The sequence below is a fragment of the Blautia sp. MSK18_10 genome (assembly GCF_020553185.1).
In the GTDB taxonomy this organism is placed as follows: domain Bacteria; phylum Bacillota; class Clostridia; order Lachnospirales; family Lachnospiraceae; genus Blautia_A; species Blautia_A wexlerae.
The window spans coordinates 1-50,939 of sequence record NZ_JAJCGT010000024.1 but is presented as its reverse complement, the minus strand read 5'-3'; the positions used below and the strand labels follow the sequence as shown (position 1 = coordinate 50,939).

General features: G+C 42.1%; 45 protein-coding genes and 3 tRNA genes. 9 read left to right on the top strand and 39 right to left on the bottom strand.

What is annotated here, in order from left to right; genetic code table 11:
- Window positions 1-107 precede the first annotated feature (107 nt).
- From LI074_RS10940 to LI074_RS10890, 11 genes are all read right to left on the bottom strand, one after another.
- Window positions 108-1,433: a CCA tRNA nucleotidyltransferase gene (locus LI074_RS10940; protein WP_173698187.1), complete on the bottom strand. Its 1,326-nt coding sequence runs from the start codon at window positions 1,431-1,433 to the stop codon at window positions 108-110.
- A 91-nt stretch (window positions 1,434-1,524) separates the two neighbouring features.
- Entirely contained in the window at window positions 1,525-2,964 is a 1,440-nt protein-coding gene (gene proS / locus LI074_RS10935) for a proline--tRNA ligase (protein ID WP_008707939.1), read from the bottom strand.
- A 554-nt stretch (window positions 2,965-3,518) separates the two neighbouring features.
- Window positions 3,519-4,010, bottom strand: a complete 492-nt coding sequence (locus LI074_RS10930; protein WP_008707937.1) for a deoxycytidylate deaminase — start codon at window positions 4,008-4,010, stop codon at window positions 3,519-3,521.
- A 224-nt stretch (window positions 4,011-4,234) separates the two neighbouring features.
- Window positions 4,235-4,666 (bottom strand): ribose 5-phosphate isomerase B, encoded by a 432-nt coding sequence (gene rpiB / locus LI074_RS10925; RefSeq protein WP_008707935.1) that lies wholly within the window; start codon window positions 4,664-4,666, stop codon window positions 4,235-4,237.
- A 132-nt stretch (window positions 4,667-4,798) separates the two neighbouring features.
- Window positions 4,799-5,851: an L-threonylcarbamoyladenylate synthase gene (locus LI074_RS10920; protein ID WP_008707934.1), complete on the bottom strand. Its 1,053-nt coding sequence runs from the start codon at window positions 5,849-5,851 to the stop codon at window positions 4,799-4,801.
- Between the two features lie 316 nt (window positions 5,852-6,167).
- The gene (locus tag LI074_RS10915; RefSeq protein WP_173698186.1) at window positions 6,168-7,268 is read right to left on the bottom strand and encodes a DUF459 domain-containing protein; all 1,101 of its coding nucleotides are present in this window, start codon (window positions 7,266-7,268) and stop codon (window positions 6,168-6,170) included.
- A gap of 516 nt (window positions 7,269-7,784) precedes the next feature.
- On the bottom strand, window positions 7,785-10,025 hold the full coding sequence (locus tag LI074_RS10910) for a DUF2298 domain-containing protein (RefSeq protein WP_173698185.1): 2,241 nt from the start codon (window positions 10,023-10,025) through the stop codon (window positions 7,785-7,787).
- A gap of 139 nt (window positions 10,026-10,164) precedes the next feature.
- The gene (locus LI074_RS10905; protein WP_265107671.1) at window positions 10,165-12,177 is read right to left on the bottom strand and encodes a hypothetical protein; all 2,013 of its coding nucleotides are present in this window, start codon (window positions 12,175-12,177) and stop codon (window positions 10,165-10,167) included.
- Window positions 12,178-12,302: 125 nt separating this feature from the next.
- Window positions 12,303-12,998, bottom strand: coding sequence for an N-acetylmuramoyl-L-alanine amidase (locus tag LI074_RS10900; RefSeq protein WP_020993441.1), 696 nt, complete (start codon window positions 12,996-12,998; stop codon window positions 12,303-12,305).
- A gap of 164 nt (window positions 12,999-13,162) precedes the next feature.
- On the bottom strand, window positions 13,163-14,812 hold the full coding sequence (locus LI074_RS10895; RefSeq protein ID WP_118614970.1) for a glycosyl hydrolase family 18 protein: 1,650 nt from the start codon (window positions 14,810-14,812) through the stop codon (window positions 13,163-13,165).
- A gap of 311 nt (window positions 14,813-15,123) precedes the next feature.
- Window positions 15,124-15,324, bottom strand: coding sequence for a hypothetical protein (locus tag LI074_RS10890; RefSeq protein WP_008707925.1), 201 nt, complete (start codon window positions 15,322-15,324; stop codon window positions 15,124-15,126).
- A gap of 697 nt (window positions 15,325-16,021) precedes the next feature.
- On the opposite strand from LI074_RS10890, the gene LI074_RS10885 reads away from it, so the two are divergent.
- Window positions 16,022-16,768, top strand: a complete 747-nt coding sequence (locus LI074_RS10885; protein WP_020993442.1) for an adaptor protein MecA — start codon at window positions 16,022-16,024, stop codon at window positions 16,766-16,768.
- 181 nt (window positions 16,769-16,949) lie between these two features.
- On the opposite strand, the gene LI074_RS10880 is transcribed toward LI074_RS10885, so the two are convergent.
- From LI074_RS10880 to LI074_RS10860, 5 genes are all read right to left on the bottom strand, one after another.
- The gene (locus tag LI074_RS10880; protein ID WP_008707923.1) at window positions 16,950-17,150 is read right to left on the bottom strand and encodes a DUF1858 domain-containing protein; all 201 of its coding nucleotides are present in this window, start codon (window positions 17,148-17,150) and stop codon (window positions 16,950-16,952) included.
- A 100-nt stretch (window positions 17,151-17,250) separates the two neighbouring features.
- Window positions 17,251-18,231 carry an ABC transporter permease gene (locus LI074_RS10875; protein WP_008707922.1) on the bottom strand — a complete coding sequence of 327 codons (981 nt, stop codon included), beginning with the start codon at window positions 18,229-18,231 and terminating at the stop codon, window positions 17,251-17,253.
- Window positions 18,232-18,243: 12 nt separating this feature from the next.
- The gene (locus LI074_RS10870; protein ID WP_118521543.1) at window positions 18,244-19,323 is read right to left on the bottom strand and encodes an ABC transporter permease; all 1,080 of its coding nucleotides are present in this window, start codon (window positions 19,321-19,323) and stop codon (window positions 18,244-18,246) included.
- Entirely contained in the window at window positions 19,320-20,855 is a 1,536-nt protein-coding gene (locus tag LI074_RS10865) for an ABC transporter ATP-binding protein (protein WP_173698182.1), read from the bottom strand. Before LI074_RS10865 ends, LI074_RS10870 begins: the two co-directional genes overlap by 4 nt.
- 254 nt (window positions 20,856-21,109) lie before the next feature.
- The gene (locus tag LI074_RS10860) at window positions 21,110-22,240 is read right to left on the bottom strand and encodes a BMP family ABC transporter substrate-binding protein (RefSeq protein ID WP_420314073.1); all 1,131 of its coding nucleotides are present in this window, start codon (window positions 22,238-22,240) and stop codon (window positions 21,110-21,112) included.
- A gap of 468 nt (window positions 22,241-22,708) precedes the next feature.
- On the opposite strand from LI074_RS10860, the gene LI074_RS10855 reads away from it, so the two are divergent.
- Window positions 22,709-22,882, top strand: a complete 174-nt coding sequence (locus LI074_RS10855; protein ID WP_008707918.1) for a DUF362 domain-containing protein — start codon at window positions 22,709-22,711, stop codon at window positions 22,880-22,882.
- Window positions 22,883-22,951: 69 nt separating this feature from the next.
- Here the strand turns inward: LI074_RS10855 and LI074_RS10850 are convergent, their stop codons facing one another.
- From LI074_RS10850 to LI074_RS10790, 13 genes are all read right to left on the bottom strand, one after another.
- A complete protein-coding gene (locus tag LI074_RS10850) occupies window positions 22,952-23,422 on the bottom strand; it encodes a MerR family transcriptional regulator (protein WP_008707916.1) in 471 nt (156 codons plus the stop codon).
- Between the two features lie 406 nt (window positions 23,423-23,828).
- Window positions 23,829-25,157, bottom strand: a complete 1,329-nt coding sequence (gene dnaB, locus LI074_RS10845) for a replicative DNA helicase (protein ID WP_008707914.1) — start codon at window positions 25,155-25,157, stop codon at window positions 23,829-23,831.
- A 20-nt stretch (window positions 25,158-25,177) separates the two neighbouring features.
- Window positions 25,178-25,624 carry a 50S ribosomal protein L9 gene (gene rplI / locus LI074_RS10840; RefSeq protein ID WP_008707912.1) on the bottom strand — a complete coding sequence of 149 codons (447 nt, stop codon included), beginning with the start codon at window positions 25,622-25,624 and terminating at the stop codon, window positions 25,178-25,180.
- Entirely contained in the window at window positions 25,621-27,672 is a 2,052-nt protein-coding gene (locus LI074_RS10835) for a DHH family phosphoesterase (protein WP_055060254.1), read from the bottom strand. Before LI074_RS10835 ends, rplI begins: the two co-directional genes overlap by 4 nt.
- 255 nt (window positions 27,673-27,927) lie before the next feature.
- Window positions 27,928-28,191 carry a 30S ribosomal protein S18 gene (rpsR, locus tag LI074_RS10830; RefSeq protein WP_008707906.1) on the bottom strand — a complete coding sequence of 88 codons (264 nt, stop codon included), beginning with the start codon at window positions 28,189-28,191 and terminating at the stop codon, window positions 27,928-27,930.
- A 36-nt stretch (window positions 28,192-28,227) separates the two neighbouring features.
- Window positions 28,228-28,689 (bottom strand): single-stranded DNA-binding protein, encoded by a 462-nt coding sequence (locus LI074_RS10825; RefSeq protein ID WP_022380542.1) that lies wholly within the window; start codon window positions 28,687-28,689, stop codon window positions 28,228-28,230.
- Window positions 28,690-28,768: 79 nt separating this feature from the next.
- Complete coding sequence (rpsF, locus tag LI074_RS10820) at window positions 28,769-29,056, bottom strand: 30S ribosomal protein S6 (RefSeq protein WP_020993443.1); 288 nt, start codon at window positions 29,054-29,056, stop codon at window positions 28,769-28,771.
- A gap of 110 nt (window positions 29,057-29,166) precedes the next feature.
- Complete coding sequence (locus LI074_RS10815; protein WP_008707901.1) at window positions 29,167-29,358, bottom strand: DUF951 domain-containing protein; 192 nt, start codon at window positions 29,356-29,358, stop codon at window positions 29,167-29,169.
- Window positions 29,359-29,418: 60 nt separating this feature from the next.
- Window positions 29,419-30,141 (bottom strand): NAD-dependent protein deacylase, encoded by a 723-nt coding sequence (locus LI074_RS10810; protein ID WP_008707899.1) that lies wholly within the window; start codon window positions 30,139-30,141, stop codon window positions 29,419-29,421.
- 121 nt (window positions 30,142-30,262) lie between these two features.
- Complete coding sequence (gene srtB, locus LI074_RS10805; RefSeq protein ID WP_173698180.1) at window positions 30,263-31,075, bottom strand: class B sortase; 813 nt, start codon at window positions 31,073-31,075, stop codon at window positions 30,263-30,265.
- A gap of 122 nt (window positions 31,076-31,197) precedes the next feature.
- Window positions 31,198-32,748 carry an AAA family ATPase gene (locus tag LI074_RS10800; RefSeq protein WP_173698179.1) on the bottom strand — a complete coding sequence of 517 codons (1,551 nt, stop codon included), beginning with the start codon at window positions 32,746-32,748 and terminating at the stop codon, window positions 31,198-31,200.
- A 183-nt stretch (window positions 32,749-32,931) separates the two neighbouring features.
- Window positions 32,932-34,170 carry a vWA domain-containing protein gene (locus LI074_RS10795; protein WP_022380546.1) on the bottom strand — a complete coding sequence of 413 codons (1,239 nt, stop codon included), beginning with the start codon at window positions 34,168-34,170 and terminating at the stop codon, window positions 32,932-32,934.
- Entirely contained in the window at window positions 34,139-34,495 is a 357-nt protein-coding gene (locus LI074_RS10790; protein ID WP_173698178.1) for a hypothetical protein, read from the bottom strand. Before LI074_RS10790 ends, LI074_RS10795 begins: the two co-directional genes overlap by 32 nt.
- A 109-nt stretch (window positions 34,496-34,604) precedes the next feature.
- Here LI074_RS10790 and LI074_RS10785 point away from each other — a divergent pair, with 109 nt between their 5' ends.
- A complete protein-coding gene (locus LI074_RS10785) occupies window positions 34,605-36,326 on the top strand; it encodes an ABC transporter ATP-binding protein (protein ID WP_055152081.1) in 1,722 nt (573 codons plus the stop codon).
- 296 nt (window positions 36,327-36,622) lie between these two features.
- On the opposite strand, the gene LI074_RS10780 is transcribed toward LI074_RS10785, so the two are convergent.
- The 6 genes from LI074_RS10780 to LI074_RS10755 all read right to left on the bottom strand — a co-directional run bounded on the left by LI074_RS10780 (window position 36,623) and on the right by LI074_RS10755 (window position 43,877).
- Window positions 36,623-37,855, bottom strand: a complete 1,233-nt coding sequence (locus LI074_RS10780; RefSeq protein WP_055060235.1) for a 6-phosphofructokinase — start codon at window positions 37,853-37,855, stop codon at window positions 36,623-36,625.
- Window positions 37,856-38,000: 145 nt separating this feature from the next.
- A complete protein-coding gene (locus LI074_RS10775; protein WP_025579386.1) occupies window positions 38,001-39,392 on the bottom strand; it encodes a uracil-xanthine permease family protein in 1,392 nt (463 codons plus the stop codon).
- Window positions 39,393-39,552: 160 nt separating this feature from the next.
- Window positions 39,553-41,274: a S8 family peptidase gene (locus tag LI074_RS10770; RefSeq protein ID WP_008707889.1), complete on the bottom strand. Its 1,722-nt coding sequence runs from the start codon at window positions 41,272-41,274 to the stop codon at window positions 39,553-39,555.
- 60 nt (window positions 41,275-41,334) lie between these two features.
- Window positions 41,335-42,117, bottom strand: a complete 783-nt coding sequence (locus tag LI074_RS10765) for a prolipoprotein diacylglyceryl transferase (RefSeq protein ID WP_008707888.1) — start codon at window positions 42,115-42,117, stop codon at window positions 41,335-41,337.
- Window positions 42,118-42,172: 55 nt separating this feature from the next.
- Window positions 42,173-43,009 (bottom strand): arginase, encoded by an 837-nt coding sequence (locus LI074_RS10760; RefSeq protein ID WP_173698177.1) that lies wholly within the window; start codon window positions 43,007-43,009, stop codon window positions 42,173-42,175.
- A gap of 7 nt (window positions 43,010-43,016) precedes the next feature.
- Window positions 43,017-43,877: an HdeD family acid-resistance protein gene (locus tag LI074_RS10755; RefSeq protein WP_020993448.1), complete on the bottom strand. Its 861-nt coding sequence runs from the start codon at window positions 43,875-43,877 to the stop codon at window positions 43,017-43,019.
- A 307-nt stretch (window positions 43,878-44,184) separates the two neighbouring features.
- Here LI074_RS10755 and LI074_RS10750 point away from each other — a divergent pair, with 307 nt between their 5' ends.
- The 4 genes from LI074_RS10750 to LI074_RS10735 all read left to right on the top strand — a co-directional run bounded on the left by LI074_RS10750 (window position 44,185) and on the right by LI074_RS10735 (window position 48,202).
- Window positions 44,185-44,979, top strand: a complete 795-nt coding sequence (locus tag LI074_RS10750) for a GDSL-type esterase/lipase family protein (RefSeq protein WP_008707883.1) — start codon at window positions 44,185-44,187, stop codon at window positions 44,977-44,979.
- The gene (locus LI074_RS10745) at window positions 44,976-45,452 is read left to right on the top strand and encodes a DUF4358 domain-containing protein (protein ID WP_008707882.1); all 477 of its coding nucleotides are present in this window, start codon (window positions 44,976-44,978) and stop codon (window positions 45,450-45,452) included. The genes LI074_RS10750 and LI074_RS10745 overlap by 4 nt, the downstream gene beginning before the upstream one ends.
- 155 nt (window positions 45,453-45,607) lie before the next feature.
- Window positions 45,608-46,996: an MBOAT family O-acyltransferase gene (locus tag LI074_RS10740; protein WP_008707880.1), complete on the top strand. Its 1,389-nt coding sequence runs from the start codon at window positions 45,608-45,610 to the stop codon at window positions 46,994-46,996.
- A 12-nt stretch (window positions 46,997-47,008) separates the two neighbouring features.
- Entirely contained in the window at window positions 47,009-48,202 is a 1,194-nt protein-coding gene (locus LI074_RS10735) for a DHHW family protein (protein WP_022380555.1), read from the top strand.
- A 267-nt stretch (window positions 48,203-48,469) separates the two neighbouring features.
- Here LI074_RS10735 and LI074_RS10730 read toward each other — a convergent pair whose 3' ends face one another.
- Window positions 48,470-49,207, bottom strand: a complete 738-nt coding sequence (locus tag LI074_RS10730) for a LytR/AlgR family response regulator transcription factor (protein WP_008707876.1) — start codon at window positions 49,205-49,207, stop codon at window positions 48,470-48,472.
- A gap of 359 nt (window positions 49,208-49,566) precedes the next feature.
- Here LI074_RS10730 and LI074_RS10725 point away from each other — a divergent pair, with 359 nt between their 5' ends.
- Window positions 49,567-49,797, top strand: a complete 231-nt coding sequence (locus LI074_RS10725) for a hypothetical protein (RefSeq protein WP_026650366.1) — start codon at window positions 49,567-49,569, stop codon at window positions 49,795-49,797.
- Between the two features lie 41 nt (window positions 49,798-49,838).
- A complete protein-coding gene (locus LI074_RS10720) occupies window positions 49,839-50,402 on the top strand; it encodes a GNAT family N-acetyltransferase (RefSeq protein ID WP_118615008.1) in 564 nt (187 codons plus the stop codon).
- A gap of 115 nt (window positions 50,403-50,517) precedes the next feature.
- Here LI074_RS10720 and LI074_RS10715 read toward each other — a convergent pair.
- The 3 genes from LI074_RS10715 to LI074_RS10705 form a co-directional block, all read right to left on the bottom strand.
- Window positions 50,518-50,588, bottom strand: a tRNA-Cys gene (locus tag LI074_RS10715).
- A 38-nt stretch (window positions 50,589-50,626) separates the two neighbouring features.
- Window positions 50,627-50,698 (bottom strand) — tRNA-Glu (locus LI074_RS10710).
- Window positions 50,699-50,742: 44 nt separating this feature from the next.
- Window positions 50,743-50,815, bottom strand: a tRNA-Asn gene (locus tag LI074_RS10705).
- Window positions 50,816-50,939 lie beyond the last annotated feature (124 nt).

Genomic DNA, 50,939 nt, shown 5'->3' with positions numbered 1-50,939 from the left:
TTGTATGTCTCGGGATTTTGGCATATTCATGCCAAAACACCTCGCGGGATAGTGGTGTGTGAACAGTAACCAATATTCTGATATACTGACCATTCCATAAAACTGCACTATTTCTCATCAAGCAGACCCAATAATATCTCTTTCTGATTCTTCTGTGGATCGGCAAGCACTACTTCCAGAAGATGGTTCAGCGTTTCTCCTATTTCACGCCCCGGCTTATAACCGGCTTCAATCAGATCTTTCCCTGTCACTGCCAGAGTTTTTAAAGATACACACTGATGTTCATTAATGATCGTCTCATAAGCCTCTTTCACCTTATCCAGACGTTCCTGCTTCTCTGTGCGTCTGTAAGCACTCTGTGCCAGCATATCTGCCTGCTGCACTTCCAGATAATACGGGAAGAGATCCTCACCGATACGGTTCACTGCCCTGCGCACTGCCTTTGTCGTTCCATCCGGTCTGTCATCATGCCATTTTACCAGACGGGTTACCTTGCGGATCGTATCATTATCGAATTTCAGCCTGCGCAGGATCTGTGCAGCCATCTTTTCTCCCGCAATCCCATGCATCTTGAAATGATCTCTTCCATTCTCATCTGTTTTCCGGACAACCGGCTTTCCAATATCATGAAGCAGCATGGTAATCCTGAGAACTTTATCTGCGCGTACATGACAGAGACTGTGCAGGATATGCTCCCCTACTGTGTAACAGTGGTGCGGCGTATTCTGGGATGTTGTCATACATGCATCAAACTCCGGAAGAAATTCAGCTGTGATCCCGGCTTCATAAGCCACCCTGAGATAATCCGGATGAGGAGACATCAGAAGCTTCACAAGCTCTACCTGAATCCTCTCTGCACTGACATGCTTCAGATTCGGTGCCAGAACCTTCAGTGCCTTACGAGTCTCTTCTTCAATAGTAAAGCCCAACTGCGCACTGAAACGGACTGCACGCATGATCCGCAGTGCATCCTCTGTAAAACGCTCCAGCGGGTTTCCCACACAGCGGATGATTTTTCTTTCAATATCCTCCAGTCCGCCGAAAAGGTCCACCAGTCCTGAAGAAGGATTGTATGCCATTGCATTGATGGTGAAATCCCGGCGTTTCAGATCTTCCTCAAGGCTTGCTGTAAAGGTGACCTCTTTGGGATGTCTGCCGTCCTCGTACTCACCATCTACACGATAAGTCGTGACCTCATATCCTTCTTTTTCCATAAGAACAGTCACTGTTCCATGCTGCAGACCTGTATCCACTGTTCTGTGAAACAAAGCCTTGACCTGCTCCGGCTTTGCGGATGTGGTGATGTCCCAGTCATCCGGGCTCCGTCCCAAAATGGAATCACGCACACAGCCGCCTACCACATAGGCTTCATAGCCTGCTTTTTCCAGTATATGCAAAATTGTTTCCGCGTTTTTCGGTATTTCCAGAATCATATGACCATCCTTATCTTCTTCTATTTATTCTTAACCCCGAAAACCGGCACTCAGATATCTCTGCTGCCGGTTTTCTTTATTTTCTTATTGATTAGTATGCTCTTCCCCAGTAAACCATCTTCTTGGCAGGTTTTCCACAGCATACGCAGACATCACTTAAGTGTTCCTGCTCAAACGGCATACATCTGGATGTAGCCTGAACATCTTCTTTGATCTTGTCCTCACATGCGCGGTCACCGCACCACATAGCTTTTACGAAGCCTGGTTTGTTAACAATAGTATCTTTGAATTCTTCATAGTTTGTAGCAACATAAGTATGGGAATCTCTGTGCTTACGTGCACGCTCCAGCATATCTTTCTGGATTGTTTCCAGGATTTCCTGTACTTTCTCCACAAGCTCATCAAATGTAACAGTATATTTCTCTCTTGTATCACGACGGCAGATCACAGCCTGACCATTCTCGATATCCTTCGGACCGCACTCGATACGGATCGGGATACCACGCATTTCCTGCTCTGCGAATTTGAATCCCGGGCTCTTGTCTGTGTCGTCTACTTTTACGCGGACTCCTGCTGCCTTTAATGCTGCAAACATCTCATCTGCTTTCTCAAGAACGCCCTCTTTTCTCTGCTGGATCGGAATGATCACTGCCTGTACAGGAGCGATTCTCGGAGGCAGTACCAGACCGCTGTTATCACCATGTACCATGATGATTGCACCGATCATACGTGTTGTCATGCCCCAGGATGTCTGATGTACATACTGAAGTTTATTTTCTTTATCTGTATACTGGATGCCGAATGCTCTTGCAAATCCATCGCCAAAGTTATGGCTTGTACCGGACTGAAGGGCTTTTCCATCATGCATCAGGGATTCAATTGTATAAGTAGCTTCTGCACCGGAGAATTTCTCCTTGTCTGTTTTCTGTCCCTTGATAACCGGGATTGCAAGTACTTCCTCGCAGAAATCTGCATACAGGTTCAGCATCTGGATAGTACGCTCTTCTGCTTCCTCGGCTGTAGCATGAGCTGTATGGCCTTCCTGCCATAAGAACTCACGTGAACGAAGGAACGGACGTGTTGTCTTTTCCCAGCGCACTACAGAACACCACTGATTGTATACCTTCGGCAGGTCTCTGTGGGACTGGATTTCTTTTGCATAGAAATCACAGAATAATGTCTCTGATGTTGGACGTACGCACAGACGCTCCTGAAGCGGATCCAGACCACCATGAGTTACCCATGCAACCTCAGGTGCAAATCCTTCTACATGATCTTTCTCTTTCTGAAGAAGAGATTCTGGAATAAAGATTGGCATGTACACATTCTGTACGCCAGTCTCTTTAAATCTTCTGTCCAGTTCGTGCTGGATATTTTCCCAGATCGCATATCCTGCAGGTTTGATTGCCATGCAGCCTTTTACGCTGGTATAACCGCAGAGTTCAGCTTTCTTTACAACGTCGGTATACCACTGGGCGAAATCCTCTTCCATGGATGTGATGGCTTCTACCAGTTTCTTGTTGTTTGCCATAATTGTTTCTCCTTTTTATGTGATATGTTGATCCTGAAAGCGTATCAGGATATAGTCGCGGCGGAATGCATATTCTTCTTATTTTTCTTCTATAAATAAATTTCCCTATCTGCTTCACAGTACAAAAATCTGCTTTTTTATAATGCGGCAAAATCTGTCATATTATAAAAAACGAAAAAAAGAAGCCCAGCATCCCTCACAAGGGACCGAAAGGCTTCGGCGGTACCACCCTAATTAGCACTGTGCCCAAATGCCTGCACATTACTCTCTCTTCTTCCGATAACGCAGGAAAAACGCCGTACTTCAATTGTACGGAGCTCCGAGGCCGGTTCCATAATTCACGCACAGAATCCTTCCACCACTGTTTCACAGCCAACCGGCTGTTCTCCGGGACTCTTCTCTGGGATTGCTCCTTATGTACTATTCTCTTCATCGCTATATATATTTCGCATTTGATTATATTCTATTTGAAATAAATTGATGTGTCAAGAGTAAAATCGTTACTGTTCACACACCACTATTCCGCGAGGTGTTTTGGCATGAATATGCCAAAATCACACTTCTATTGTAATCTTACGTCCTGTCCGGTTATATTTATAATAACGGACCCCGGCTGCATCCAGCATTCTCTTAGAAGCGATCACTGCCGGCGTGTCTGCATATTTATCGCAGTCATAGACAATTGTCTTAATACCTGCCTGAATAATTGCCTTGGCACATTCATTACATGGAAAAAGGGAAACATAAAGCTTTGCACCTTCCAGACTTCCTCCCCTGTAATTAAGAATCGCATTCAATTCACTGTGGGTCACATAAAAATATTTCGTATGAAGACTGTCACCCTCTCTTGCCCATGGAAATTCATCATCTGAACAGCCCTTTGGAAAACCATTATAACCCATGGACAGGATTTTATTATCCTCACTCACAATACAGGCACCTACCTGAGAATTCGGATCCTTGGAACGCATCCCTGACATCATGGCAACTCCCATAAAATATTCATCCCATGATAAATAATCTGTGCGTTTATGATTTACATCCATTTTCCACACCTCCCCTTCACATACTTCACCATTCATCTGCTTCATAAAAGCAGCACATTGTCCGTTACTGTGAACGGAGCAAACAGTAACCATTGTCTGCTTATAACTGACACAGCCAGAACTTCACACTTTACTCTACAGTAATTCCCATTCATCATACATGTGAGAGAATTACTATAATCATGCAGGCTCTGGCTGTTTTATCATTTTTCTTATTTTATGACTTATTCAGTCTCTATCTGATTAATTCTTCTGATATGTCTCTCATCATTGGAAAACGGTGTATTCAAAAATGTATCCACAATCTTCAATGCCAGCCCAGGTCCTACCACTCTTCCGCCAAGTGCAAGGATATTGGCATCATTGTGAAGTCTTGTAGCCTCTGCTGTAAAACAATCTGTGCAGACTGCAGCTCTGATTCCCTTAAACTTGTTTGCTGTAATGGAAATTCCGATACCTGTTCCGCAGATCAGGATTCCCTTCTCACATTCGCCGTCAAGAATTGCATGTGCAACCTTCTTTGCATATACCGGATAATCTACGGAATCCAGACTGTCACATCCATAATCTTTATATTCAATTCCTTTCTCATCCAGATACTTCTTGATCTCCTGTTTCAGTTCATATCCACCATGATCACATCCTAAAGCTATCATTAATCTTCCTCCTGAAATTAATTTCTTTACCTCTTCAGCAGACTATTTAAGTGAATCTTCATTATCCATCTGGCCATTACTGCTGATAAGATTATATAATCAGGCATATATCTGCTTCACTACCTGATTATATCATACTACCTGTATGATCTTATGTCCCGCTGCTTTCAGCAGACGGTTCATAATGGCCTGTCCCATTCTTGGTGTATAAAACGCTTCTGAATAAATAGACCTGACCGCACTCTGGTCAAAATCACGAAGCACTTCATATAAATGATGAGCGATTGTTTCCTCTTCTTTCCGACTTCCGATGCTGACTACCAGACCTTCGGGATATCTGTCCTTTGTCTCGTCCGTTGCAATAATTCCGACCTGCTCGCCGTGTGCTTTCGCTTCCGCAGCCAGCTCATTAATCTTCTTCACAACAGCTTCCTCTGGTCCCTCAACAATTGCCAGATCTGCCTTCGGTGCATAATGGCGATATTTCATACCCGGTGCTTTCGGACGTACTTTGCTGTCAGCCGCAATCAGCCCCTTGTCCATCCTTACATCCCCCAGAGTCTCCTGAAGCATCTCCAGAGAAATATAACCCGGACGTAAAACCACCGGCACATCCTCAGTAAAATCAACGATCGTAGACTCAAGACCGATTCCCACCTGGCCTCCGTCAATAATCATCTCAATCGCCTCGCCAAGATCCTCCTCTACATGCTGTGCAGTAGTCGGACTGGGTCTGCCTGAAGTGTTGGCACTGGGCGCAGCCACATAACCACCTGCTGCCTTGATAAGTTCCTGCGCGATCCTGTCACTCGGAAAACGAACCGCCACACTGTCCAGACCACCCGTAGTCTCCTGTGGTACAAGATCCGACTTCGGAAAAATCATAGTCAGCGGACCCGGCCAGTACTTCTCTGCCAAAATCTTCGCCTTCTCCGGAACCTCAGCTACAATCGGAGCCAGCTTATCAAACTCTGCAATATGCACGATCAGCGGATTATCCGAAGGTCTGCCCTTCGCCGCATAAATTTTCATAGAAGCCTGCGGGTTCAACGCATCTCCACCAAGACCATAAACAGTCTCCGTAGGAAATGCAACCAGACCACCCTGTTTCAAAATATCTCCACCACGCCGGATAGCCTCCATATCAAGATTATCCGCTGTCATGGATACAACTTCTGCTTTCATTTTATTCCTGCTTTCTTATCTGTTCTGTATTTTATATAACAATATTCCTCTTACTTTATTTTCGTTTTGTATGTTCATGATACAACAGAGATAAAAATTCGTCAAATGTTTCTTCTTTGGCAAACAGATATTCTCCATTATCCAACCAAACAAATAACAAGCTGACAGAAAATATTTCTCCTGTCAGCTCGTACATCAATCTCTTAATTTATCAGGCAATACATATACCCTTTCTTTTGTGAGTTCTGTGGCCTTAACTTCTGCTTATACTGCTTACCTGAAACAAGATTATAATTTGTGTATAAATCAAAAAGCATTATCTGATCGCATTCATACAATATTTATAGATTCTTTTATAGGTACGTGTAGAATAGTGAACGCCGTCATCTATATTTCCCTTAAACTCATTGTATGTACTGTAACCATTCTTCATCAGATATTTATAGGTATCTATCCATTGAAATCTATGATTTAACCCACTCTGCAATCTGTCATTAAAGTAACGTAACTGCGCTTCTTTTCGAGTTGGTTTCATTGCTGTATTTACCGGATTCACAGACATATAAAACAATCTGCAGTCACTTTCAAGTTCTTCTGCAAGAGTGTTCATACGCGCAAGATATGCATTTGCCTCGCCTTTATAATCAACCCCATTCCCGGAATTATGACTCGAAAGATCATTCACACCAAGATTAAAAATAACTGCTACGGGCTTATCTGAATCTGACTGCAGACGGGCAATTTCACTTCTCATTACTCTCTCTCCTGCTGTCTCAAACCAGCTCAGTCCCTCCCCTGTCTTACACACAAATGATACTTTTGCAACTGCATCCTTTCCATATTCCCGAAGAAGAGTTTTCTGCATAAAATACGTTCTGGAATCTCCCACAAAAATAATTCCGGAATACTCCGACAGCTGAGCTGCCAGATTATTGACCTGAATATCCGGCTCCTGTTGCCAGTTATACATAACTGCATATAAATGGGTTTTCTTCCTTACCTGTATCACCTGTCCCGCCTGATACTGCGGATTCTGAGTCTGATCCGGCTTCGTGCTCCATCCAAGAAAAGTATATCCGGTCTCGTTCTTTATTGCAGGAAGTGTCACTTTTCCATTACTGTCTGCTTTTCTTATTATCGTAGACCCATCTGCCTGATGGAAAATAATCACCTTCTGAGAAGCAGATGAAATCGCTTCTGTTCCCTCCGACGGTGCCAGTGACTCATCCTTTTTATTATCCGAATATGTAAAAGATGTGAAACCTGTGGTTCCTTTTTCCACATCGTAAACCCTTACTTTGCTGGTTTTCGCAAAAGCAGTTTCACAAAAACACGAACTGAAACAAATTGCTCCTGTCAACATCATAATCATCATTTTCCTGCTATAATGTCTAACCTGAATTATTCGATTCCTCATTTTAAAATTCTCCTTTCCTGTCATATGAATATTCACAATCCTCATTTTCTCCTACTACTTATACAGTGTCATCTTTTCATTTTTCCACTGTAGCAACATATTTTTCTTATATATATTGTACATACATTATCATAATACAATCGTAATCCATATCTGTAAATTTTACTTTTTCCCTCTTTTCCACCTGATAATTATTTCCCCAAAACCATTCCAACCAATAACCAGCGTAAAAAAATATTTCATTTCCTGTGCATTTGCAGGGTACTTAGATATTCTTAGCCGGCAAAAATCTGCGTTATGAGAAATCAGAGACACTGTCTGAGCCGCAGGCGAGTTTGGCTCTGATTTCTCATGCTTTTAGCAGATTTTTAGCGGCTTAGAATATCTTAGTGCCCGAAACCGCACAGGAAATGAAATATTTTTTTACGCGTCCCTTTTGATCATCAAAGATTACCCGCAATATTCTTTACAAAAACGCAAAAAATGACGGCAAAACTGCCGCCATTTTTCACTCCCTTACTTATTAACCTTAAGAATATAAGTACTATACACCTCATCCTGGAACACCACTTCTCCAAGTGACTTCAGCACATCCTCATTCAATGTCCCCCCATATTTCTCCCTCTCCTTCGATCCGACAAAAATATAAGAAACATCATACTCTTCCAGCAGCTCCTTCACATACTCCTCATCCGAAGAAGTATAAATACTCTCAATATCCGCGCTCTTCTCATTCAAGTCCGCAGTATCATCTCTCCACAGCCACTCATGCACATACCATCCCAGCACAGTCGGAAGCCCTGTCATAGCAGAAACACGCTCATAACCACTATAGCTGTCCCCGTTCGCCTCAAGCACAACCGGTGACCCTTTCACATTCTTCTTCAGCCATTTAATACCAGCCACATCCTCTGTGAAATCATTTGACAGGAAAGATGTCGCATTCAATCCTTTATATTCAGAAGGCTCCCATACCTTTCCAAACCACGCATACACACTGTTTCCAAAATAACCAAAGGTCCAGCAAAGCAGTACCAGACCGATCACTGACACAACCTTAAACACTTTCTTACGTGTAGCCACCAGCATACGGAAAATACCATATCCCATGGTCATCCCAAACAGCATATACGCCTGATAAGTCAGCTTAAACATAGTATTCGCCCTGGCGTTTCCATTTTCGTAAATATCTCTTACATAAACCAACTCCGGAATCACGATCAGCCCGATTGCACAGAGTCCCATGACAATCGCAAACAGATCCGGCACAGAGATTGCTTTCATCAGTTTATATGGACTTCTGTTCGCACCACCACGAAGCTTCTCCCAGATGATACAGATGATCAGCAGAACTGTCAGAACCACAGGCAGTCCCCACAAAATCAGCAGCTGATGGATCATAGAATGATTCTGCGCAATTCCCACACCTTTAAACATACTGTCAAACTGCAAAGTAAACGGCAGAGAAACAACGTATGAGATCACAATGATCTCCACTGCCTGAACCGCAGTCACTGCCAGAATCCTCTTCACTTTACCATCAAACTGAACGATATTGGTAAACAGCACCACTCCACCGGTCACCACGAAATAAATAATAAAATCCCAGAAATTCGTAAACCGGAACATACCGATCATCACTGCAGCCAGCAGGATATGCGGAATCAACAGCTGTTTTTTCCAGAACTGTTTCCGGCCCGGTTTCATAATTACTGCTTCTCTCATCCGCACACTTCGCATCCACGCATAAAGAAATCCCACCAGAAACAGCACAAACATTACATTTACCACATGGGCATGGAGATCTCCCAGCACAAAGGAATAACATGGAAATTCATGGATCGTCTTGTCCGGCACATCCGGATTGTATCCAATATAACGGGTCGCATCCGGGAACCAGTAGCTGTCCGCTTCTTTTCCCTGCAGCTTCTGGAGCCATGGAATGATCTTACTGTAAACCACATAATGCATATTTCCCGCAATTGATACAGAAAGTCCTGCTATGATCCCGGCCACTGCCGGCACACAACGTTTCTTTCCTGTCAGGCTTCCTTTAAGCCTGTCCACAGACATCTGACGAACCAGTGAAAACGGAAGCACAAACGCAAATGCAGCCACAAAAGTACGCATCAGATTGTAAGTGAGTTCTACTTTACTGCCAGTCAGCTTCGTCAGAAATACTGCAAAATACTGTCCGCCATAATAATAATTGATCGTACCTTCTGAATACCACAGATCTCTTGCAGGAAGTGTCGTACTTCTCATCATGGCTTCCATGAAACCATAATCCATAAATTTCTCAGTTCCTCCGTATGCCTGCGGACGGAATCCTGCAAAATAAGTCCATATCAGGAAAAATATAAAGAACAGAATTTCCTCTCCGTAAATCAGATTTACCTTTCCGGACGGAAAGCAGTCAATTCCATTTTTTCCCTGAAAATGATATAAAACCCCACAGCCAACAGCACATACAACAGACACACCGATACATGTCGCTGCAGTAAATGGCAGTATCTTCGCAGTTACCAGAAACCACGTAAGAAAACCTGTCACAGTAATCGCCAGCACTTTTGAAAACATCCAGCCTTTGTCTTCAAATCCGGAAAACAGTCTCCCTGTCACAGGCATGGCAACCATTCCCATCAGAAATGCCAACATCCACCAGGTCCAGAATGTCCATACATCTCCCTTTAACAGAAATGCAGACAGCCCTGCAAGAGCTGCTGCAAGAAGCACTCTCGGTGCCCATTTCTTCATCCGTACGTCCTCCTTAATCATTTATAAAATTATTGTGGTTACTATAATCTTACACATTCTCTCTTATCTCTGTAAATCTGTAATCACCCGGCTCATAATCATAAATCCGGAGTAATCCCCGTAATAATGCATTTGAGGATTATTCTGTTGTTTTATAGATCCGTATCCGTCCATCCTGAGTCTCATAAACCTTTTCATATGCTGCAGCAATTGTCTCCTCACGACATTCCTGCTGTTCAAATTCCGAACCTTCTTCAAACAGGATATATGTTATTTTTTCCTGTTGTACTGTTTTTTTCAATGTTTCACTGTCAGATGTGGTGTATATCGTTACAGCCTGTGCAGCCCTGTAATTCGTATCATAGCCTGCAGACCATGCGTAATATGGCCATCCACAGTAAAGCATAGCTCCGGACATCGTCACTTCATTCATGCTGTACTCAGGAGTAAGTAAAAGATCGTTTTTCTCCAGATTCTCCTCCAGCCATTGGGTCAGCTCGCTGTTCATATTTACAGTCACACGTCTGCCCGGACCATTTCCCTTTATGATCACCACAAAGTCATAAATCCCGGTCACACTCAGAGATATCACCAATACTATTGCCAGTATCTTTCCCATAGTTTTCTGTATCCCGGACTGCCCATTTCTCCCATTCCAAAGACTGCATACTGCCCATGCCCAGAAAATCGTCAGAAACGCATATGATATCATGATATATTTATGGTTTACATTAATATCCGGTGTCATCAGAAGCACAAAAGCAAAAATCACCGGAAACAGGAAACTCACAAGGATTGCTCTCTCCCGTCTTCTCATAAACCATACCATTAGTACCAGCCCAAGGAAAAAAACTCCACTCATCCAGAACAGATATTTCACAACTCCCGGGACAGTCTTATCCTCTGCCAGAAATCCCAGATAAATCTGAGGACTCATGGCACTTCCAACAATAAAAATCTTTGACTGAAGCCAGGAAAAGAAGATGGATACCCCCGCCATGACAGCGTAATCCACTTTTCCATCCGAGAAAATCGCAAAGCCGCACAAAATCAGCAGACCACCGATCACTGCTGCCCCATTCCAGAACGCACACAGACCCAGAAACATTCCCATAAGCAGTGCCTGATCCAGATTTCTGCTTTTCCATCCTTCCTTCGAAAAGATTCTGTTTTTTATCCAGAGTATTCCCTTCTCTTCATGTGCCGTCCCGGCTTCCAGCCAGTCCATAAACAGATATAGTGCCAAAGTCGCCATCAGAAGTCCAAATGCCAGATGCCTCTGATTAAGATAAACATTAAAGTTCCACAATCCCCAGTTCTCATTGACAGTATATCCGATAAAGGAAGTATTTTCTTCCAGGGTTTCCACAAGATTCCCTGCCTGGATATGCTCCCATACAAATCTGAGAAAAGCCATTCCGCTTCTGAAAAAGAACAGAAACAATGCCAGTACACCGCAGCACATTTTGCCTGTGATCCTAAGTGCAAGCTGATATAACAGCATAAGAAATCCCACAAGCGACAAGGTACTTACGATATTATAGGCAAAGTCCATACGCATTCCCAGATATTCCAGATTTCCTGTGAGAAACTGAAACATAAAATGATACTTTACATCTGCACCTCCATAATGAGGATACTGTGTGGGAAAATTATTTCCTGCAGAAAAAGAACGCATCATCGCCGTATGTGGTGCATAATCTCCATACACAGTCAGCCCGGAATACAGGATTCCGTCTTTTATATAGAATACATAAAACATCATATATGTAATAAATACAGTCAGCAGACCAAAGAGTAATATTTCCTTTTTTAATCTGCGCTTATCCTGTGTTTTATCAATATTCCATATCCTGTAACTTCCCTGTTTTCTGTATTTCTGTACGCTGAGCAGTATCATAATAACTGCTGCACCTGTCATCCCGATAATATTTCCATACAAAAGTGGATTTTCAGCTTTTCCCACAACACTGAAAAACCAGGAAATAATATATACCATCCAGGTCAGTAAAAGTGTTCCGACTCCAAAAGAAGCCGGAAGCATGAGCCAGATACGATTAATACCTGACACACTCCTTCCCTCTCCTGTCAGCATTTTCGATGCTTCACAGCCCAGCATTCCTGCCAGAAGCAGATAAATAATTCCAAGCATAATTTCTCCCTGTACATTTCCCCGCCATGCAGATATTCCTATCCTCCCGGGGGATTTTATCAAACAAGTATCAGTATAGCAAAAATCCCTACTTATTAAAAGCAAGTTCACATAAATTAAACATTTTAAATTTTTTGTTGCTTCAGATATTGTTCAATCCCTTTCACTATAGCTTCCACTATTTTATTCTGATATTCTTCTTTGCAGAGAAGTCCGGCCTCTTCCGGATTTGTAAGAAAACCACACTCTACAATATTCAAAACACTTTCACTTCTTTTTAACAGATAATAGGTTTTATTACCTTTTGCCACACGAGGGCGTTTTACTTTCAGTCCCAGATTCAGTTCTTCCTGGATAAACTCTGCCAGATTCTTTCCCCGGACAGAATCTTCATAATAAAACACCTGTGGACCGCATACAGACGAATCCTGATAGCTGTTCTGATGAACACTTATGCACAGCACAGGTCTGTATTTCTTTATCATAGCAATCCTGCACTGCATATCCTGTGCTTTCTGATTTCTGCTGTCCTCCTCATAAAGGCCCTTATCTTCTTCCCTTGTCATGATTACAGAAAATCCTTGTTTTTCCAGAGAATCCTTTAATTTTACGGCAATCTGAAGATTTATCCCCTTTTCTTCCAGTCCGTTCACTCCGATCATTCCCGGATCCGCTCCACCATGTCCTGCATCTACCAGAATGATTTTTGAATTTTCTGTTGAACTCATAGTCTCTGAAACTTCAGCTGCCTGTTTTGACAGAATGAGAAAACTGACAAGAAGCAGACACCCTAACATTAATTCCAGTCCATATTTTTTCAAACTAAAAACACCTCCTGAGACATCTTTTACAGTCTACGGGAAAATTCACTGTTCCTGTAGACTGGCTATAGCAATTCCATAAAATAATGCAATCAGTATTTCATAAAATTCTATATTAATATATGTTTCAGAAGATGTTTTTATAGCCTGCTGATGCAGAACTTTTAATTATTCAGATTGTCCGAGATTACCTGCCAGATTCCGTTGTTTTCAAATCCAAGCTTCCATGCAGAAACTCCTGCAAGGTCATATTTGGATACCAGCTTCACTTTCTCTGCAACTGACTGAGCATCCTCAAGCCAGATCTGATAGGTAGAATTATCTATATCATATTTTCCATAATTCTGGGAAGTGGTCTTATCCCAGTAGGTTTCCACATTATTATCTGCAATTGTCTGCTGCGCCTGATCCATACCGATTGCTTCACTGGTTACATTTCCCCCTGTGGTCCTCCACAGTCTGGTATAAAACGGAATGGCATTGATCACACGTTTAGCCGGAACCTCTTTCAGTGTATCCTGGATTCCCTGTTCCACCCATGGAAGAGATGCCACAGAACCGGCTTCAGATCCTACATAATGCTCGTCATATCCCATGATGATCACATAATCTACAACCCTTCCCTGCTCAGCCCGGTCATAATGGCTTGTAAAATCCTCAGGAACCGGATTATCCACTGAAAGAACCAAATTATTCTTATGACACTCTATGGAAAGTTCTCTCAGAAATTCCAGAAAATGAGTTCCCACATCCTCGCTGAGAGATTCAAAATCCACATTAATGCCATCCATTCCCACATCTTGGGCTGCCTGGATCAGCTGACTGATAATATTCTGTCTCGCCGCAGTGCTGGAAAGTGTTTCCGTTGTACTTACTTCCTGTGTAAAGTTGTCGATCAGTCCCCATACCTGAAGCCCCTTTTCATGAGCCTGTGATACATAATCTGCACTTGCGATGCTTGCAATGTTTCCTGAAGTATCTGTCAGATAGAACCAGGTAGGCGAGATCACATTCACACCTGTCATATTTGCTGTCGCATCCGCAAAATAAGCATTGGCATCTGTGGAAGTCACCTGATGCCATACCATATTGACCTTGCTGTCCATAGTAAGATAGGAGTACTCTTCCTTCTTAAAGCTTCGTTCAAATTTTGTCTTCTCTGCTTCTCCCACTTTCTTCTTATCTATATAACCAATATATCCGTCATCCGTAGCTACCTGATCCCAGTTCTCCAATTCTTCGATAAGACGAAGCTTTGTACCTTTCTTTACAGAAGTAAGAATAGCCGATTTAATTCCACCGCGGTAACGTATGCTTGTATTCTTCTTAACTGTGACTGTTTTTACATTTTTGAATTTATACTGTATGGCAATCCTGTATGGATCTTTTGTGATGTATGCATCAAGATCTGTAAATTCCTGCACATAAGTAAGATTCAGATACACTTTGTCATCTTTCACCCATACCTTATCTCCTGCCTCAGATGATGCACTCGCAGAAGTCAGCTCCGAAGGTGTTGCATAAAGTATCTGCTGATTGGCAGAATCCCAGTAATATCTCTGGTTCAGATAAGTATTCACCACATCCAGTGGTAAATAGACTCTGTCTCCGTCCACCAGACCACGTTCTTCCAGTTTCTCAGTTCCAATGACCAGGGCAATCTCCCCATCTGTCATTTCTCCATAATATTCATTCAGATCCATTTTCTCAGAAGATGGTATGTACTTCATTACTACATGAGTGACAATTCCAAGAATCGCAACAAGAATGACCAAAACGGCAACTGCGATAACTGGTTTATACTTTTTATTCATAGTATTTTTCCTTTCAGTAAATATTGTGTTACCGGAAACAAAGCAGACAGTAACACGATCGCTATTGATACATCAGCTCACAGAAAGGTATTTCATATAGTTATTTTGAGTATGATGTACCAGTATTATTAACTGTATCGGTAACTTGATGATACTGGCTTAAGTATACCATAAAATATTACAATTGTATTGCAAAATCGTATTTTTCACAAATTTTTAAGATATGCGTAATTATATTCTTATGCTGCCCGAAGGCATTATGAACATCGGGGGGACTGGTTCAGAATCTGTTCGGGCAGCTTTCTCTTTTGTTATTTTTCTTTGACGAAATCAAAATCCACACGAGCGATCCGTCCTTTTTCATCTTCAACGTAATCACGCATGTATCCACCACCTTCTGCAATCTGACAGGCTTTTGCAATTGTTTTCGGATTACTGAGTATACCATTCAGATACAGAGAAATTCCCTGTTCACGATAACTCTTCAATTCTTTTTCCAGTGGTTTACGCATGCTCTTTTTGGTTGCCCGTGATATATTTTCCGTAAGCTTACCTCCCTTCTTTCATAAGATTTTTTAGAAAGCACCTTATCGGCTGTTGAAAAAACAATATCCCTGCACCTGTTTTATCGTTACTGTGAACGGAGTGAACAGTAACGTTTCAACTTCTTATCATCATGGAAATTTTACCTGTACATTGCCACAGCAGGAACGCTGCATGAAAAACGGCAATGAAGTTTAGAAATAAAAGATCACTTTGGTTAATGTTTCAGATCTTCGCTTATGTGAACCGCAGGTTTACTGCTTCTTCTGTTTTCATTATATCCATCTGGTAAACAGATGCAAGTGTTTTTCTTCATTTATGTATTTTTTTCTGTTTTGTTTCTAAAAATTTAATATTTTGGTTGATTACTTATCTTTACATTTTGCAGTTCTGTGTTATATAATATAGTGTATAAAATTTTATAAATTCACAGTCAGACAATAGAATTTTTGAAGTTACTTGCAGCGATTTTCCAAAGACAGCGCATCTATGGCAATCCTTTAAAATTGCTGTTCAAAAAAACAATAGTAACTTTTAATTTATCCGTAATTGTCCGCAGCTTTCAAAAGTTAAATTTTCATTATCAGAAACACTTTTAATGGATTTTCACAGGCAATTATGAAGCTGCCAGATAATTCAATGTTATTCAGAATAGGATGTGACAACATGAAGATAGAAAAGATCAACGACAACCAGATACGCTGCACACTGACAAGAGAAGACCTGGAGAACCATCAGATCCGTATCAGTGAACTGGCTTACGGCACTGAGAAAGCCAAGAAACTTTTCCGCGATATGATGCAGCAGGCACAGATACAGTTTGGTTTTGAGGCAGATAATATTCCATTAATGATCGAGGCCATCCCGGTGAGTACCGAGAGCATCATCCTGATCATTACCAAAGTAGAGGATCCTGAAGAACTGGATACCCGTTTCTCCAAATTTGCTCCATTCAGAGGGAATGATAAGACAGATACTCTTCAGCTTGACGGTGCAGACAATATTATTGATATCTTCCAGAAGCTTTACGAAGCAAAGATGAAGAGTACTCAGACAAAAGATGGCAAATCTGCTCAGAATACCGGAGCAAAGGAAAATGACGATACTCAGGTTCCTGATGTAAATCTTATCCGTCTCTATGAGTTCGACACACTGGACGATGTGATTGCGGCCGCCCATGGACTGAACGGCTATTTTACCGGTACAAACACCCTGTACAAAGATCCGGCCGATGAGCTTTACAAACTGGTACTTCACCAGTCATCACTTTCTCCGGAGGATTTTAACAGGGTATGTAATATTCTTACGGAATATGGACAGGGAAAGGCTTTCTCTCTTTCAGGAGAAGCTTATCTGACAGAACATGGAGAACTGATTTCCGATTCTGCCCTTCAGCAGCTGATTCAACTGTAATAATTTTCATAATTAAAAGAGCATTCAGTTTTCATCTGAAAGCTCTTTTCTTATACCATAGTAAATTACAGATTTCTCAAAAAAGGATGTCCTGAACTTATTCAGAACATCCTTTTTACATGTCAGTCTATGACAATTCAACAATTGTCATAGTCCGTCATATGATTACCTTTCAGGAAGATTATTCTCCAAGAAAATCATTAATCTGGTTAACCAGTACATCAACATCCAGTCCATGAACCATAGCCGCTTCTTCGAGAGATTCCATCTGGGAAGATGGGCATCCAAGGCAATGCATTCCTGCTCTCATAAGAATCGGTGCGATATTTGCATCAATCTGAAGAAGCTGACCGATCAGCATGTCTTTTGATACTTTAGCCATTGTATATTTCCTCCTTAATTTTTCTTCATACTACTCAGCTTTTATAGCTTCTGATATTATAATACTATTTTACTCTGGAATCAACTGCAAACTTTTAATTTTATCGTTCCTCCCTGAAATACGGAAGTCCCAGCGCAGCAGGCGGCTGGTGTTCCTTTTTCTTTCGGAAGCTTGTGAATACCAGTACGATAATCGTTACCACATAAGGCAGTGCTTTAAATACTTCCTGCATGCTTCGTCCAAGTCCCGGGATATAAAGATACAGAATATAAAGAGCTCCGAACAGGAATGCTCCCCAGATTGCATTCAGTGGTTTCCATAATGCAAAGATTACCAGTGCAACAGCAAGCCAGCCACGATCTCCAAAACCATTGTCTGTCCAGGTTCCTCCTGAATATTCCATTACGAAATAGAGTCCGCCCAGACCTGCCAGACCTGCACCGATACAGGTTGACAGATATTTATATTTGATAACATTGATACCTGCTGCATCTGCAGTTCCCGGATTTTCACCGATTGCCCTGAGATTCAATCCCGCTCTTGTCTTGAACAGAAAAAACGATAACAGGACTGCTATAATAATGCAGAGATATGTAAGGAAACCATAATTAAATAAAATACCTCCGATAACCGGAATCTTAGACAATCCCGGGATTTTTGCCGTATAGGCACTTCCTGTTACTTTTACGGAAATCTGTCCTACACCGCCTGCAAGCTTGGAAATAGAACCGCCAAAGAAGTTACCAAAACCTGTACCAAAAATGGTAAGTGCAAGACCTGTTACATTCTGATTTACACGAAGTGTGATAGTCAGGATACTGTAGATCAGACCACCGATTGCAGCACATGCAAACGCACACAAAAACGATATCAGTACACCCACAAGTGCATTGGGATCAGGATTATCCTTCTCATAGAGGAAAGCTCCCATCAGACCTGAAATGCCGCCCATATACATAATTCCCGGAATACCAAGATTCAGATTACCGGATTTCTCTGTCATAATCTCACCAAGCGCCCCATACAGAATACAGATGCCCTGGACAATTGCTTTTTGAATAAAAACTATCAGTACACTCATTGCCGCTACCTCCTATTTCTTTGCACGCTTTACTCTGTAGTTGATAAAGAATTCTGCACCGATCAGGAAAAACAGAATGATTCCCAGAAGAACATTGGAAGCATTCTCATTCAGTCCATACTGTGTTGCGATCTGTACGGCACCCTGGTTCATAAATACGATGCCAAAGGAAACCGCAACCATAATAAATGTATTAAACTTGGAAAGCCATGCAACAATGATCGCAGTAAATCCACGACCGCCTGCTGTTGCAGTGGAAATCGTATGGCTGGCTCCGCTGACAATAACAAAACCTGCGATACCACAGATTGCACCGGAGATTGCCATTGTACGGATAATAACCTTTTTCACCTGGATACCGGCATATCTGGCAGTATTCTCGCTCTCACCTACTACTGCGATCTCATAGCCCTGCTTACAGTATTTCAGATAAATGAACATTCCCACTGTCAGAATCAGGACAATAACTACATTCCAGCCATATTTCTGTCCGAACAATTCCGGAAGCCATCCACCTTTTGTAGCCTGATTGATGATACCGACTGTATTGGAACCTTTCGGATTTTCCCAGAATACAATACAATAAGTTACTACCTGCATGGCAACATAATTCAACATCAGAGTAAACAATGTCTCATTTGTATTCCAGTTTGCTTTAAATACAGCCGGGATCATTCCCCAGATCATTCCGCCAAGTGCACTCGCCACAAACATTACGATCAGGAGTAACCCTGCAGGCATCTTATCTCCTGCATAGATCATGACGGCAGCAGAGCAGGCACCACCGATCAGAATCTGACCTTCTGCACCGATGTTCCAGAATTTCATTTTAAATGCAGGTGCCAGACCAATGGAAATACACAGCAGTACCATTGTATCTCGTATGGTCTGCCACAGACGGCGATCCGAACCCATTGCTCCATCCCAGATTGCCTTATAGACATCCACCGGATTCATCTTTACCAGGGCAACGATCACCGCTCCGCACACGATCAGTGCAAGGATCAATGCAATGAAACGGATCAGAAGACGTTCCTGCCATCTGGCTTTGTTTCTTCTTTTACTTACCTGTAAGAAAGGTTCTTTCTTCATGCCTGTGTCCCTCCTTTTTCATGCTTCGTCATAAGAATCCCGATTTCTTCTTTCGTTGCAGTTCTTCCATCCTCAATTCCGCTGATTTTACCTCCGCAGAACACTGCAATCCTGTCACATAGTTCAAGAACTACATCAAGATCCTCAATAACACAGACTACTGCAACCCCTTTTTTCTTCTGTTCATTCAGAAGGCGGTAAATCACATGGGAAGTATTGACATCCACCCCTCGAGTTGGGAAAGCTACCAGAAGCACTTTCGGATTCTGGGCAATTTCTCTTCCTACCAGAACCTTCTGCACATTTCCTCCTGACATCTGACGGACAGGTGCGGAAATACTTGGAGTCATGACTTCAAGCTGTTCTTTGATTTTTAACGCCAGTGCCTTTGGACCTTTTCGATCCAGGAATGGACTTTTGCCATTGCGATAGCTTCTGAGCATCATATTATCAGTCATATCCATATCGCCCACAAGCCCCATACCAATACGGTCTTCCGGAACAAAAGCAAGGCTGATCCCTGCTTTATTAATGGAGATAGAATCCATTCCTGCAAGCTCTGTTCCTTTTCCATTGTCATCAAGCAGGGTGATCGAACCGCTCTCTATTGCCTGGAGTCCTGCAATTGCCTCCAGAAATTCTTTCTGACCGCTTCCGGAAATGCCGGCAATACCCAGAATCTCTCCTGCATTTACTGTCAGATCAACATCGTCCAGAGTTTTTACCTCTTCTTTATTTTTACAGTTCAGACCTTTGACTACTAATCGTTTCTTTACATTCTCCGGTTCAGGACGGTCGATATTGAGATCTACTCTGCCGCCCACCATCATCTCTGACAGGCTCTGTGCATTTGCCTGAGCTGTTTCTACTGTATCAATATACTTTCCTTTTCTGAGTATTGCCACACGGTCTGATAACGCCAGAACTTCCTGGAGTTTGTGCGTGATGATCATAATGGAACATCCATCTTTTCTCATATTTCTCAAAATATCGAATAACCGGTCAGACTCCTGTGGTGTCAGAACTGCGGTCGGCTCATCCAGGATCAGAATCCTCGCGCCGCGGTAGAGCATCTTTATGATCTCAACTGTCTGCTTCTGGGAAACGGACATTTCGTAGATCTTCTGTGACAGATCCAATTCAAATCCATATTTATCTACCAGCTTCTGAATATCCTCTGTGATCTTCTTCATATCCAGCTTTCCCTTTCCCGGAAGTCCCAGAACAATATTCTCTGCTGCTGTCAGTACATCTACCAGTTTAAAATGCTGATGTACCATACCGATTCCCAGTTCATAGGAATCTTTCGGTGAGCGGATCGTTACTTCTTTTCCATTTACAAAAATATGTCCCTCATCCGGATAATAAATTCCATAGATCATATTCATCAGAGTTGTCTTTCCGCTTCCGTTTTCCCCCAGAATTGCAAGAATCTCCGATTTTCTCAGTGTGAGATCTACATGATCATTCGCCTGGACCGAACCAAAACGCTTGGAAATATCTCTAAGTTCAAGTGCATAGTTTTCTCCCACTATCGTTTCCTCCTTTTATCTAATGATATCCAATCTACAGTAAAAGTCTTATCTCTTTGACTGCCGATATCATTTAATCCTACTTCTGAATTATGGAATTGCTCTCCTGTATACTCCATAATACAGCAAAAGAAACCTTCTGTCAGAAGACTTCAAGACTTCCTTTGCACGTACGATATGAAAACAGCAGAGCTGCCGCCCGGGCAGCCCTGCTGTCGTAAATTGCTCCGCGCTTTGCAGCTCCCGCAATTTTTTTATTCTGTAATAGATGTAATTCCATCAATCGCAATATCAAATGCAGGTGCGGAACCATATTCAGATTCATGGAAGTATCCGTCAGAAATGTACTCTGTATCACCCTTCTTATAAGTATCAAGTTCCTTGCCGTCTACTGTAAATGCAGATGTATCAAATACATGAAGGGAACCATCAATGAGCGCATCTTCCACTTCTTTGACCTTTTCTTCTGTACCCTCTGCTACAGTTTTGTCATTGAGAACTGTGATCTTATCTGCACCTTCCGCAAATCCTTTACACCAGTCAGTATCAATTGCTGTGCCGTCAAGCATACACTGTACTGCGTATGTATAATATACACCCCAGTCCATAGATGCAGAAGTAAGTGCTGTGTTCGGAGCAACAGATGTCATATCAATATTATAACCTACACATGGAACTCCTGCTGCTTCGCATGCTGTAGGAGCACCTGTTGTATCTGCATGCTGGCTGATCAGTACACAGCCGTCAGAGATCAGAGCATCTGCGCACTCTTTCTCAAGGTCAAAGCTTGCCCAGCTGTTTGTATATTTTACTTCCATTGTTACAGACGGGCATACGCTCTTCGCGCCAAGATAGAAAGCTGTATAACCGGAGATAACCTCTGCGTATGGGAATGCACCTACATAACCCATCTTGCATGCGTCTTCTTTTACTGTGCCGTCCTCGATCATTTCATTCAGTTTCAGACCTGCAACTACACCTGACACGTAACGTGCTTCGTAAATATTTGTAAAATAGTTATGCATATTGGAAAGTCCGCTGGATGCAGCCTGTGTTCCTGTTGCATGACAGAACTGAACCTCCGGATATTCCCCTGCCGCTTCCAGTATATAAGTCTCATGTCCAAAGCTGTTTGCAAAGATGATCTGACATCCCTGATCTGCAAGGTCTGCTGCCGCATCATAGCATCCCTCATCTTCACCGATGAGAGTTTTCTCAATAATCTGAGAATCGTCAAGACCAAGCTTCTCTTCCATCTCATCAATTCCTTTCATATGAGCTGCTGTGTAACCTTCATTCTCATCACCGATATAGATCACTCCTACTTTCAGGTCCTCTTTTGCAATCCCTTTGCCTTCATCTTCTGCAAATACCGGTGCACTCATGGAAACCGCCATTACTGCTGCAAGTCCAATTGCCAATGCTTTCTTCATTCTTCATTCCTCCATTCTTTCTATTAGTTTTCTGATTCCTGCTACGGAACAAAAGAGGCACAACTTTCTGTGTTATGCCTCCTTGCAAGTATCTTTACTATAACCGTTTATGTCTGAATTGTCAATAAATTCAGCAAAAACGCACTTTCTTTTTGATACTCTTATTTTTTTTGTATATTAACAGACTATTTTCCATCATACAAATGCCTGTATTTTGGCAGGATAATTTCTCTGCTCGGACAGACATTCACATGTCCGTCAGCTATTTGTATTCTGCAGGTAAAGTAAGCAAATGCTAACTTAATATTATTTTATAATGTATCTGATTTTATACTTGTAATTCAGACAAAGATATATTAAAATGTATGCAGAACCCCGAAAGGGGCCTAAAACGTTATTACGATAAGGAGGATTCTAATTATGGCATATGTAATTTCAGACGAATGTGTAAGCTGTGGAACATGCGAAAGCGAATGTCCTGCAGAAGCTATCTCTCAGGGAGATGAGCATTATGTAATCGACGCTGATGCATGCTTAGACTGCGGAACATGTGCAGATGCATGTCCAACAGAGGCTATTCATCCAGCAGAATAATTCATGATTTCAAAACAGCTTCATCTCTGTTTACCGCAGAGACGAAGCTGTTTTCTTTATGGATAACTTTTACAAATGTTTTCTTCTGATCCTCCTGCTTCTTTTTTCCAGTGCTGCAGCAGCCTCTTTTCTCGCAAGCTGTCTGTTACGGATCGTTTCATCCAGATCCCGGCACTGGTCTTCTCCCTCTTTTTTCATATGTAGCTCCTGAGCGATCAGACGTTCCATGATTTTCTGAAATTCAAGTATTTTTTCCCTCTCAGGCTGTTCATCTTCAAGAAGCTTCACTTTGCTCGCAGTAGTCCCGGGTGCAGTCCTTGAAATTCTTGGAACCAGTTCTTTGATTGCTCTCAGGGCAAGTCCTCTTTTCTTTAGTTCCTTTATATTAGCCAGAAGCGTAATATCATTTCCTGTATAGTAACGATGTCCCTGCTCATTCCTGCATATCCTCAGTTCCAGTTCTTCCTCCCAGTACCGGAGGACCGATGCCCTCACGCCAAGGATTTCTGCGGTCTGAGTCACAGTATACCGCTGCTCCATGCTGCCCCTCCTCCTTTTGAGTCCATTTTTTCATCAGAAACCACTGATGCATATCAACAACTCAATCTATCACCTGATATCATTGAACCACTGCACTGTAAAAACAGCTGTCGTAATCCTGATATCATGTATATTTATTATAAAACGCCATAGCGAGATTGCAAGAAGTTTCGATTGACAAACTTCCCTATAAAACTTTATTTTGACACAAAAAACAGGGAAACAGTACCGGATTCTCCCCCTGATACTGTTTCCCTGTGAAATTTTTCTATAGCAATCCTCGTAAATAATGCATTTAAGACAATTCAGCAGGATTTCACACTCTGATGGGCTGGATTAAGATGCATTATTTTAGAGGATTGCTATAATATTATTCAAGTCAAAGATCAAACTCCTCTGAGATAGATTATTTCTTCATATTCACAAACTGTGTATATCTCGGCAGCCATACCAGTTCTACTGTTCCGATGGGACCGTTTCTCTGTTTGGCAATGATGATCTCTGCAATGTCCTTCTTCTCTGTATCCTTATGATAATAGTCATCTCTGTAGATAAACATTACCACATCGGCATCCTGCTCAATGGCTCCGGATTCTCGAAGATCTGAAAGCATTGGCCTGTGATCCGGACGCTGTTCCACCGCACGGCTGAGCTGAGACAATGCGATCACCGGCACATTCAGTTCTCTGGCAAGAGCTTTCAGAGAACGGGAAATATCTGAAATTTCCTGCTGTCTGGAATCACTTTTTCCACTTCCGCTCATCAGCTGCAGATAGTCGATCATGATAATCCCGAGATTATGTTCCAGCTTATATTTCCTGCATTTGGAGCGCATTTCCGCAATAGAAATACCCGGCGTGTCATCAATGATCAGATTAGATTTACCGATAATATCTGCTCCTTCTACCAGTTTTGTCCAGTCCTCGTCTTTCAGATTACCTGTTCTCATATTCTGGGAATCTACATGAGATTCCATTGCCAGAAGTCGGTTCACCAGCTGTTCCTTTGACATTTCCAGACTGAATATGGCAACTGTGACATCCTTTCGGAATGCCATATACTGTGCAATGTTCAGTACAAAGGCTGTTTTCCCCATGGAAGGACGGGCTGCGATCAGCACCAGATCAGAAGGATGCATACCGGATGTTTTATAATCCAGATCCATAAAGCCTGTGGGAATACCTGTTACAGAACCTTTAAGCTTAGACGCTTTCTCAATGTTATTAATGGCATTCAGAACTACCTGCTGGATTGGAACATATTCTTCATTGTTGCGTCTCTGGAGAATATTGAACAGTTTTTTTTCCGCTTCTTCCAGAATAATCTCTGTATTCTCCTTCTCCAGATAGCAGGTGTTGGCAATCTCTTCATTTGCCTTGATAAGTCTGCGAAGGACTGCTTTCTCACTGACAATCTTTGCGTAGTACTTCACATTTGCAGAAGTAGGAACCGCTGAGATCAGATCTCTTACATATTCCATACTGCTGATATCCGGCGGGAGTTCTTTCTCCTTTAAACGATTCTGAAGGGTCACCAGATCTACCGGTTTCCCTTCATTACACAATTCCACCATTGCATCAAAGATGATGCCATATTGTTTCTGATAAAAATCATCGCTGGTAAGTATCTCAGATGCCACAAGGATCGCATCTCTGTCCAGGATCATTGAGCCGATTACAGACTGCTCTGCCTCTATACTGTGGGGGAGTATTCTTTTAATCAGCGCTTCTTCCATTCTTTATCCCTCCGGAAGACTTATGCTTCTTTTACCCATACTTTAAGAGTTCCTGTTACCTTAGGATGTAATCTGACAGGCACCTGGGTAACACCAAGTGTACGGATTGGCTCAGGAAGCTGCAGTTTCTTTTTATCAATGTCAAGATTCAACTGTTTCTTTGCTGCTTCAGAGATTTCTTTGGAAGAAACGGAACCAAAGGTTCTTCCACCTTCTCCTGTTTTCAGTGTAAGGATGATTTCTTTTGTCTCGAGATCCTTTGCAAATGCCTGTGCTGCTTCATATACTTCTTTTGCGACCTTCTCTTCGTTTGCTTTCTGAAGTTTCAGATCATTTAAATTCTTAGGAGTTGCCTCCAGCCCCAGTTTCTTAGGAAGGATCATGTTTCTTGCATATCCGTCACTTACATTTACGATCTGTCCCTTTTTTCCAAGTGCTTTTACGTCTTCAAGTAAGATTACTTTCATTTTGTGTTTTCCTCCTGATATTCCTGATCTATGATGTCTTTAAGCATTCTCTCCACCTCATCCGGAGAAGCCTTGACCTGGGCACCGGCAATATTCATATGACCGCCTCCGCCCATCTTTTCCATCATTACCTGTACATTGACTTCGTCAATAGCCCTGGCACTGATATAAACTTCATTATTGTACTGAGTCAGTACAAAAGATGCCTTAACCCCTGCAATATTCAGAAGCTCATTGGCTGCCTGTGCTCCTATAACTGTAGGACTGTCCAGATTTTCACTTGGACATCTGGCAATGGCATAGCATTCTCTGTAAATCTGTGCAGTTCTCACTGCTTCTGCACGTGCCTGATAAGATTTCAGATCATCCCTTAACAGTTTACGTACTCTGGTCACGTCTGCTCCACTCCTTCTTAAGAATGCAGCAGCCTCAAAGGTACGTACACCTGCTCTTGTAGTAAAATTGTTTGTATCGATCATAATTCCCGCATAGAGACAGTCAGCCTCCATATTGCGGATACGCAGGTCATCCGAGAAATACTGCAGGATCTCTGCTACCATCTCACAGGCTGAGGATGCATAAGGCTCCACATAGGAAAGCACCGCATTCTCTATCACTTCGCTTCCCCGCCTGTGATGATCCAGCACAACAATTGTCTTTGTCATGTGCAGAAGCTCCTCGCATTCCGTATAGCTTGGTCTGTTAGTATCAACTACAACCACCACTGTATTGTTATCTACCATATCTTTAGCCTGCTCGCTGTCCACAAACATAGATGGCTCGTAGTCTGGATTATTCACATATCCTGCGATCAACGGTCTGATAGATTTTGTCGGATCATTCACTACAATACTGACAGATTTTCCAAGTGTTTTACCTGCACGGAAAATACCGATTGCTGCTCCCAACGCATCCACATCTGTGATTTTATGTCCCATGACAACGACTCTGTCTTTCGTACTCATAAACTCTTTCAGTGCCTGCGCTTTTACCCTGGCTTTTACGCGGGTATTCTTCTCCATCTGCTGAGTCTTTCCGCCGTAATAGGTAATATTATTTCCATTCTTAATAACAACCTGATCACCGCCACGTCCAAGTGCCATCTCTATAGCAATACGTGAATACTCATAATTTTGAATATAAGTGGAAGCATTCAGTCCCACACCAATACTCAAAGTGATCGCCATCTCATTTCCGATATTAACTGTTTTAACCTCGTCCAGAATATGAAATCTCTGTTCTTTCAGAGCCTCAAGCGAACTCTGGCGCATGATCAGGAAATATTTGTCCTTCTCAAGTTTCTTTACAAGACCATCGAAATTGGAAAAATATTTCGTAATCTTCCGGTCAATCAGAGCAATCAGAAGTGAACGTCTCACATCCTCTACACTCTCAAGTGCTTCCTCATAGTTATCCAGATAAGCCAACGCTACAACAAGCTTATTGTCTTCATTCTTTTTAATGTAAGACTTCAGTTCTGTATCGTCATACAGATACATGGCGATCAGGCTGACATTCCTGTTTGAATTCTCCAGAAACTCACTTTTGGCAACCACTTCACCAAGAGACACCCTCTGCATGGAAATACGATAAGTCTTCTCTCCAAATCGAGTACTGATCTCAGCAGTCTCTTTCTTATCTGCAACCGGTAATTTGTCAGCTGTTACATCCGGAAAAACAGTGCTGACATTTTTCTTATAAAACTGATCTTTACCTGTAAGCTCCGCAAATACTTTGTTGGACCAGATCATTCTGCCATTCATATCCATAATGGCATAGGGCAATGCCAGTTCTTCAAGGATTCTCTTTTCAAGCGAATCATACTGATTGGCAAAAGCTATCAGTTCATTTACAATGAACGGTCTGTGGCATCGGAGTATTATTACTGCACATCCCACATAAATCAGGATTCCACCTGACACAATAATACCAGCCTTCACGCTGACAAAATATACCCAGATATTAAGTACGATCAGTAAAGCCGAGAGAATCAGAGGCCACCGCATGAATGCTTTCATATGCCCTTTTAATTTCAGTTTATCACTCATATCTTTCTTTCCGTTCTTCATCATTCTATTTGTTTCGCCTGTACACAGCAAATGTGCTGCATATAGGCAGGTTCTGTGAAAAACGCCCTTTGAATCATATTATAACAGATTTGAACAGAATTTACCATAGCAACAGAAGAACGCACAAAAATAATGGTTATTGTGTTACTGTTCATTCTGTTCTATAGCAATTCTCGTAAATAATGCAAAAATGCTGCTCCGCCAAATGCGGAGCAGCATTTATCATCTTCAGAATTAGTCCTGGATGTATGGCATCATAGACATATGACGTGCTCTCTTGATAGCAACTGTCAGTGCTCTCTGATGTTTTGCACAGTTTCCTGTAATTCTTCTTGGAAGGATTTTTCCTCTTTCAGAAACATATTTTCTTAATTTTGCTACATCCTTGTAGTCGATCTCGTTATTCTCTTTACCACAGAATACACAAACTTTTTTTCTTCTGCGGCCGCCTCTTCTCTTCATTGGAGAGTCTGGTCTTTCGCCTCTATTGTAAGCCATGATTGCTTTCCTCCTATTTTATTCTATCAGTTTGTATTAAATAAACGGCAGTTCTTCATCAATTCCATCCGGAATGTTCATGAAACCGTCTGCACTGGCTGCTCCCGGAGCCGGCATGGATGGTGCAGGTGCAGGGGATGATGTCTGAGGATGGGAAGCTGCGTAATTATCGCTGGCCGCCTTGCTCTCAGCAAACTCCTGTTCCTCAACTACTACCTCTGTGGTATAAACCTTCTGGCCATCACGATTGGTGTAGCTGCCTGTCTGAATGCGTCCTGAAACAATGATCTTAAGTCCCTGACGGAAATACTTCTCAGCAAACTCGGCTGTACGTCCAAAGGATACACAACTGATAAAGTCTGCTGTTGCTTCACCGTCACGGCGGAATCTTCTGTCTACTGCCAGTGTATATCTGGCAATTGCCAATGCATTCTCTCCTGCGGAATATCTCACCTCAGGATCTCTTGTTAAGCGTCCCATTAAAATTACTTTGTTCATATAAATACCTCTTCGTTTCTGCTTTGAATGGTTGAACGGATCAATTAATGGTGCCTTCTAAAATCCACCCTGTATAAGATTATGCGTCTTTTCTTACGACTAAGTATCTTAATACATTGTCCATGATGCGAACGTGTCTTTCAACTTCCGCCGGGCACTGTGCGTCTGCTTCAAACTGAATGAAATAGTAGAAGCCTTCATGCATTTTCTGAATTTCGTAAGCTAATTTTTTCTTACCCCATTCTTCTACTTCTGTGATAGTGCCGTTGTAACGTGTGATGTATCCTTTTGCTTTCTCAACAACTGCATCACGTACTTCGTCTTCAACTTTTGCACTAACAACTAATGCTAACTCGTACTTGTTCATGTCTTGCTTTACCTCCTTATGGTCTGTTGGCCCTTTGCCTGTCAAAGAGCAAGGATATAAAATATATCACGAGTGTTGATTCTAACATAGTTTTTCGTGTCTGTAAAGTACTATTTTTCTTTTTTTATCAAATTTTTAGTATTTTTCTCAACCATCTTGCGCGGTACCATGATCTGATGTCCGCATCCTGTACATTTCAGGCGGAAATCAGCACCTACCCTTAAGATTTCCCAGTCTCTGCTTCCACAGGGATGGACTTTCTTTAATGTAACAATATCACCAACTTCATAGGGAAGTCCCATAATCTCTTACTCCTCTTATATAACTTTGACAGTAACCTGAACAGTTACCCTTAACCGGCTTTAACAGTGAATCTGTGCAAACACCTGTCCGATCGGTTCCTGGATCAGAAGGTCTGCATATCTGTCTCTCGGAGTCGGGGATTTGTTGATCACTACAAGGTGCTCTCCCCGGAAGTAATCGATCAGTCCTGCTGCCGGGTAAACAGCCAGGGAAGTTCCCCCTATGATCAGCACCTGTGCCTCTGAGATTGCCTTCACTGCTTCATTGATCGTCTGATTGTCCAGACCTTCTTCATACAATACCACATCCGGCTTGATAATTCCACCACATTCGCATCTCGGAACACCTGTGGATGCTTTCATGTGGGCAAAATCATAAAATCTGTGACACTTCATGCAGTAATTGCGGTATACACTTCCATGAAGCTCCAGCACCTTCTTACTGCCTGCCATCTGATGCAGATTGTCGATATTCTGGGTAATAACTGCTTTCAGTTTTCCTGCCTGTTCCAGCTCTGCCAGCTTCAGATGTGCTGCATTTGGTTTTGCAGTGTCACAAAGCATCTTGTCTCTGTAGAATTTGAAAAATTCTTCCGGCTTTCTCATAAAGAATGTATGGCTTAAGATCGTTTCCGGAGGATAGTCATATTTCTGATGATAAAGTCCGTCCTGACTTCTGAAATCCGGGATTCCGCTCTCTGTGGAAACACCTGCTCCGCCGAAGAAGACAATATTGTCATATTTGTCTACAAGTTCCTGTAATCTCTCAACTTCTCCTGCCATTTAGAATTCCTCCTTTATTTTTTCCAAACACTGTTACTGAAATTTTATCATCTGAATTTTTATCGTCTGCTTTTACAGCAATACGATTTTCTTCTGATTCAGGTAACTGCTCTTCATAATTCTACTGCCCGACATCAAGTGTATCCACACGTTTTCCCTGGACAACATAACGGGTTGCCTCGTTTCCTGTACAGGTAGACAGAGTAATGATCTTGTCCTTTATGTTCATTCCTTCTGCATCTGTCCGGATCTCGGAATATCCTCTGATCTTCTCCAGATATTTTTCAAATTCCTCACCAGGTCCCTTGAACAGGGTATAGGTATCACTGTTCACACCTGTGGTGTACGCGGAGATAATCTCATACCTGTAGTTTTTCTCAGGTGTAAAGATCCAGAAATATTTGCTCTTCTTATAAGTCTCTTCATCCTGTGTAAATTTCTTAAGCTGAGCAAACATGGAACCATTTTTCATATTATGACCATACACGATCGTGTTGCAGTCACTGAAATCTCCTTTATTTTCATAGTCCACGAAGATAGTTCCTGCAAAGTTATAATTCTTCTCATAGGTTCTGTGAAGATAAGTTTCATTGTCTTTGCCATGCACAATGGGATAATTGATATCCGGCACTGCTTCCACATAAATCCATCCCACTACATCATCATTTACACTTTTAAGAGATGCAAAGTCAATATCCATAGGCGCTTTCAGTTCACTGCCTGCCTCCGGCCCTGCTGCTTCTCCATCCGGATCTCGTTCTGTTACTGCCATCTGTGTGATTGAATTGTACTCATCCGTACCTTTTTTATATTCTGTATAAATATGAAACAGATTATATCCTGCATAACAGAATATACAGATTGCTGCGATCAGAACAACCGTCAACACAACATCCCCTGCTGTCTTCTTTTTTTTAGGCTGTTTTTCTGACATTCTTCCTCCATTTCCGCAGCACATTGCTGCTATGTATCAGCTGCTGTCTGATTGACTTCTATATAATATACAGACATCCGTTTCCAACCGCTGTCTGTGACAGACTATTATACCCGGTCACATCATTCTTCCTGTAATCCATCATGCACTGCCTCCAGACACGCTTTTCGCAGTTCATTTTCTTCTTTATTATATAAAAGCATCTCGCTGTGTTCAAAATATGCCGGACAGCCATTTCCGGCAATAAACGAAGTCATTGACTTATCCGCTGTGATCCCTGTCACGAAAAGCAGCATTTCCTGATTTTCGCCAAAGCTCTCTTTAATAAATGAAAAGGCATTCTGCAGTTCTCCCTGGAGTTTCTGGATCATATCTTCTCTGCATACTGCTTCTTTTTCAAAACATTTACTGATCCGCTTAAATCCATTTTCAGCTGACCGCACATGTTCTTTCTTTGCTGTCAGAATATATTCCCTCAGCCTGCGGATTGCCGTCTCCTGATATTTCTGTTCTCTTACTGAGATCAGTTCCATCTTTACTTTGATCTGCAGACTGTTTTCCTGTTCCTGCACAAATTCTTCAAGCAATGAAATTCCCAGCTTCTCTTCCTCAGCATTCTTTCTCACCTGAGTTCTCAGATGCAGAAGCATCTCATAGAGTACCTCAAGCTGATGATCTGCCTGTCCGTATTCTTCCGCTTTTTCTCTCAATGCCCCCAGAATCAGATTTACAACTGCAAAACGCTCCTCAAAAGCTCCATCTGCAGCCATCTTCTCCTTCAGCGCCAGATTCTCCCGGCTCAGATTTCCGGACAGGATCGACGGGATTTCATAATCTTCCCCATACTTTGTATATAACTGATAAAAACCTGCAAAATCTCTGGCTGTTTCCTCTTTCTGGAGAAATTCCTCCACCAGTTCCTCACTGATCCCGATCCCCAGCTTTTCATAGCTTTGCAGAAGTCTTGAAAGATCCTCCCAGCCCCTGGCAGTCACAAAGAATTTACCGTCTACTGTATTCTCCACCGCATAGAAATTGTTTTTCTTCACAGACAGATAAGAAATGATCGCCTGATGCACCTTCTGCTGTCCTGCATATTTCAGCCAGATATCGCAGTCAGGCTCAATTGTAAGCTTACGGACACGGTCGAGTGTGACAATATCAAATTCCCTGACAGATTTATTATACTCCGGTGGATTTCCCGCTGCTACCAGAATCCAGCCTTCCGGAATCTTATGACTTCCAAAGGTTTTATTCTGGAGAAGTGCCAGCATTGCCGGTGCCAGGGTTTCAGACACACAGTTGATCTCATCAATAAACAGGATTCCCTCTTTCCTGCCTGTCTTCTCCATACAATCATAGACAGATGCCACGATCTCACTCATTGTGTAATCTGTCACCATCATTCCTTTTCCACCGTAATTCCGTTTAACGATCTCCGGAAGACCGATGGCACTCTGACGGGTGTGATGGGTAATGGTGTAGGCTACAAGTCCCACACCGCACTCTGCTGCCGCCTGTTCCATAATGGCAGTTTTGCCGATTCCCGGCGGACCGATCAGCAACAGCGGTCTCTGACGGATCAGAGGATAAGTATAATATCCATTCTCATCCTTCGCCAGATATGCGCGAAGTGTATTACAGATTTCTGCTTTTGCTTCCTGTATGTTCATTTTATTATCATACTCCTGCTAATTATTTAGTTACTGTTCACTCCGTTCCCAGCAACACGCTTCGCGATGCACAGAATTTATGCTAATCGCATAAATTCGCGCGGTATGTCTCGGGTTTTCTGTGACCTTCGCTCACAAAAAACACCTCGCGGGATATTACCAGTGAACAGTAACATTATTTACTCAAACTGACATCTGCTCCGCAGTTTGTCCCGTTCCTGTGATCAGACATTTCGCCCATGGCGGCACCAGTTTCATCTTGTCCGTCCGTTTCAGAAATACAAATGCAGTCTCATAATCCGGCTTTTGTCCCGGATAAATCCCGTCACCATCTGTAAAATAGATCAGTGCTCTGAGATTCTTCAGTTCTTTTCTCTCTTTTTCCTGACGGATCAATTCAAATACAGGGCGGAAATCTGTACCTCCCCTGCCCTGGATCTTAACGTTCCGGATGTATTCCTTCCACTCTTCCTCAGAATGGATCACATCCACTTTCTGGATAAAACAGTCGCACTGGACGATATATACCTTCATCCTGCTGAAAAAATTCTCTTTTTCACTTAAAATCCCATAGGTTTCACCCAGAAATCTCTGTACAGTTTCTCCTGAACATGAACCGGATGTGTCAATGGCGATCACCAGCTCCTCCAGACGGTTTACTTCTTTATACTCCAACGGTTCTATCAATGGAATATTTCCATAATGTTCCATTCCAAAGCTGTAAAAAATATAATCAAAGCTCTCCGTATCCAGCTCCACTTCCTCCCGCAGTCTGCAGAACTGCTTCAGAAATTTCCGGTAATCATATTTACTGCGGTAGATCTCATCCAGTTCTTCCTGCTGATCGTTTGTCTGAGTCCCTGCCCTGCTTTGCATACCGGTCTTATTCTGTGAGGTATAAGCAAGGATATGTTCCCATTTTTCCTTTGTTCTCCTGCCTCCTGATGCCTGTCCGGCAGTTCTCTGCCAGAATATGTGATCATCAAAAGTATTTGTGTTCACCTGTGTATCATCTGATTTTCTTTTCTTCAGGCTGATTTTGCCTTCTCCGACAGCCTTGTCGATCAGCTGCTCTACAAAACAGTCGCATTCCCTGTCCCATTCACCGGAATCTCTGTCAGGTTCCATGAAAATATGAAGGTACAGACAGTGAAGCAGCATGTGCAGATATCCTCTTCTTACTGCTGCCGGATCTTCCAGATATTTTTTCATAAGAAATACCGGATTAAAATAAATCAGCTCCCCGTCTGTCCCAATTGTATCAATGCTGCTGTCTGCTTTGTATTCCAGACTTGCAAATGCCCCGTCCAGATAAGGAAAGTCCAGATATAATTGATTTCTGCAGTTTTGCAGGATTTTTTTTCCGGTAAGTTCCTGCTCTGTTGTTGTTTTACAGTGAAAAGTCTTTTTTTGGGTATCCATATTTTTTATCTTTCAGATGAAGCAGCCATACCAGAGAACGCAGCTTTGCTTTTTCCTGTGCACATCTTATAAAATTCTCCAGCTCATTTACGGAAAACCATCCGCATTTCTCGATCTGCTCCATCCTTTCTGTATCCTCATTCTCTATCAGAAGCTCCATTACAGAACGTATTCTGAGCTTCAGGTATTTCTGTATCTCCTGATATTTATCGGACTCTCTGTCCGGATTTTCCTGAAAATAAATCTCCAGAGCCTGTTCAAGCTTTCTGTCCTGCATCAGATCATCTTCCTCTCCTGTGAAATTACCATAACCACAATATAACACAAAAAAGCCTCATTTTAAAGTCCTGTTCCTGCCCCTCTATTGACTTTCCTTTCCGTTATGTTACTATAAAATTACATATATTCTATCACAGATGAAAGGATTTTATCTTATGAATACTATCAAAAAATTCATCCACTACTATGGTCCGTATAAAACGGTCTTTTTTATTGATCTGATATGTGCTGCCGTGATCAGTCTGATAGATCTGGCATATCCTCAGATCCTGCGGACTATGACAAAAACACTGTTCACTCAGGATCAGTCAAGGATTCTTCATGCACTGCCTGTGATCGCAGGAGGACTCTTTCTTATGTATGTGATCCAATGTCTCTGCAAATATTATGTAACCTGCCAGGGACACATGATGGGAGCAAATATGGAACGGGATATGCGGCAGGAATTATTTGATCATTACCAGCAGCTTTCATTTTCCTATTACAGTCAGAATAATTCCGGTCAGATGATGAGCAAGCTGGTCAGTGATCTTTTTGATATTTCCGAGTTTGCACACCATGGTCCTGAAAACCTTTTTATCTCTCTGGTAAAGATCATCGGTGCTTTTGTCTTTCTTTTCTTTATCAATAAGAAACTGGCATTTCCACTGATCATCCTTGTTATTGTTATGTTTTGGTTTTCCTTTAAGCAGAATGCCCGAATGCAGGCAACTTTTATGGAAAACAGACGTAAGATCGGGGATGTCAATGCAAGTCTCCAGGACACACTTTCCGGTATCCGTGTGGTACAGTCCTTTGCAAATGAAGATATTGAACATAACAAATTCAAAAAAAGCAATGAAGCTTTTCTGCTTTCAAAGCGTGATAATTATCGCTGTATGGGAAGCTTTATGAGCTCTAATCTGTTCTTTCAGGGAATGATGTATCTGGTCACTCTGGTGTATGGCGGTTATCTTATTGCCAACGGAGAAATGCAGACTGCAGATCTTGCCATGTATGCACTTTATATCGGAATCTTTATCAGTCCGATCCAGATTCTGGTCGAGCTGGTAGAAATGATGCAAAAGGGTCTTTCAGGCTTTCGCCGTTTCCTTGATGTTATGGAAACAGAGTCAGAGATCACAGACGCTCCGGATGCCAGAGAACTTACTGATGTGAAAGGACATGTAAGCTATGAGCATGTATCTTTTCATTACAGTGACGATAATACCCCTGTTCTCAGTGATATCTCTATTGATATCCCTGCCGGAAAGTCTGTGGCACTTGTGGGTCCGTCAGGTGGCGGGAAAACTACTATCTGTTCTCTTCTGCCACGCTTTTATGATGTAACAGAGGGACGGATCACTGTTGATGGAAAAGATATCCGCAGCCTGACTCTGAAGAGTCTCAGAAATAATATCGGAACTGTACAGCAGGATGTCTATCTGTTTGACGGTACGATCCGGGATAATATTGCATATGGAAAACCGGGAGCTTCTGATGAAGAGATTATTGCAGCTGCAAAGCGGGCAAGCATTCATGATTTTATTATGGAACTTCCACAGCAGTATGATACCTATGTCGGAGAACGCGGAACAAGACTTTCGGGCGGTCAGAAACAGAGGATTTCCATTGCACGTGTGTTCCTGAAGAATCCGCCGATCCTGATCCTTGATGAAGCTACGAGCGCTCTGGATAATGAGAGTGAACGATGGATCCAGAGAAGTCTTGAAGAGCTTTCACAGAACCGTACTACTATTACCATTGCGCACAGACTTTCTACGATCAGGGATGCGGATGAGATTATTGTGATCACTGAGGATGGGATTGCTGAGAGGGGGACACATGAAGAGCTGTTGGATATGAATGGAGTGTATGCGGCTTATTATAATATGTGATTTTGTTTATAGTATCCGATAATAAACTGCGAAACAGTTATCTTTATATTTGCAATCTACTGATATATATTATAACAGCGCAGGAAAATTAATTGTCTGGCGTGCATTTGCAGGATACTTAGATATTCTTAGACGATAAAAATATGCGTTATGAGCCCACAGGGTCACTGTCTGAGCGACAGCGAGTTTGACCCTGCGGGCTCATGCTTTTAGCAGATTTTTATCGCCTTAGAATATCTTAGTGTCCGAAACCGCACGCCAGACAATTAATTTTCCTGCGCGTCCGTCAATCTATACTATTTTCGGTATACGAATGCCGGGAGGCCGTCTTCGCCGCAGGGGATCTGTACTGTTCCCTGGATCAGGGGGCGGGCGTAGTTTATGAAGGCTTCAGTGACGTCAGATCCGTCTTCTGTGATCCACTCTGATGGAACTGTTTTTTCTTCGTTGCAGATGGCATTGACGTCTTCAAGACCACATTCCATGATATAGGTTCCGTCAGAGGTTTCTTTGCGGATAAATGAGATCATTTTTCCTGTTTCGCCGTTGAGGGCTGCCTGTACGCCGAATTCTCCGGCTTTGATGGCTTCCTGCTGGTCTGTGGCGGACATCATGGATGCAGAGCAACGCTGGCTGACGTTGAGTTCTACAGAACGGGCTTTTACACCGAGGCGGTTTCTGACAAGGTTTTCGAGATATTTACCACAGCCTGCCAGCATTTTGTGTCCAAAGGTATCAGTGCCTACGGAATTGTCGTATTCACAGATAAATGTGCCCTTGTCGTCATGGATTCCTTCTGATACGCAGACAATGACATTGCAGTTTTTCTCAAAGGAGTTCTCTACTGCTTTAAGAAATTCTTCCTGGTCAAAGGCTGTTTCCGGAAGGTAGATGAGAAGAGGGTTGTCTCCTGTATATTTGCGGGCAAGTGCAGATGCAGCAGTGAGCCATCCTGCGTGGCGGCCCATAATTTCTATAATCGTTACGGATTTCTTTTCATAAACATTTGCATCTATGGTAATCTCGCGGACTGTAGAAGCTACATATCTGGCTGCACTTCCAAATCCCGGAGTATGGTCTGTGTGGATCAGATCATTGTCGATTGTTTTTGGTTCTCCGAGGATACGGATATCACTGCCTGTCTGCGCAGCATAACGGGAAAGTTTGCTCACCGTATCCATGGAATCATTTCCACCGATATAGAAAAACCAGCCAATATTCATTTCTTCAAATTTTTTAAAAAGTCTTGGATAAACCGGATCTTCCAGTGATTCCGGCAATTTATAGCGGCAGGAACCAAGATAAGCACCTGGTGTGACTTTCAGACCGTCAAGTTTCTCTCCCGGAAGTGCTTCGGCAAAGTCAAGAACTGTTCCATTTAAAAATCCTTCAATTCCGTTTATCATTCCGTAAACATGCTCAATAGCTTCCGGATGACGCATTCCCTCGGATACAACTCCGTAAAGGCTGCTGTTAATTACTGCGGTAGGACCGCCGGACTGACCGACGATCAGATTCTTTCTGGACATAAGAAACCTCCTGTATCGTTTAATTTAATGTGATTGCTTTTCATTATATCATACAACTGCCTTCCATAGCAATTCAATAAAAAGGTGTGTTCCCACATCCCCCTGTGAAAGCACACCTTATATTTCCCATATTCAGTTTCTGTTTTTATTCCCCGAATTCCCTGTGGTCTTCTTCCAGTTTCTGTTCTATTTTAATCTTTTTTTTTGCCTCTTCTTTCTGCTCATCCCGTGTTTTCGGAAGGATCACATTAAGCATTACTGCAATAATAGTTGCAAGGACAACCGGTGATTTACCGAAAATTGTTGTTACCCATGTGGGAAAGCTTGCAAGTGCAGCTGTTGCCTGAGATACACCCATTCCCAGTGCAGCTGCGAGTCCTACGATAGATGAATTACGGTAATCCATCTCAGCAGAAGCAACCAGCTTCATACCTGTCATTGCGATCGATGCAAATACAGACACAGTTGCACCGCCCAGTACACACTGAGGAATCGTTGTCAGGATAGCTGAGAATTTCGGAACCAGACCTGCTATACCGAGAATTGCAGCTGCAAGTCCCAGTACCCAACGGTTGATAACCTTTGTAGTTGTAACAATACCAACGTTCTGGCTGTATGTTGCTGTGGGAAGTCCGCCGAGCAATGCGCCTACAACGTTAGAAAGACCATAACCAACGATTCCACGCTGCAGTTCATCATCCTTAGGTGTTCTGTCCATAGCTCCGATCGTAGTCGCTGAATAATCACCGATTGCCTGAATAGAGTTGATAGCAAATAAAATTCCCAGTGCAACACAGGAAGACGGCTCAAACTGTACTCCAAAATGCATCAGAGATGGAAGCTGACAGACACCTGCTTCCCCTATGCTTGAGAAATCTACCATTCCAAACGGAATAGAAACCAGATATCCCACTATAATACCGATCAGAATAGATGCCAGTTTCCAGATTCCCTTTCCAAAATGATTCAGAGCTGTAACAACGATCAGCGTGAAAAATGCAATTGCCCAGTTCTGCCAGGATCCGTAATTCGGACTGCTGGTACCGCCTGCCATATAATTAATGGCAGTCGGATACAGGGAAAGACCGATGGTAAATACGACTGTTCCTGTGATTAGCGGCGGGAAAAATACCCGAATCTTCTTGACCAGCAAACCCATAACAACTGCTACGATACCACCAACAATCTCCGCACCCATGATTGCTGCTATTCCATACGATTCTGCTATCGCCTGCATACTTGGCACGTAAGCAAAGCTGACACCCATGATAATAGGCAGGCCTGAGCCAATTGCAAATTTCGCCTTTCCGCCAATCGGAAACAGCTGAAGCAAAGTTGACAATGCTGCAATGACCAGTGCCGACTGGATCAGGATAACCTGGTCTTCTCTGGAGAGTCCGCCTGGAACTGCTCCGGAAACGATGATCGCCGGTGTGACACAGCCAACGATCATAGCTACGACATGCTGCATGGCAAGGGGTAAAGCCTCACTCATGCGGGGGATTCCGTCAGTTTCAAAAATACTGCCTCTCTTCATAATTGCCTCCCAATTTCTTTTGTACGATTGTAACATTTTTTGTCCAAAAAAACAATTAGACATCCTAATTATTTTTGGTCTAAAACTATACAATATTTATTCTTAAAATTTGGTTATTATTTTATCTTTTATATGTATTTTCCAGTATTTCATAAACCTTTCAGTTTATAATCTCAAATGTCCGATACAGATCCAGTCTTCCATATCCCCATCCCGGATTGGGGTATTCCATCTGTTCTTCTCTCACTGCCCCTTTCTGCAGATAAAACTTCACCGTATTTCCCGATGCATAAGGAATATTTCCTCTCACGATCGCCCATTCCTGCACCAATGCTGCTGCTCCTGCAACAACAGCCGAAGAAAGACTGCTCCCCGAAGCCTTTCCAAACGCCCCTCCCGGCAATGGAATGAGCAGATCTACTCCCGGTGCTGCCAGATCAGGTGTCACCTGGTTATTTGGAGTAAACCCTCGCCCAGCCTGAAAATACAGACTGTTATCCAGATACTGATAAGCTGTTGCCGTAATACCTCTGGTTGAATCCCCAGGTGCAGTAACAGTTATATAAGGTGTAGACTCCAGAAAATAAGTATCCGGCGAAATCAGCCCTTGCACCGGAAGCCACATGTGAAACCTGCTTCCCGATATTCCTTTTTTACTGACATTTACCTTCCAGATACCTGCTGCCGGATGAAAGAAGCGAAAATAAATCAGCTGTTTCCCGGTCATCCGCTCCATCTTTACGTAATTGACCAGCACTTTCGTCTCCACAAAAATGAAACTTAATTCCTGAGTACCTGCACCAAGAGAACTGCTCACATACAGCTTTTCTCCTGCCGGTGACTGTAACGATATCCCATAGTCATCCGGCGGATCTCCCCAAAATTCCATGGAAAATCCTTCTTCTTTATCCGCAATACGAAGTTCAACAGTATCCTGATTTTTCACATAGTCCAACTCTGCTGTATAATGATGCTGTGCTGCACCCTCATTTCCTGCTGCCACAGATACTGATACCTGAGAATCTTCATTAATATAATCTACATATCGACTCAGCTCACTGTCACCAACATGTGCGCTCTGATTGGTGCCAAGTCCCAGACAAACGGAAACCGGCATTCCCATCTCTTGTGCCATCTTCACTGCAAAAGAAATCCCCAGCATAATGTCGTCTTCCTGAAATACCGGTGCCTGTGGCGGATACTGGTAAAATTTTCTCAGATAGGATTTTGCTTTCTTTAATTTCACCACAATGATCGTTGCTTTCGGAGCTGCTCCTGAGAAATTTTCTGTGGGTACAAAATTGCCTGCTGCCAGCCCTGCCATAGCTGTACCATGTCCGTTCTCATCCAATGAGGGTACAATCTCCTGTGGATTCTCCGACAGCAATGCCTGATTAATTTCCTCTCCGGTAAAAACCTTTCCATAAGGAACCTGTTCATCCTCATTTCCCGGAATTGTCTGATCCCAGATATATGCAATACGGCTTACATCTCCGTTTCGAAAGATTGGATTCAGATAATCAATCCCGGAATCAATCACTGCGATCACTGTGCCCTCTCCCTGAAGTTTCAGATAGGGATGATTATGTAACCGCGTAATCCCGGATGAATTTAATGCATCCGCATCCATAAATGTATAACACTTCGGCAAAGATGCATACGTATAGGAATTAATTTCCAACGGACCAATCTCATTCAGCGGAATATATAGAATTCCAAACAATTCATTCACAGGAAGAAATTTTCCGCCCATATTCTGTCCATGTTTTACAATAAAATCCCCGTACTCTTCATCCTGTGCCGGCGGTATTGACGGCTCAGCATGAATGCCCGGGGGGTTTTCCTGCTGTATCTGCACTTCAAAATCGTCAGGTCTGAACATTACTGTCCTCCCTGGATTTTTTATACATGATATGCACAATATATGCTCTTTATGACAATTCTAACCTTTACTGTTCAGACTGATATTCGCTTCCTGCTTTTGTTTCTTCACAACAGTCAGTAATAATATAATTCCAGCCACAGTTGTAAAAATACTGATAAACTGCGAAGTCGACAATACTCCTACGCTTCCTCTTTCAATATCTCCTCTGAAAAATTCGATCACAAATCTTCCTATACTGTAGAAAATAAGATAGCAGGCAGCCACCTGTCCATCTGCTTTCTTATGCTTTGCCACATAAAGCAGCAGCAGAAAATGGGCAAAATCCAAAAAACCGGAATAAATCTGTGTCGGGATCAGAGCAACATTGTTGGGTGCAAAATCTGAATTTGTAAACGTAACCGCCAGAGGCCCTGAAGTTTCTTTCCCATAACAGCAGCCTGCCAGAAAGCATCCAATCCTGCCAAATCCCTGTGCCAGTGCAATGGATGGCATCATCAGATCAAAATACTCCAGAAATTTCAACTTCTTTATCCTGCAGTACAGCCAGCCCACCAGAATTCCTCCGATGATCCCTCCATATACCACAAATCCATCTGATCCTATGATCTGCCTCGGATTCTGCAGAAATTCCCTCCAGTTGGTGATCCAGAACAAAATCTTCGCAGATGTAAATCCACCAATGGCGCACCACACTACCAGATAAAAAATATGTTCACATGCAAGTTTCAGTTTACGCGCTCTCTGCTCAGCCACAAACCAGGCAGCCAATACTCCCATGGCAATCATAAATCCATAACCATATACCGTCAACGGTCCTATATGCAACAATTCATTATGCATGTCTCAAATCCTCTCAAATCTTAAAATACTTCCTGTCACTCTCTCATTTTATTTATTATTCACAGTCGGATTTCCCAAATAAACCTTCAAAAACCTCCAGCAATTTTTCATTTGCATAATCATTGGCTTCATTCTCATGTACCGCTTCCGCATCTGCTTCTCCGCAGATATCCACACCGGCAATCTTTCCACTGCTTTCTTTTGCACATTCCAATACAGTCTGTACACCGGACACCAAAGTTGTCAGCCTCATATCCCCCTGGCTCCATGTCGTCTGTGCATCCTCTGTACAAAGCACATCTTTATCAACAGATATATATAATGGAAGGAATTTTTCAGCATCTTCCTGTAAACCTTCCGATTTTCTCCAATTACATACTTCACTGACTGTTTCCCTGAGAAACCAGTTTCTCTCTTCATCATTCATCACCTGAAGTTTCTCTCTGGAGAGAAATATCACTCTGTCCTTCAGATTCTCATCTACCTGCTCATAGGCTGCTTCATCCGGTCCCACAAGGATCACATATTTCAGATTCTCCAGTTCCTCCAACGCTGCCGCGATCCATCCTCCACACGACAAAATCCCACCAAAAGCCGGAGGCTGCATATCTGTATGATTATCGTATACCAGCAGACAGAACGGTTGATCCATTCTTGTCAGCCAAAGTCTTGTCATATAGTGATAATTGCCGGAATCAATAAAATGGATTCCGACAGTTGGATAATTTTCTGTTCGTTTATTAATCTCTGCGATTGCTTCCTCATCACAATAGCAGTTTGTCCCACAGACATCCTGAAGCTCAATCCAGGATACCTGTCTGTTTTTCCAGAATTCTTCTTCTCTGTAAATTCCGGAGAAATTCATCAGTACAATGGGATTCTGTTCCTGCATATTTCACTCAGTCCTTCCATTCTTCCAGCGGTTCATCATGATTTTTCAGCATTTCCCGGATTTCTCTGCCGGGACTTTCCACGCCTTCATCCGGAGTCTGCATCTCTGCATCCAGAATGGCGTCTGCATCTGCTGCATCTGCAGTCTTCCCGGTTTCTATTTCCATCTCCGCTTCCTGAACCTGAGAATCTGTATCTTGCTTCCATTCTGTTTCATCTTCATTTAAAGATTTATCCTGCACTTTTTCGTCCAGACCTGCATCTGCCGGGTCATCCCATGGTTTCTCTTTGCCATTCTCTTCCTGTTCTTTTTCAGCACAGAATTTTTCGGATTTTTTCATTCCAAGACGAATCATGATCAAAAATACAATGTCTGCCACTCCATCAGCAGTCAGAATAATTCCGGAAAACAGGATCATCCGGGTTACACTCAAAAAAGAATAGAGCAACATGGAAACACCCAGCGCAATAAATACCAGACAGCCAATAAGAATAATCTTCCAGCGTCCTCTCTGGGCTTTTTTCAGTCTGTAACTTCCCTTTATCTTCCAGATACTGTCAACCAGTACCAAGGCTCCCAGTAAATATGGCAGGATTTTGATCACGATCTGCGGTGTAAAGAAAAGAAAAATTCCAAGCACCATGACGATCACACCCGTAAACAGATCAAGAATCGTTGCCTTTTCCTTCTCAGCTGTATAAATAACAATATGATAAATACCGGAAGCGATCATTACCAGTCCGAATACAATCTTGCAGATAATGTTTACGGTCTGGTCCGGAACCAGGAGCAGACACAGACCAAATGCCAGATAAAAAACCGATGATAAAATCTCGCTTTTTAAAAAATCAGAAACTTTTTTCCCCATAACCTTTTCCTCCTGACTGTATGATAGCAAGTCCACACCCACTCTTATTGCTTTTCGCAATCTCCGCAGGGGACTTACTTGATTCGGTTAAAAATACTATTCCATTTCTTCTAAAATAGTATAACTTCTTTCTTTCTCTTCGTCCACAGGCAACTGCATGACTTTGTGTAAAATTTGTGAATTTTTCCTTGAAGTTTTTTTAGTGCGTATTATAATTATAGCGATACTCATAAATAATACATTTGAGAGTATTGCTATAAATAAAACTATGTCATAAAATGGATATTTTCCATAGGAAGGATTTATTTTGAAAAAACAACCAAAGAATAAAGTTTTATTTCTTATCCCTGTCGGTGTTATACTCGCCGGTGCAGTGATTTTTTTATGCACCCGCGGAAATGAGAATGATTCTGTCTGTAAAGAAAATGTAGCCCGCCTTCAGGCTCTGGAAAATTCAGACATTTCACAGACAGAAGAACAGCTTCAGGCTCTGAAACAGACAACCGGCATTTCTTCCGGTTCTGATGCTTCAGACGGTTCCGGATCTACCCTGTTAAGTGATGTAGAAATCCGACAGGTTTTTGCCGGAAACGTCATCATCGGTGACTCTATCACAGAATCCATCGTAGAATACGGATATCTGGATACGGATGTGGTAGTCAGCAAACGAGGATTAAATGTAGGTGCAGCCGATGATCAGATCAGTACGGCAATTGCTCTGAATCCCTCTCATGTATTCATGGCATTTGGTTCCAACGACCTGGAAATATATGGTTCGGCTTCATCAGAATTTATTGATGCATACAGGACGCAGATAAAGAAAATCCAGACAGCCTTACCGGATGTCCCAATTTATATCAACTGCATTCTGCCGATTACTGATGAAGCGATCGCACAGACTCCTGATCTTGGATATTACCCTGATTATAATGAAGGACTTATCAAACTCTGTCAGGAAATGGGATGTACCTTTATTGACAATTCAACGATTGTAACAGACAGTTCAGAAAATCTGTATGAACCGGACGGTGAACATGTGATTCAGGACTACTATCCCAAATGGCTGACAAATATGGCACAGATTGCGGGGTTAAAGGCATGAAAAATTATTTACATATTTTTATCAAAGGTGCATTTGTTCTTTTCCTTATCGCATATCTGGCTGTCCTGTATACCTCCGACAGCGCAAAGAATGTACCCATGGAACAGATTGCACAGACTATGGAACAGGATTCTGATATCACTTCTTTAAATAAAGAAGCACGTTCTGATCTGAAACATTATTATCAGACAGATGACCGCAATATTGACGGTTATTTCTTCTACAAAGCCGCTTCACCCATGGCAGTAGAAGAAATCTGTATTATGAAGGCCACTGACAATACCCAGGCAAATACTTTGCTTGAAAATGCAAACGCCCATCTCTCCGGTCAGAAGCAGGTATTTGAGGGCTATGGCACAGATCAGATGGCTCTTCTGAACAATGCAGTTGTTGGAAAAAAAGGAAACTATGTATATTATATGTGCGGCGCAGACGCACAGAACTGGCGCACTGCCTTTCTTTCCATGATATAAGCATTTTACTTTAATCCTCGTAACTGTTCCGCATTTTACGCTAATGGACTGCAGAACCATTACTATGGCAGTCCTCTTAATAATACTGTTAAGAGAAAATGCAGTTAAGAGAATTACTATAATATTCATAATATCCAGATTGGAGAACTTTTAATATGGTATTCAACAGTATATTTTTTATATTCTGCTTTCTTCCGGTTTTCATGCTGATCTACTACCTGGTACCGGGAAAGCTCCGCAATCTGCTGCTGTTTTTGGGCAGTCTGATCTTTTATGCCTGGGGAGAACCTGTATATGTGATCCTCATGCTGTTTTCCAGTATCTTCAACTATTATATGGGTACAGAACTGGAACGTTTATATTATGATGACAGGAAACAGAAAATTAATCTGATCTTCTCAATCATTATAAATCTTGCAGTACTTGTGTTTTTTAAATATTATGGATTCTTACTTAACACAATCGGAGGAATCATCGGTATCCATATCCCTCATCCGGAGCTTTCGCTGCCGATAGGACTTTCTTTCTACACTTTCCGTAATTTGTCCTATCTTTTTGATATTTATTTAAGTAAGGTCAGTGCGCAGCGAAATTTCCTGACCTTTTCCGTATACAGCACAATGTTTCCTTATACCTCTGCCGGACCAATCGTACGATATACGGATATAGAGACGCAGCTGAAGCAGCGTACCATCAATATCTCCAAATTCGGTATCGGTGCAGAGCTTTTTGTCAAAGGTCTTGCAAAGAAAGTTCTTCTGGCAGATAATCTCTCGGTTTTATACAGCAGTATCTGTGGTCATCCACAGATGTCTGTATTTACTTCATGGCTTGGCATTCTGGCTTATACAATGCAGCTTTATTTTGACTTCAGCGGCTATTCGGATATGGCCATCGGTCTGGGAAAAATGCTGGGATTTGATTTTAATAAGAACTTTGATTATCCCTATATTTCCACCAGTGTTTCTGAATTCTGGAGACGCTGGCATATTTCTCTTGGAAGCTGGTTCAGAGATTATATTTATATCCCGCTTGGCGGTAATCGGGTCTCCACTCTGAAACATATCCGAAATATCCTTGTGGTATGGGCACTTACCGGTCTATGGCATGGTGCAAGCTGGAATTTCGTACTATGGGGTGTTTATTACGGCCTCTTCCTTTTACTCGAAAAATTTGTACTTCAAAAATATCTGAAAAAAATACCATCCTGGCTTTGCACTGTATACACTATGCTTGTAGTCATGATCGGATGGGTATTCTTCAGCCAGACAGACTTTGGTGCCCTTGGCCATTACCTTGGAACTATGTTTGGAATCGGAGCTTCCGGTTTCATAGACAAAACTGCACTTTACTACCTCAAGACAGGATTTATCCTTCTTCTGATCAGTATTCTTATGTGCCGTCCTGCTCCTTACCAGTACTTTAAGCGTCTGGTCAGACGCAGACCTGTTGCTGCAGTGATCATAAATCTTATTTTATTTGCATTATCGATTGCCTATATGGTTTATAACTCTTACACACCATTTTTATATGCAAAATTTTAAAAGGTAAACAATATGAAAAAATCATTAAGAAATTATCGTTTATTTTTCCACAGAATGGGACTTTTATTTTTATTTATCCCCTTGATCGTACTCATTCTGAGCATTGTGCTTCCTGACAGAGGATTTTCTGAAAAAGAAAACCGCGTACTTTCTTCCCTGCCTCATTTAAACGGCAGTCAGATTGCTTCCGGCGGATTTGAAAAACAATTTGAAACCTATGAAAATGATCAGTTTCCACTTCGCGATCTGTGGATTACCCTGAAAGCCGGAACTGACCGTCTGATGGGAAAAGTAGAATCTAATGGCGTATACGTTGGAAAATCCGGATATCTTATGGAAGAATTTAAAGCGCCTGATCAGACACAGTATGACGCCACTGTAAAAGCAATGACTGACTTTGCGCAAAAACATTCTGATCTGAAACAATATGCACTGATCGCCCCAAATTCTGTGAATATCCTGAGCGACAGGCTTCCTGCTTTTGCCCCTGTCCAGGATCAGAATTCCTGGCTTGACAGCCTCTCTGCCTCCCTGACCGATGCAGGTGTGACCTTTATTGATGTTCGCAGCACTTTTAAAGATCACAAAATGGAAGACCTCTATTATCACACTGATCATCACTGGACTACCCAGGGTGCTTATTATGCCTATCTTAAGGCAGCCAAAGATATGGGAATTGATACTTCAGCAGACACTTATGACAAAGCACCTGTCACCCGTTCTTTTCAGGGAACACTGTCTGCCAAAAGCGGTTTCCGCTCCGGCGAAAAAGATGAGATCGATGTATTTCTCCCCACCGGAGATCAGGCACTCTCTTCTGTAGTTAATTATGTAGACGAACAGAAAAAAAGTGCCAGCTTCTATGATACTGAGAAACTTGAGACAAGAGATAAATATGCATTATTCTTTGGTGGAAACCACGCTCAGATAAAGATCAGTACTCCTACTGAAACAGATAATACACTGCTTGTGCTTAAGGATTCATACGCAAACAGCTTCATCCCATTTCTTGCTCAGCATTACCGAAAGATCATAATGATTGATCCCCGTTATTACTTTGGAGATCTGGAGCAGTTAATGCAGGTTGAAAATGTTCAGGAAATTCTGTACCTGTATAATGCTAATACCTTCTTCACAGACACTTCTCTGGAGCTTGCCCTGACAACTGCTGAACAGGATTCTTCTGATACATCTGATATCAGATAATATTATATCAAAAAATCCCCACCGAAATTTCAATGCCGAGGAAACATTGACTTTCGGTGGGGATTTTTCACACATTCACACACATTTTATAACACACACTTTTCACACACTTTTTAATAATAGGTCAGGTATAACGACTGATTTAAAACAATAATACTGTGTCTTTCATTCCCCGTTCCCAGTTTATCTGTTTTTATATCAGCTGTACCTTAATGTGTATTATATCAGCATTTATGCCTACTTTTCATTTTATGCAAATTCAGCAATTTATTCTGCAAAAGTGTCCTTTGAGTCTCCAAAATGATTTACAAAATAATCATAGTACGTATCCAGTATTTCTTTCCGCCCACGAACACGTATAGGTACAAGTGTTCCATCTTCCATAATAAAATCGTCTTCTACATCCTTAATATAATCCATATTCACCAGATAACTCTGATGGCAGCGCAGAAAACGTTTCTCGTTAATTCTCTTCTCAATTTCTCCCAGCTTGTCCACTGTTATAATTTCGGAACCATCTGACAGATGCAGGGTGACATTATGTTTATCGCTGTCAATATACATGATATCATCTGTACATGGATAACGGTACTGTCTTCTGTTTTTGATTGCAACACGCCTTTTCATATCCGTTTTAAGAATCCTGTTCAGAAGTTTCATCAGTTTCTCTTCTGAAAATGATTTCAACAAATATCCGGAAGCCTGTACTTCATAACTCTCTATGGCATAATCCGGTGAGGCGGTAAGAAAAATGATCGGCACCTTACACTGTATCTGTCTCAATTTTCTTGCAGTTTCCATTCCATTAAGTTTCTTCATACAAATATCCAGAAAAAGCAGATCCATAGCAATGTATCCTTCTTCCACATCGGCTATAAGCGTCTCTCCTGAATCATATTCTACAATTGAAACCTCTTCATTTATTTCTTCAAAATACTGACACAATATTTCTTTTAAAAGAAGTCTTTCAATCTCAACATCATCACAAACGACGATCGTTTTCATGTAATTTCCCCTTTCCGTATCAATATAAAAAGCAGCTTCCAAAATCCTGTCAGTCGCAAAGTTCTGACATTTATCTGTAAACAGCACAATTTCTATTAATTATATATGCTTAATCCTACGTATTCAAGTACTTTTTTCATTTATTTTACTTTTTTATAACAATCATTGTTGTTTACTTTTTTTGTGTTATACTTATATGGCAGCTTCACTTATGACAGCACTTTGGTAAAACAATCATATACTGAACTGTTACTCCATTTAACCGAATCAGGTAAGTCCCCTGCGGAGCAGTTATTCGGTGTAAAGCTGCGTAGCAAAGCGGATGATTTTATCCGCTTGACACAGAAAGAAGGAATTATATGCGTCAGGAAAAATTTAAAATGGAACGTCAGGGATTAATAAATGTGGGAGATGAAATAGAAATTTCCGAATATCAGTCTTTTATGAATTACAGTTATATCATTGAACCGGCTGTGGCAATGTCCGGCTGTTATCCAAATGCAGAACGCATCAGATCCAGAAAAGGAATCGTAAAAAATATTGAACATACACCGCGAGGTTTTATAGTGACTGCAGAATTTGATGAATAATTACATATATTTTTCAAACACACTTCAGAAAGGAAATTATCATGGACAATAAAATAATAATCCGTACCGCTTCTGCTGCAGATGCGCCGGCACTGCTTAAAATTTACAGACCATATGTAGAAAATACAGCCATCACCTTTGAATATGATGTTCCCTCCACAGAAGAATTTGCTTCCCGGATTCAACACACTCTGAGAAAATACCCTTACCTTGTAGCTGAGGAAAAAGGAACTTTGCTTGGATACGCATATGCAGGTCCTTTCCATGAAAGACCTGCATATGACTGGGCTGTGGAAACATCTATTTATGTTGATCAGTCTCTTAAACACAGAGGGATAGGCCGCAGGCTTCATGATGCCCTTGAAACCGCTTTACGTGAGCAGGGTATCTTGAATATGAATGCCTGCATTGCCTATCCTCCAAAGGAAGATGAACATCTTGACAAAAACAGTGTGGAATTTCACACTCATATGGGATATCGTCTTGTAGGTGAGTTCCATAAATGCGGTTACAAATTCAACCACTGGTATAATATGGTCTGGATGGAGAAGCTGATCGGTAAACATCTGACAGTTCAGGAGCCACCGAAATTCCCTCTCCTGTAGCCTGTTATTTCTGTGACTTCCAGAAATTATCAGAATCAATCCTGTGTCACTATCGCAAGTGTCAGTATACATTAACACAAAAAAACCTTAGAAGATATTTCTAAGGTTTTTCAAGAGGTGCCACCCGGATTTGAACCGGGGATAGAGGTGTTGCAGACCTTTGCCTTACCACTTGGCTATGGCACCATATTCACATTTTATTATATGTAAGAAATCTTACATAATGACTCCAAGGGGATTTGAACCCCTGTTACCGCCGTGAAAGGGCGGTGTCTTAACCGCTTGACCATGGAGCCTGGTAGAAAATTGAATTTGATATCGGACTTCATGTTTCCGAAAACTCCCCCTGTTGGACTCGAACCAACGACACTGCGGTTAACAGCCGCATGCTCTACCGACTGAGCTAAGGAGGAATAAAGGTTTGCACCTTCAAAACTACATACATGTTGACATTTCCTTGAGATTCATTCTTCCTGCGATTCTTGGTCAAGCCCTCACCCGATTAGTAACAGTCAGCTCCATGTGTTGCCACACTTC

Excerpts from the sequence above, each read along its gene's own strand:
- LI074_RS10765 (WP_008707888.1), bottom strand. The coding sequence starts at position 42,117 with ATGCATAATGAATTGTTGCATATAGGACCGTTGACGGTATATGGTTAT.
- LI074_RS10825 (WP_022380542.1), bottom strand. The coding sequence starts at position 28,689 with ATGAACAAAGTAATTTTAATGGGACGCTTAACAAGAGATCCTGAGGTG.
- LI074_RS10780 (WP_055060235.1), bottom strand. The coding sequence starts at position 37,855 with ATGTCCAGAAAGAATCTGATCGTCGGTCAGTCCGGCGGTCCTACCGCA.
- proS (WP_008707939.1), bottom strand. The coding sequence starts at position 2,964 with ATGGCAAACAACAAGAAACTGGTAGAAGCCATCACATCCATGGAAGAG.
- LI074_RS10930 (WP_008707937.1), bottom strand. The coding sequence starts at position 4,010 with ATGGATGTAAATCATAAACGCACAGATTATTTATCATGGGATGAATAT.
- srtB (WP_173698180.1), bottom strand. The coding sequence starts at position 31,075 with ATGTCAGAAAAACAGCCTAAAAAAAAGAAGACAGCAGGGGATGTTGTG.
- LI074_RS10880 (WP_008707923.1), bottom strand. The coding sequence starts at position 17,150 with ATGGCTAAAGTATCAAAAGACATGCTGATCGGTCAGCTTCTTCAGATT.
- LI074_RS10855 (WP_008707918.1), top strand. The coding sequence starts at position 22,709 with ATGGCATATGTAATTTCAGACGAATGTGTAAGCTGTGGAACATGCGAA.
- LI074_RS10905 (WP_265107671.1), bottom strand. The coding sequence starts at position 12,177 with ATGCTTGGAATTATTTATCTGCTTCTGGCAGGAATGCTGGGCTGTGAA.
- rpsF (WP_020993443.1), bottom strand. The coding sequence starts at position 29,056 with ATGAACAAGTACGAGTTAGCATTAGTTGTTAGTGCAAAAGTTGAAGAC.
- LI074_RS10870 (WP_118521543.1), bottom strand. The coding sequence starts at position 19,323 with ATGAAGAAAGAACCTTTCTTACAGGTAAGTAAAAGAAGAAACAAAGCC.
- LI074_RS10810 (WP_008707899.1), bottom strand. The coding sequence starts at position 30,141 with ATGGCAGGAGAAGTTGAGAGATTACAGGAACTTGTAGACAAATATGAC.
- LI074_RS10775 (WP_025579386.1), bottom strand. The coding sequence starts at position 39,392 with ATGAAGAGAGGCAGTATTTTTGAAACTGACGGAATCCCCCGCATGAGT.
- LI074_RS10875 (WP_008707922.1), bottom strand. The coding sequence starts at position 18,231 with ATGAGTGTACTGATAGTTTTTATTCAAAAAGCAATTGTCCAGGGCATC.
- LI074_RS10915 (WP_173698186.1), bottom strand. The coding sequence starts at position 7,268 with ATGAGGAATCGAATAATTCAGGTTAGACATTATAGCAGGAAAATGATG.
- LI074_RS10885 (WP_020993442.1), top strand. The coding sequence starts at position 16,022 with ATGAAGATAGAAAAGATCAACGACAACCAGATACGCTGCACACTGACA.
- rpiB (WP_008707935.1), bottom strand. The coding sequence starts at position 4,666 with ATGATAGCTTTAGGATGTGATCATGGTGGATATGAACTGAAACAGGAG.
- LI074_RS10920 (WP_008707934.1), bottom strand. The coding sequence starts at position 5,851 with ATGAAAGCAGAAGTTGTATCCATGACAGCGGATAATCTTGATATGGAG.
- LI074_RS10850 (WP_008707916.1), bottom strand. The coding sequence starts at position 23,422 with ATGGAGCAGCGGTATACTGTGACTCAGACCGCAGAAATCCTTGGCGTG.
- LI074_RS10760 (WP_173698177.1), bottom strand. The coding sequence starts at position 43,009 with ATGCAGGAACAGAATCCCATTGTACTGATGAATTTCTCCGGAATTTAC.
- LI074_RS10725 (WP_026650366.1), top strand. The coding sequence starts at position 49,567 with ATGCGTCAGGAAAAATTTAAAATGGAACGTCAGGGATTAATAAATGTG.
- LI074_RS10735 (WP_022380555.1), top strand. The coding sequence starts at position 47,009 with ATGAAAAAATCATTAAGAAATTATCGTTTATTTTTCCACAGAATGGGA.
- LI074_RS10835 (WP_055060254.1), bottom strand. The coding sequence starts at position 27,672 with ATGAGTGATAAACTGAAATTAAAAGGGCATATGAAAGCATTCATGCGG.
- LI074_RS10785 (WP_055152081.1), top strand. The coding sequence starts at position 34,605 with ATGAATACTATCAAAAAATTCATCCACTACTATGGTCCGTATAAAACG.
- LI074_RS10770 (WP_008707889.1), bottom strand. The coding sequence starts at position 41,274 with ATGTTCAGACCTGACGATTTTGAAGTGCAGATACAGCAGGAAAACCCC.
- LI074_RS10740 (WP_008707880.1), top strand. The coding sequence starts at position 45,608 with ATGGTATTCAACAGTATATTTTTTATATTCTGCTTTCTTCCGGTTTTC.
- rpsR (WP_008707906.1), bottom strand. The coding sequence starts at position 28,191 with ATGGCTTACAATAGAGGCGAAAGACCAGACTCTCCAATGAAGAGAAGA.
- LI074_RS10860 (WP_420314073.1), bottom strand. The coding sequence starts at position 22,240 with ATGAGTGCACCGGTATTTGCAGAAGATGAAGGCAAAGGGATTGCAAAA.
- LI074_RS10795 (WP_022380546.1), bottom strand. The coding sequence starts at position 34,170 with ATGGATACCCAAAAAAAGACTTTTCACTGTAAAACAACAACAGAGCAG.
- LI074_RS10890 (WP_008707925.1), bottom strand. The coding sequence starts at position 15,324 with ATGCGTAAACCACTGGAAAAAGAATTGAAGAGTTATCGTGAACAGGGA.
- LI074_RS10815 (WP_008707901.1), bottom strand. The coding sequence starts at position 29,358 with ATGGGACTTCCCTATGAAGTTGGTGATATTGTTACATTAAAGAAAGTC.
- LI074_RS10800 (WP_173698179.1), bottom strand. The coding sequence starts at position 32,748 with ATGAACATACAGGAAGCAAAAGCAGAAATCTGTAATACACTTCGCGCA.
- LI074_RS10745 (WP_008707882.1), top strand. The coding sequence starts at position 44,976 with ATGAAAAATTATTTACATATTTTTATCAAAGGTGCATTTGTTCTTTTC.
- LI074_RS10720 (WP_118615008.1), top strand. The coding sequence starts at position 49,839 with ATGGACAATAAAATAATAATCCGTACCGCTTCTGCTGCAGATGCGCCG.
- LI074_RS10730 (WP_008707876.1), bottom strand. The coding sequence starts at position 49,207 with ATGAAAACGATCGTCGTTTGTGATGATGTTGAGATTGAAAGACTTCTT.
- LI074_RS10895 (WP_118614970.1), bottom strand. The coding sequence starts at position 14,812 with ATGAATAAAAAGTATAAACCAGTTATCGCAGTTGCCGTTTTGGTCATT.
- LI074_RS10940 (WP_173698187.1), bottom strand. The coding sequence starts at position 1,433 with ATGATTCTGGAAATACCGAAAAACGCGGAAACAATTTTGCATATACTG.
- LI074_RS10755 (WP_020993448.1), bottom strand. The coding sequence starts at position 43,877 with ATGGGGAAAAAAGTTTCTGATTTTTTAAAAAGCGAGATTTTATCATCG.
- dnaB (WP_008707914.1), bottom strand. The coding sequence starts at position 25,157 with ATGGAAGAAGCGCTGATTAAAAGAATACTCCCCCACAGTATAGAGGCA.
- rplI (WP_008707912.1), bottom strand. The coding sequence starts at position 25,624 with ATGAAAGTAATCTTACTTGAAGACGTAAAAGCACTTGGAAAAAAGGGA.
- LI074_RS10910 (WP_173698185.1), bottom strand. The coding sequence starts at position 10,025 with ATGAAGAAATGGGCACCGAGAGTGCTTCTTGCAGCAGCTCTTGCAGGG.